This window comes from Streptomyces sp. NPDC054932 (genome assembly GCF_053610205.1).
Window position 1 is genome coordinate 1 of the sequence record NZ_JBSGXU010000060.1, and the last position, 41099, is coordinate 41099.

A 41099-nucleotide genomic window follows, 5' to 3' on the forward strand; every position below is an offset into this window, starting at 1 on the left:
TACACCCCAGTACTAGTCTTTTGCCTTAGTAGTGTACCTGAGTGGTGTATTGCTCACAGCTCCCCGCTCGAGCCCGTCGCTGGGCTCCCGCCTGGGTCGGGGGTCCGGCGCCGGCGGGCCGGGATCGGAGCCGTGCACGCGTCCGCACCGGGAGCCGTGCAGCGGGGTGAATGTGCGTGAGCGCGGCCGACCGGGGAGGAAGCCGGGGCCGCGCTCACGTGTCACACGGGGAGACGGCAAGGCTCCCCGGTGCGCTGCTGGGGCCGGATCAGGCGTTGACGCAGGTGTTGCCGAAGGACGGGTTGAGCAGGGCGATGACGTTGACGGTGTTGCCGCAGACGTTGACGGGAACGTGGACCGGGACCTGGAGAAGGTTGCCGGACAGAACACCCGGCGAGCCGATGGCCGCGCCGTGGGCGCCGGCGTCGGCGGAGGCCATGCCCGCCGCGCCGAGGAGGATGGCGCCGGTCGCGGTGATGACGGCCGTGGTCTTCTTCACTGGGGGTCTCCTTCAGGATGTGCGTCGAAACGGTGAGCTGAGCGGGCACCGGCCGTGGGCCGGGCAGACAGGCCCATGCCGGGCGCTCGTCCCTTCCAACGGCCCAGCCGGGTGCATGGACACGGTGGCCGACCCGTTCGGGTGCCACGCGCACACCGCAGCCGACCCGCACACACCGGGTTGGCCCTGCCGCCATTCCCGACTACCTGAGCTGCCCAGTCGCTCCGTAAGGCGCCCTACGGACCCCCGCACCCGCACCCTCGCCCTCGTGCCCGCGACGCTCCGTCTTCACGAGCCCGGGTGGTCGTGGCCTGGCGGCGGGTACTCGCGGCCCGGGAATCCGGCCGCCCGTCGAGGACGATCTGCTCGGACTCCGACCACTCCCCGGCCAGCCCGGCCAGCCCGGCCAGGGCATCGGCAAGCTCGTTGATCGCATTCAGCAGCCGCGCCAGCCGCTCCCGGTCCGCCTCCCGGCGGGGCCGAGCACCCCGGCCGCCCAGCGGTGTCGGGCGCCGGCAGAGCGGGGGCGCGGAGGGTGCAGAGCACCCGCGCCACGAGCTGGCCAGCGCCACCGTTCCGGCCGGCAGGCAGGCTCAAGGACAGGACGACGGTCTCGTGCCCGGCCCTGTCGGCCCACGAGCCGCACGCGCCGCCGTCCCCGCCAGCACAGCGGCGCCGGTACAGCGCCGCCTGCCCGTCATCACCACCGCTCCCCCGTCCAGCGCCTACCGGCCGTGGCTCGCAACACTCGAACCACCGTGCCCGTCATCACCAGGCTCTTGCGTCACCGCCATGTCCCGGTGCTGTAAGGGAACTGGGCTCGGGGCACCCGCCCGCCCAGTCGGCCACTAGCGTGCGGCCATTGGGCCCAGCAGCCCAGCCGACCGCCACACCCCGGGAGACTCTGCCATGCCCATCCGTGGTCCCCGCGCCCTCCTCGCCACGATCGCCCTCGCAACCACGCTGACGCTGACCGCCTGCGACCCCGCAGCCGAAGCCGAAGCCCCTCCCGCCCCTCCCGCCGCCTCCGCCCCTGTCTCCGCGCCCGCCTCCTCCACCTCGCCCGCCGGTTCGGGCAAGCACACGCTGGCCGAGGCCGCCACCGCCGGCGGGCTCACCAAGGCCACCGGTGCCAGCGCTCTCTCCGACGTCCCGGTTGACCCGGGCGAGATGCGTGACGGCATGCACCTGGTGGTCGCCGACTACAACCGTGCCGGGCAGACCTCCGGCCGCCGCATCCTCTTCGTTGGCGTCGACAGCGTTCCCGAGGACCCGAACAAGCGTCGCGAGCACCTTTGGCGCGGCCTGATCGACTACGCGCTGCAGAACGGCTCCACCGGCACCCCCACCACCGCCAAGCCGTACCAGCCCGGACCGTTCGGCGGATCCCTCGAGTGCCTCAGCCTGCCCGAGTCCGCCAACGCCACCAACGTCATCTGCGGCTGGTCCGACACCACCACCGCCGCCGTCGCGCTCTTCCCCCGCACCACCCCGGCCGACGCCGCCCGCCTCTTCGCCGCCATGCGCGCCGACCTCGAACACTGACCGCCGCGGCCACAGCCCGCGACGAAGCCGAAATCGCTCACCGGGGTGCCGCCCCGGCTGGTCGTCACCAGCCGGCGGGCGAGGGTGCTGACGTTCCGCGCGGACCAGTGGGCGGCGGAGAAGGCCGCCGCACAGGCTGCGCCGGCCGTCGCCGAATGGGACTACCCGCTGCTCGACGAGCACGACTTCCTCAAGACAGTCCACGGCCTCGTCCACACGGTCGTGGCAGCCGGCGGGAAACGCGTCAGCGTCCACCTCGCCGACCAGGACGACAAGATCCTCGTCATGGTCCTCAACCACCAGACCGGCGAACAGGACGACGTGGAACCCGTTCCGGCGGAGGTGGCGGTACTGCGCACCGTCGACGCCTGCGGCGCCCACACCGACCACGACGGCCACGCCTGGTGGGCACTCCTCGACGCCCAACCCCTGCCGGAGAAGCACCTGGCCCAGCACCGGAACAGGGCTCAGGCACCAGTGGCAACGGACCCTGTGAGTCGATCCCTCCCCTCCGCGTGGAGGAGCCCCGACCAGCCGGGGGGGGTGGGCTGGCCGGGGCGGGCCCCGGCCAGCGGGGGGGGGGGTGCCGGCCGGGGGCATACGGGGAGGAGCCGCAAGGGCAGTCACTTCACAGCGGATCCCCCGGCTCCAGCCCCGACGATCCTCCCAGGCGAACACCCACCAGGCCTGCCGGACACGCATCCCGGCGGATACCATGCTTCCCGTCGCGGGGGCCGGCCGCCAAAGCTACTGCGCGCCGACGGCCTGGGGCCCGTCGCTCTCGCCGATGTCCAGAATGCGGGCGGCCAGCGGCGGCCACTGGCACGAGCCGACCAGGAGGCCCGCCTCGCGCTCCGGCAGGGCGTCCTTGACCATTGGCACCATCTGGGAGTGCGCGGCCGGCTGCCCTTGCACTTTCAGCTGTTCCAGGGCGCGGGCCCGGTCACCGAGGTCGAGGTCGCGGGGGACATTCAGGCCTCGGTCAACGGGCCCCAGGAGCGCTTCGCGTCCGTACTCTCGGGCGCAGCCCACGGATCGGCGGCCTCCCGCACCGGCGGCGCAGCGGGCGCGGCGGCGGGCAGATGACCACCATCTCGACGTGTGTGGGTGATCCCCGGTCAGCGGCGGCCGGTGGCCAGGATGACGAGGAACTGGCCGCCGCCCGCCTGGATGTCGGCGGTCACCGGCATTCCCGGCACCAGTCGGGAGAACCGGTCCACCAGCCAGTCCGCCGCCTCCTGGGCGTCCTTCCTGGTCGGACAACGGCCCACCATCTCGCGGCCGCCCTTGCGCTCCAGCCTCTCGGCGACGGCGATCAACGGTGCGGGTTCGACTACGTACAGGCGCTCCGGCCAGGCGATGACCACCTTGACCGCACCCTTGCGGGTGTTGCACCCGCGGTGCGCGAGCCGCTCGGCCACCTTGGCCTTCCGGTCGGCGGTCCGGCTGTCGACACTGGGCCCCCGCGGGTCGTTCACCGACTCGTCGGGGTCGACCGGTTCGTCACACACCCAGCACTGCCAGCCGTCGCGCTCGGCCACATCATCAAGGAGACTCATCCGAGCAAACTAGCCTGCCCGACCGCCACCCGCGCACCAGGGCCCTGGCAAGGTCCCGACACCGGCCGGGGCCCTGGCCGAGCCGCGGGACGTCGTCCACGGTCACGTTCGCAGCCGCTGGAACCTGAGCGGGTGCCGGAAAACGCCTCGGTCAACGGCCCGATCGGCGCTGACCTCCGCCACGGCATTCGGGCGGACGAGCACCACGTCCAGAACGTCACGGCTCCCCCACACCTCCGCGAACCGCACCCCCTCGAAGGGGTGCCGGCGGCGCCAGTTCGCTACCGCGGCCCGGCCCGCCCTGGCGATCCGCGCCACCTCCGCCAGGCACACCCGGTCACTGCCGGCGGCGGTTGGGTGGAGGCCGGTGAGCGGTTGGCGCTGCGATGCTTCGAGCCAAAGGTGATCCGGTGGTCCTGGCGGGCTCGCTGCCCGGCACTGCCCGCGTTGCCCGCGTCGTGTGGTCCGCTCGACCGGGTGAAGCTCCAGCGGCGGCGCCCGGGGTAGGGCCCGCGGGTTCACCCGGTCGGCTCAACGGTCGTGGGAGTCGTCGGTGACCGGCTGGCTACGGTGGCCGGACTGTTCCAGGCCACGGAGGGTGATCGTTGATGAGGCCAGTCGCGCTGGTTACCGGTATGTCCGGAGTGGTCGGCGCCGGGGTGTTCCCGTTACTGACGGGTTCGTTCGAGGTGGTGGCCCTGACGGGCCGCCGTTCCCTGGATGCCGACTGCGAGCAGGTGGCGGTCGATCTGAGGGCTCCGCGGCTGGGCCTGGAGGCTGGCTCCTTCGCGCTTCTGGCCAAGCGCGCGGACGTGATCGTGCACATGGCCGGGAACGTGGACTACACCGCCTCCGCGCAGGACCTGCACGCGGTCAACGAGGGCGGCGCGGCCGAGATGACCGCACTGGCGGAGGCGGCCGGGTGCCCGTTGCTGTATGTGTCGACGGCTTTCGCCGACCGGCACACGCAGGCTTCCCGCGAGGCGAAGATCGGTGCGCTGACCCCGGCCCGGCCTTCGTTCTACCACCGTTCCAAGGCCGCCGCCGACGAGCGGGTCCGCCAGTGCGCCCAGCCCTGGTCGATCATCCGCCCCTCGGTCGTCATGGGGGATTCCCGCGACGGCTCGATGCCCCAGCGGCAGACCATGCACCAGACGCTGTCGATGATGTCCAGCGGACTGCTGCCGGCCGTGTTCGGGCACCCCGACCACCTGGTCGACATGGTCCCGCGCGACTACGTCGCCCAGGCCGTCCACCAGTTGGCTCTGGACGCGGTCGAAGGACGGCCGCTGCCCCGCGAGTTCTGGGCCACCGCGGGCCCCGCCGCGCTGACCTGGGCCCAGTGGTCGCAGGTCCTCCAGCAGACCCTCGCCGCCGCCGGCCGCCCCATCCCGCCACCGCTCCAGCTGGACCCTTTCACCGTCGAGGTGGCCGACTACCCCGGCTGGGGCGACCTGCGCCGGGCCCACCAGCGCGGCATGGCCACCATGTATGTGGCATCCCTGGCCCTTGGACCCGAGCCCTTCCCCACGTCCTTCGGCAGCGGCCGGCCGGGGCGGCCCGCTCTCGACAACGCGCTCGCGCACTCCCTCCTCGCCAGCGACCTCACCTGGCTGCTGCGGCGTTCCCGCCCGCACCCGGAAGTGGCGCGATGACTCCCCCTGGCAACGACCGCACCTGACACAGCAGAGCTGGGCCGGGCCCGCGACCTCTTTCCGGCATCGGCCCGGCGCCGGGTGACGGGCATGAGCCACCGTCCAGGCCGAAGCCGGTGGCGGTCTCGTCCCGTCTGCTGCACGGCCGTTCTGCGTCCACTCGTCCGGGTGACCGCCGTCGCCCCTCCGCTGCCCCTGCGCACGGCGCGGGGAGCGGTCCGTTCGGGGCCCGGGGCCGGGCCTGGGCGTTGAGCGGCGGGTGCGCCATCCATCCACATGTGTACTCTGCGTTCCGCATCATCACGCTACGTAGGCAACGGAGGGCGTTCCCATGGCTACCGATCTCCTGACTCGCAAGATCAACCGGCACTTCGACCTCATCGACACCGACGGAAACGGCAGGATCACCAAGGAGGACTTCGACCTGATCGTCACCCGGATGGCCGACCAGTTCGGCCACGCCCCGGGATCGCCGAAGTTCGTAGAACTCGCCGAGGTCTACGGCAGCCTGTGGAACGGCCTGCGGGAGAACCTGGACACGGACGGCGACGGCGCCGTCAGCCGCGAGGAGTACGCCCACGGCCTGACCAGCGGCGTGCTCACCGGCGAAGGCTACGAGCAGCTGATGCAGCCGGTCGCGAAGGTCATCTTCGGCCTGTGCGACACCAACGGCGACGGCAGGCTCGACCGCGAGGAGATCGCCAAGGCCCACCTCGCGCTGGGCGTACAGGGCGAAGACCACGAGGCAGCGATGGCCCGCCTGGACCGCAACGGTGACGGCTTCGTCGACGAGAAGGAACTGGCCCAGGCCCTCCAGGACTTCTTCCTCAGCAAGGACGACAACGCCCCGGGCAACCTGCTCTTCGGCCGGATCTGACGCCCTGCCCACGGGTGCGCTGTCCGCTGCTCAGCACGGCAGCGCGCCCGGACCCCGGACACGTCAGTTGTACGGACGTCTTCGGCCTGGTCGTCGTCGGCGAGGCGTACCGGAGGTCCGGCCCCAACGCCGTCCAACCGTCAACGTCGTAGGCGGCCGACGATGACGGGGTCGAGCTTGAGGCCGGCCCAGGCGCCACCGTCGATGTCGCCCCAGTCGTTGAACTCGCTGAAGCCGTAGGGCTCCAGGGCGTCGGTGGTCGGGCCGGGGTTTTCGGGTGTCACATAACAGTTCGAGAGGTGCCACTTGCCCTGGTAGGTGGTGTAGTAGCCCGCCGCGCGGAGCATGGTGCCAAGGGTGCCCAGCGCGGGGTCGAGGGGGCGGATGTAGGGCATGTTGTCGTTGTCGTAGATCCCGGTGAGCGGCAGGTGCTGGCCGGTGTAGATCACCGATCGGGCGGAGCTGCACTGCGCCGAGGCGGTGTAGTAGCGCTCGAAGGTGGTGCCGCGGGCCGCGATCCGTTCCCGGGCCGGTAGCGAGTACCCCTCGGGACGGGGCAGGGAAGCGCGCTCCTCGTCGGTGTCGATCAGCAGGATGTTGGGGCGACCGGTCATGCCCTGCCCTTCGCTCGCCACGCGTCGACGGGGGGTCGGGCGGTGGTTGACCGCCTCGCGCGCACTGGTACGGACGTCGTCGAATCTAGGGCGAGAAATCGGTCGGGACCGTTCGGGACGCGGCCGACCACGGCCGGACGGGTGATCCGCATCGCCCGCAGAGGCCCAGACAGGATGCTGCTCATGAAGCCGAGGTGCCGCTCGCGCAGTCGGTGAGTGACCCAGTCCAGCCGCTCGGCCACAGCGTCCTGGCGAGCTGGGAAATCGTCGTAGGCGCCGGCCGCGGATGTCGGGCACACGATGAGCCTTCCGCGGGGCGGGCCGGACCGGTGGGTGGGCGCACCGTCATTCCGGGTAGGTGCCGGTGGGGTCGATGGCCTGGTTGACGCGGTGGCCGATGGCGCGCAGGGTCCGCTGCTGGGCCTGGGTGAGCGGGTCGAAGACGAGGCGGCGGACCTCCTCGACATGGCCCGGGGCGGTGGCGACGACCTTGTCCCAGCCGGTTTCGGTGAGGACGGCCAGGGTGTAGCGGCCGTTGTCCGGGTCGGGGGTGCGGCGCACCCAGCCCTGCTTCTCCAGGCGCTTGACCACGTGGGACAGGCGCGAGAGCGAGCCGTTGGTGATGACCGCCAGCTCACTCATGCGCATGGTGCGCTCTGCGGCCTCCGACAGGGTGGCGAGGACCTGGTACTCGAAGTGACTGATCCGGGCGTCGCGCTGCAACTGGGCGTCCAGAGCGTTCGACAAGTTGATCACCATGGCGGCCAGGGAGAGCCAGGTCTGCCTCTCATCGGCGTCCAGCCAGCGGGGCTCATGCGTATCCATGACCTCATCCTAACTTGACCCTTCAAGCAAAATCCAATCCTCCACACTTGACGCTTCAAGTCGAGCGGCTAGCTTCGAGCCGTTCGTAGCCGCGTGCCTGGCGGCGGACATGCGTCATCCAGGCCCAGGTCCGCTCGTCGACCCAGCGTCGAGGGAGGCAGGGCTACTGGTCCAGCTCCTACCGCCGTCCACTAAGATCATCTTCTCAACTTGTTCGTTTCAGGGGCTGCTCATCGGCAGCCACGGGGGAATCATGTTCAAGTATTTCCTGCCACGTCGATGCGGCGGTCCATGGCCGTTGGCGCGTGCGCCTTGGCTCTGTTCGGGGCCACCGCGGCTACGGCCACCCCCACGTCCGCCGCAGTGAATGGATACGTGTTCCAGAATCAGGGTTCGTTCCGGTGTCTCGACGCTCGAGGTGACGGGATTCCGGGATCCGCCGTATCGCGTGTGACCGTAACGGCGGCGCCAACCAGAAATGGCTGATCGGCCAGGACATCCATGGCCGCCAGACTCTTGTCAACCAGGCGAACGGGTACTGCCTCGACCGCCAGGACAGCGTCGCGAACGGCGCCAAGCCGATCCTCTGGCACTGCAACAAATGAGGTCAAGTACGTGAAGAATTATGGTGAACTCAGATGACCGGCACGGTCTTGCTCTACATCCTCATCGGACTCTTGATCCTGGGCTTGCTCGTATGGCTGTCCCCTTACATGCTGGGGCTCAGCTTCATCGGACTGATCATCTCGATCGCCACATGGACGCCTCAGGGGATGCTGATTTCCTTCATCGCCTGCCTGGTCTCGGGCGGCCTGATGGCACTGCGCGAGCCGGACAAAATCTACGTCGTCATCAAGCGCTGAGCGCGGACGGCGGGACCGACGGCTCGGCCGCGGACGAAATGGGGGCGGGGCGCCGTTGAGGGCTCGGTGTGCTGCTCACGTGTGGGCCGGCGCAGGGAGCCCTCGGGCAGGCTCGTGAGGTGCGGTACAACGCCCGGCCGGGCCGGGGTGGATGTGAACAGGCACGTCCGTGGCAGCCGGCCCTCTTCGGGATCGGCGCCCGACGGGCAGCAGCCTGCTCACCTCGTGACAGCCATGAGCACTACGGCTGGGCAGGGCGAGCAGGGACACCCGCCCCGTCCTGGCTGACGCCCGTCCGGCGCCATCGCCGCACGCATTCACACCGGCGGCCCCGCCCCCTCCAGGCGTTCGGCGAGCTGCTTCCACCCGGCGTCCAGGCCCCTCACCAGCTCCGCCAGGTGCTCCTCGACGGGCATGCCCAGGCTCAGCCCGGCCAGAACGTCCTCCGCGACCGGTCACAGCAGTCGCTCCGCCAGGTAGCGCTGGAACTGCCACAGCGGGCGCTCCAGATGGGAGAACCGGCCGTTGGACGGGGCCGGGTGGGAGGCCATGCCGCGCTGAACGCCGCGGACGGCCACCAGATCCTCTTCCTGGATCCGGGCGATCTGGGCGCGTATGCCGACCAACTGCTCCGCGAAACCGGGTGTGTCCGGCACCTCGGGCGGAACCATGGCCGTGATCCGCGTGTCGTGGGTGGCGGGACCGGTGGGCATCCAGCGGATGCTGACCGCGCTGTCGGGCAGGACCGCCAGGACGAACTGCGGGAAGATTCCGGCGATGAGCATCCCCGGCCGCGGTCCCCGGCCGGATCGTGAATGCCTTCCCAGGCCCCTGCCGCCCGCCTCGGGGTTCGACAGCGGGGTGAACATGGTGAACCAGCGGCCGTCGCACTCGTCGACTTCCGTGTCCCGGCCCGGCAGCACCGGATCCAGGGTCTGCGCATGGGTACCCATGTGGTGGTAGTTCTCGGAACCGTTCTCCACCGCCACCTTCCAGTTGGCGGGTACGCCCTCCCAGGTCTGGGTGTGGACGCTCACCCAGTTCTCGATGCCATGGCTGTTCAGCCGCAGGTCCAGCCCCTGCAATTCGGGAGCCGCCGGCGCCGCGCCGGGGTCGAGGTTGAGCATGACGAAGCCGTTCCAGACCTCGACGCGGTGCGCCGGGAGTCGGCAGCCGGCCCGGTCGAAGTCGACCCGCTGCATCAATGGAGCACCGGCGAGCTGCCCCGCGTACTGGCCGTTCAGCCGGTAGGTCCAGGTGTGATAGGGGCAGGTCAGCCGTTCCAGGCAACCGCGCTCGGGCGCGGTCTCCGGCGGCAGGAGGTCCATGAACCGGTGGCGGCACACCCGGGACAGGGCATGCAGCTCGCCCTCCTCGTCCCGGGTGATCACCAGCGGCGTGCCGAGAATGTCCAAACGCAGGTAACTCCCCGGCTGTGGAATCTCCTCGGCCCGCGCCACGCACAGCCACTCCCGCCGGAAGATCCGTTCGACTTCCCATGCGTACAGCTCGGGGGAGGTGTAGGCCCGGGGTGGCAGCGTTTGGCCGCGTTCGAGCGGAAGTTCGGCCAGACGCCGCAGCTCCGCGAGCGTCGCTCGTAGCGCCTCGGGGGCGGGGGATGACGGGGCCGCAGGCTCTTTGGCCTTGGCCTGGTCGAGAGTCATGGTGATGAGCCCTTTCTTCTGGTGATCAGGGGTGACGAACCGAAGAGGGACAGTGCGTGCCGCCGCCTGTAGCGGCGGCTGTAGGAGACGGTGATGAGGGCGACGGCGCACAGCAGCGCCAGTCCCTTCGCCCGGTTGAGTGCCGGAACCGACTCCACCGGAAGCAGCAGGGCGACGAGCACTCCTGCACCGCAGTCCAGCAGTTGGGTGCAGCCCCACAGGACCGTCAGCCGGTTCAGTCCGCTGCGCAGCGTCGGCGAGACGCTCCAGGCCGCTTCCCGGGTGCGCGCGGCGGCGGGCCCGTGCCAGGACTGGCCGGCCTGGAAGGCGAAGGGCCTCGCCACGAGAAGCGAGCCCAGGATCCAGAGCCCGGCGGCCGCCGCGAGGCCTGCGTCCTTGATGAGGATGACCCGGGGGCTGCCGACGAGCAGCGACGTCACGATGCGCACCGCCAGCATGCCGATCATGAACGCCTCGAAGCTGTCCACGCGACGCCGTGTGGCGACCTCGACGGCCATGCGCACCGCCGGGACCGCCCCGCTGAGCGTCAGTGCCAGCCACTGGCTGATCCCCTGCGACCGCAGAACGTAGAACACGGCCAGTGGAAGAGCCACGGCGAACAGGATCGGAGTGGCCACTGTCCGCCACGCCGGCATGTCTTGTGTTCCGGTCCCACCGTTCAGTGATGCCATACGAAAAACCGTAGGGACCGTCGAAGATCACCGAATCGACACGATGGACGATATGCCGCGTACATACTTTTATGTACTGATTGAGGTGAATTGCCGATGGTGGGCGGCTGGCCTCAAGAGGTGCGGAGCTGCGGGACCGGGCCGGCTGAACGAGGAGCAGCAGCGTCGGCGTACACGCCCGCGAGGCCCCGGCGAGGACGGCCGCGGCGTTCCGGGCCACGCGCGGGCGGCGAGCCGTTCCAGAAGGGCCTGGAGGCCCTCACGCAGTACATCGCGGAAAGACGGCATGCCGGGGCGGGTCGTCGTCGAGCGGCTCCCCGACGGCAGCGAGCACCGCACCGGGATCCGGATCGGCAACGAGAAGCAGCGCCGGCGACAAGCTCGACCAGGCGCAGCTCGCCGCACTCGGCGTGTGCTGGGCCCGAGCATGACGTGGGAGGTCAGCCACTCCCCCGGCGGGCCGTCGTCGGCTGCCTCGTCCCATCACCACCGCTGCCCCGTCCAGCCCCTCCGTCCGTCCTCCAGGGTGAGCGTCGATACGTTCGCCGGTTTGCCCCTCCACCGGCGGCGTCGGTCAGATGTACGGGGCGAGAACTCCCCAAAGCCCCAACGCGAGGATCGTCAGCGAGACGCCCCCACCGGAAAGGTGCTTCAGGACTGTTGTGAAGAGGGGCTCCACAGCGGCGTTGAGCCGGGTGTTCTCCGGGTCGTAGACGACGTGTATCTCCTCCGTGACGCGGCCTGAACCGTAACTGGTGGTGTGTTCGTTGCCGCTGATGTCAGTGAACGTGTACCAGCTCGCCCGCTTGCCGTTCGGATGGTAGTGCCGGGCGGCCGCGACGGTGATGCCGCGTCGGCGGAGGACCGCCCGGTCCCTGGCGCTGATGACGGCGACGGCGGTGAAGAGTCCGCCGAGGATGACCGACGGCGCCCCGAAGAAGGCGGCGATCCCCATCCCGTCGCCGTGGGTGGAACCGGTCCACCAGACGTAGCCCGCGAAGACCGCGAGGAGGGCCGCGCCACCGGTCCACACCTGCCAAACCTTGATCACGGTCCCGCCCTCCTCGGTCGTTATGAGGGCGCTCCCGGCCGGGTCCCGCCGGTCGGGCAGGGCGGCGATCAGGGCGGCGAGGAAGGCCGAGGTGGCGTATTCGTTGCCGCCCGGCAGTCGCCGGGTCACCCCGTCGGTCAAAACGATCTGCAGGGCCTTGTCGCCGTCCGGCAGTACCTCCTGGACGGCGGCCAGAGGGATGTGCGTTTTCACCCGGCCCTCCGTCGTCGTCAGTCGGTCGGGCCGCAGGACCGTGAACTGGTCACCTTTGCTGAGGACTTGTGGAGAGAGCATGTACTGATTGACCTGCAGGCCGGCCGGACGGTTGCAGAGGACGGTGATTACGAACCTGCATCGGACCTGAGGCTCTGCAGCGCCCTGTCCTGCGCAAATATCACTCCGTGTCGTGGAAAAGCTCCTCGACGATCACGGCGTCACCGTCCCGCAGCCACTCCTGGGCACTCCACCGGTACCGTCACCACCCGCTGCCTCCCGGCCGTGGCCCAAGGGTCGTCAGCCGCCACCCCGGCACCGGCCGCGGGTGCGGGGGTCTTGGCGGCGGCCGTGGTGACGGCGGCGAGCCGTCACCACGAACGCGGCGCGCATCAAGGCCGAGGGCGCGACGATCCCGACCAATCGACCGGAGCGCGCCCGATCACCGAGCGAAGAGTACGGCCCCGCTCGCGCCGACCTGCCGCCGCCCCGGACCGATACGGGACAACCCTCAGGCCTCCAAATACCGCAGCACCGCGAGGATCCGGGGACTGTGGCCCTCGGTCCCGCGCAGCTCCAGCTTGTCGAAGACCGAGTTGAGGTGCTTCTCCACCGCGCTCAGCGAAAGGTGCAGCCGCCGCGCGATGGCCGTGTTCGTGCACCCCTCCGCGAGCACCTGGAGCACCTCCCGCTCGCGCGGGGTCAGCCGGGCCAGCGGATCGGCGTGCGCGCTGCGCACCACCAGCTGCCGTACGACCTCCGGGTCGATCGCCGCGCCGCCCGCGTGGATCCGCTCCAGCGCGTCGAGGAACTCCTCGACCTGCGCCACCCGATCCTTCAGCAGATAGCCGACCCGCTCCGCGCCGGCCGCGAGCAGCCGGGCCGCGTAGCTCCGCTCGACGTGCTGGGAGAGGACCAGGACGCCGGTCCCAGGCAGCCGTTCGCGGATCTCGACGGCCGCCCGTAGCCCCTCGTCGGTGTGGGTCGGCGGCATCCGGATGTCCACGACGGCCACGTCGGGGCGGAGTGTCTCCGTCTGGGCGACCAGCGTCACCGCGTCGCCGAACGCCCCGACGACCTCGTGCCCCTCTTCCACGAGGAGTCGGGCCAGGCCCTCCCGCAGCAGGGTCGAGTCCTCGGCCAGGATCACACGCACGGCAGCTCCGCGACGATGGTGGTGGGTCCCCCGAGGGGGCTGTCGATCCGCAGGACGCCGTCGAGCGCGGAGACCCGTCCGCGCAACCCGGTCAGGCCGCTGCCCGCCGGATCCGCGCCGCCCCGACCGTCGTCCTCGATCCGCACGGTGAGCGGGCCGCCGGGCGGCCCCGCGACCCGCACCGAGACGGCCGAGGCGGCGGAGTGCTTGGCCGCGTTGGTGACGGCCTCGGAGACGACGAAGTACGCGGCTGTCACCACCGGGCGGGGAAGCGGCCCCGCCACCTCGTACGCGATCCGCAGCGGCAGCCCGCACCGCTGCGCCACCCCGCCGAGCGCCTCCTCCAGGCCGAGGCTGTCCAGCGCCGACGGGTACACCCGCCAGGCCACCTCGCGCAGTTCGGCCAGTACCTCCTGGGCCTCCCGGTGCGCCTGGCCCAGCAGCTCCGCCGCCCGCTCCGGATCCCGCCCGCCGCCCCGGCGCGCCCGCCCGATGAGCATCGCGAGCGCCACGAGCCGCTGCTGCACCCCGTCGTGGAGGTCCCGCTCGATCCGCCGCCGCTCCACATCCACCGCCCGCACGACGGCGGCTCGGCTGACCGAGAGCTCGTCGATCCGGCGCCGCAGCAGCTCCCGTTCCGACGGCCCGAAGCACTCCCGGGCCAACCGGGCGTCGAGCGCGGTCAGCACAGACAGCCCCTGGAGACCGAGGAACAGCAGGACGCCCCCGAGGACCAGCTGCATCAGCAGCTCCGCGGCCCCGATGGTCCCGCGCACCACCCCGCCGGCCAGCAGCCCCGCAAGCACCAGGCCAAAGCCGAGCAGCCCCAGGACGACCCCACACATGAGCCCCGACCAGGACCGGACCGCCAGATACCGGACCACGCCCTCGCCCCCGTACGTCTCAGGGAACCGGTCGCCGAAGAAGCAGGTCCGCCGCCTGCGCTCCACCTCCACGAGCCGCAGGGCGCCGGAGCCGAAGACCCCGAGGGCGTACGGCCGCGTTCGCGGCCACAGCAGGAAGGCGCCGAGCGGCACCCCGGCGAGCAGCAGGTACAGCAGGCCGGCCGGCGCCGTCAGGCATCCGGCGAGCACCCCCACCGTCCGCCGGACCGCCGACGGCGTTCCTGCGGCGCCCCGTTCGCCCCCGCTCACGCCCCCACCCTATGCGCGCCGGTGGCGGGCGGCCGCCCCGCGGGCCCGGAGCCGTACCGTCAGCCAGGTCGCGCCGGCCGCGATGACGAGGACGACGACGGCCTTGGAGGCCACGCCCACGTACGACTCGACCAGTTCCCAACGGTCTCCGAGGGTGTAGCCGGCGAGGACCAGGACGCTGTTCCAGGCCAGGCTGCCCACGGTGGTGAGCAGGAGGAAGAGAGGGACCGGCATCCGCTCCACCCCGGCCGGTACCGAGATCAGGCTGCGGAAGATCGGCACCATCCGGCCCAGGAGCACCGCCTTCGCGCCGTGCCGCCGGAACCACGCCTCGGTCCGTTCAAGGTCCGAGACCTTCACCAGCGGCAGCCGCGCCCACAGCGCGTGCATCCGCTCCCGGCCGAAGAGCGCCCCGATCCCGTACAGGGCCAGCGCGCCCACCACCGAACCCAGCGTCGTCCAGAACAGGGCGGAGGCGAGGCTCAGCACGCCCTGCCCGGCGGCGAAGCCGGTCAGCGGCAGGATCACCTCGCTCGGCAGTGGCGGGAACAGATTCTCCAGGGCGATGGCGAGGCCCGCGCCCGGCCCGCCGAGCGTGTCGACGAGGCCGGCCGCCCAGCCGGCGATGCCGTTGGCGGGCTCCTGGGCGAGAGTGGTCGAGAACGGCGTCATGAGCCCTCCAGGTCTCAGGGGAAGGTCCCCCGGCGGACCCGCCGGACGACCCTCACCAACCTAGGAACCGCAGCTCGCGGCCGGTATGCGCGTTCCCGCCCGGCGCCCCTGCGGAAAACCGCGGGGCCGCGACGGGGCGCCGCGAGCCGCCGGTCCGCCGTGTCAGCGCTTGCTGTCAGCGGTGTTGGTGTGCCGAATGGCTTCGCCGCTCTTGAACGAGCGTGGCCAGGAGCCGGTCGATGAAGGCCGGCCGGTGCTTTGCGCTGGCCCCGACGGCCCGCTTCCGCGGCCTGGACTCCGGTCCCGCCTGATGCCGTTCGTGCCACAACGGACCGACCTCGGCCACGAGTTCCGCGATCACCTCGGCCGGCAGCCCCGTGATCCTCCGATCGCTGATGATCGCTGCACGAGACCCGTTCCCCACCACACGGACATGATCAGGGATCACGATCCGGCGTCGCACCGCCAGCCATGCACGGACTCGTTGGCCCGTTCGGCGGCAATCACGCGTCGGTCGCCTACCCCCTGCCTCCCAGCCACCAGAATCCCCGTCGGTGAAGGGGGGATCTGACACCCCAGGAGGCGGACGACGTGGTGCTCTCTCGGCGCGAACTCATGAAAGGGGCCACCGCAGGTGGACTCCTGCTCGGGTTTCCCGGACTCACCGTGCAGTACCAGGCCACGGCCGCACCACCGTCAAAACCCCTGGCCGAAGCCGTCGCGGATGCCTGCGCCCGCCTCGCCGACCAGGGCTGGCGCACCCTGCTGCGCACCGTCACTCGCGGAGCGCTGGACATCGGCGCCGCTGACCTGGCCGCCGAGCTGGCCAAGCCCATCTCTTCACTCGACCGCTCCGTACCCGGCTTCGAGACTTCGCCCCGGTCCTCCCGGCACGGGGCATCGAGCCCGGCAACCCGGCGCGGAGCCTGCTCTACCACGCGTTCGCATCGGCGGGTGTGCTCACTGACGGCCGCGACCGCGCGCTCGGCACTTTCCCCACCCTCGCGGAGACCGAGGCCGTCGAGAACTACGTCTACGGCGTTCGCCCGCCCACCCTCGACCGACTCCGGGAGATCGCCGGGGACAACCCCCTCGGGGTCGCAGTCTTCGCTCTCGACTACCGCGACGCCACCGGATCCGTACACGGCCGCCACGCCGACCTGTGCTTTTCCCGGACCGGCATCACCCGCATGGGCCGCGGGCCCACACTACGACGCCCGTGGCCGCCAGTTCGCTTCGCTGGACCCGAAGCGGCCGTTCGTCTTCCACAGTCCTCACTTTGCTGAATGAGAAGTGACGATGGGAGCGGTTGCAGCGCAGTCTGCACGCCCCGGGCATCGTCGAACTCGCTCATCTGCAGCGTGTCCGGGTTGGCGGAGAACTCGATCAGCCACGAGCCTGCCGAGCCGTGGGTGTAGGCGACCACGAAGTACACCGCCTGAGCAGTACCCGCGTCCGAAGCTGCTTCCCGACGAAGGCGCGGCAGTGGACCGGCGCGGCCGCTCTCTGGGAATCCCGTCCCAGCCAGGGCTCCGCACCGGCCCACCCACCGACCCGCCGGTCAGGGGGCGTCGATGAGTACCCGGCCGTCGGTCGGCACGGTTGCCGCGAGCCCGTTCGCGTACGCGTTCTGCACGCGGGACCGCTCCGTCGCGTTGGGCACGGCGTTGGTGCAGGCCGTCCCGGCGCTGGACCCGGACATCAGCTGGGAGCACGGCCCCGGCTTGGTGTCCGGGAGGCCCAGGCTGTGGCCCAGCTCGTGCGCAGCGATGCGCGTCTTGTCGTACCCCTGGCTCACGGCCTGCGCGCCGAGTTCGACTCGGACCTGTCGCCCCGGACGGACCGGGCCGAGGGTGGCCTGCGGCCAGCCGGTGGTGGCCACGATGACGATCTCGGCCCGGGCCCCGGGCGCGGCCTCCACCAGCCGTACGTTACTGACGTTCGCGTTCCAGGAAGCGACCCCGGCCGCGATGGCCGCTTCCCAGCCACCGGCCCTGCTGTCGTCGTAACGGAGTGTCACTACCGCTGCGGCGGCATCCGGTATGGGCGCGGGTGCCGCTGTCGCGGCGGTTGCCGCCGCGAGGACCAGCGCGGCGGCGGAGGTGCCGACTTTCAGCCAGGTGCCCAGAGACATGGTCGTCTTCCTTCATGCGTGGGGGGACCCGGCCCCTCGGCGGAGCCGGGGCACTGGAGACGCCGCCACCGCCCGCCTGTGGCCCGCGAGTTCGGACAGCCGCCCCTCCGGAGCCCTAAGAAGGTAGCCCCGCACCCCACTGGCCCGTCATGCACCTGTCAGCCAATTCCCGCAGGCACTCCAGCCGATGCCCGGTCAGCGGGCGGCACCATCCAGGGGCTCGCGCGGCCGCCCTCGGCGAGCGGGCCACGGACGGCCGCGTCGGCGTAGCCATACGGCTACCGGACGGCCCGGCCGCAAAATCAAGGTCCGAACAGGCACGCCCATGACAGCCAGCCACCTTGGCGATTGACGCTGGCCGGCAGCAGCTCAGTCAACGCGTGACAGCCATGACCACCAGCACCGCTGCAGGCAGGGGCAGCAGGGACATCCGTCCCGTCCCGGCTGACGCCCATCTGGTGCCGCCGCCGCACCCATTCACACGCTGGGGCGGTGGCTGTCCGATCAGCGGCGCAGACGCAGCTGATCGTCCGGCGTGGTCTGTGTGAGACCCCAGTAGGGACCGTCGCCGGGTACGGTCTCGGTCAGGCCGAGCCGCGTGTTGGCCTTCGCGAGCCCCTTCGCGCCGCCGATGGCGTTCCACAGGGCGTCCGCCGCCGTGTTGTCGCTGTTCTCGATCATGACCGTTGCCTGCCGGCGTTCCTGGGCGGTCAGCGCCCGCCCGTCGTCGGCCGCCTGCAGCAGCAGGGCGGCCAGGATGTCGACTTTGACGATGCTGGCGGTGTCGAACTCGTGATCGTCGGCGCCGGCGGTGCCGGCCGACGCCCTTGCGCCGGTGGACAGGTCCAGCACCGCCACGGCCGCGTTCCCTCCGGCCCCCGCCGCGGCCTCCCGTACCGCGGTTCCGACGTCTGCCGCGAGCGCAGCCTGGCGGTCGGCCTGGGCGTCGGTCTGAGGGGACGTCGTCGCCGACGGACTCGGTAGCTCGGTCACGGCGGCGGCGGTCCGCACCGGATTCCCGCCCGCCTGAGGCCCTGACGGCGCGTGGGTGAAGCCGATCGCAGCGGTCAGCGCGGTCACCGTGCCGATCGCGAGGTAGCGGGGTATCCGAGACGGGGAAGAGTGCCTGTGCCGTGCCATGGGGCGACGCCGGGAATCCGGGATGGGAAACACGTTTGCGTCAGCTCTGGATCCGCTGTGAAGGCGCCCGGTTCACCACGTGACGGGCAACCCCGCCGAAGCCCCCGGCCGATCGACCGTGCGCGCTGAACGTCCAGCGGCAGGTCGTCCCGTAACTGTGTGCTGGTTCCGCCCTCTGATCACGGGGGGCGTCCAGGACCTCGACCAAAGGCCGTCAGGAGCGCTTCGCGTCCGCACACTCGCCTGCTGGTGATGTTGCGCTGTGAATGAAAGGCCTTGGCCGTCGATCGGTGCCGAGACTAGCTTTGCCGCCATGCGCGAGTTAATCACCGAAGACCGCAGGACGTTGGCGGTGGAGGAATGGGGGGACCCCACCGGGACACCGGTCGTCTACCTACACGGCAGCCCAATGAGCCGACTGGCCAGATACCCGAACGATTCCCTGTTCCACGAGCTCGGCGTTCGGCTGATCACCTATGACCGGCCCGGGTTCGGGGGCTCCACACCGCACCCGGGGCGTCGGATCATCGATGCCGCCGCCGATGTCGCCGCCATCACCGCCGCACTCGGCCTGCACCGCCTCGCGGTGTTCGGGGTGTCTGGGGGCGGCCCGCATGCCATGGCTTTCGCCGCCCGGTATCCCGAACGAGTGACCCGGCTGGGGACGCTGGCGAGCCCGGCGCCGCGTGACGCGGCTGGGCTGGACTGGACCGCCGGCATGAGCGAGGGCAACCGCCGCAGCGCCGCCGTGGCGCTGACCGGGAGGCAGGCCGTCACGGAACACCTGGCAAACCTCGGAACGGCCAATTTCCCGACGCTGCCGGAGATCGAGCAAGCGGTCCTTTCTCGACCGGAGATCAGCGCGATGATGGGCCCGGCGTTCGCCGAAGCAGTCCGGCCGGGGCTGGACGGCTGGGCGGACGACGTCACCGCCATCTTCGGCACGGAGTGGGGGTTCAACCCGGCAGACATCACAGTTCCGACGCGGCTCTGGCACGGTGGACTCGACACCCTGGTGCCCCCTGCGCACGGCGAGTGGCTCGCCGCACGCATGCCCACCGCGACACTGATCAGACAAGCCGATGCCGGGCACGGCGGCCACTTCGACGCCACCCCCGCGATGCTCGCCTGGCTGATCAGCGACATCAACGACGAAGCCCACTCCCCCGGAAGCTGACCTCAAGATCACAAGTGCGGCGGCGCGCTGACCGGCCCTCGAAGGCCGCCGCGCCGCCGCTTTCCCGCACACCCGTGTCCGGCCGGGCGCAGTTTTTGCTGCCTGCGCATCGGCCCGGATCCGAGTTCCCAGGCAGGCAGGTCGGCAGGCCAAGGGCGAGACCGGAGGCGGTCCTGGCCGACAAGACATCCCACGCGGATAAGCGTCACACTCGTCCCGCGCAATCCGTTCGCACCTGCGTCGGCGCGGGATCCGGGCGGTGATCCCGCAGCCCGCCGACCAGGCCGCCAACCGCAAGCGCCTTGGCCGACTCGGCGGCCGCCCGCCGGCCTTCGACCGCGAGGCCTACAAGGCAACGGAACACCGTCGAACGCTGCATCAACGAGCTCAAGCAATGGCGCGGCCTGGCCACCCGCTACGACAAGACCACCGCCATCCACCTCGCCGTCATCCACATCCGGTCAGCCAGGTGATCCAAAGAAGACGGCCTAGTCCCGTCGGTCCGGCGCATCGTCCAGCAGGGCCGCCAGGGCGACATGCCGTGCGTAGCGCTTGCCCGCGAAGCGGCGCAGTCCGTCGTCCAGGCGCCGCATCGAGGGCAGGGGATCCTCCCGCTTGTCGAATTGCAGCGACATGCCCGCCCGGTTCTTGACCCCGGTAACGAACCCGGGCGGGATCTTCACCTCGTGCCGCAGTGAGGCCGAAACTTCCCATTGGCGCTCATTGCCCGATCCGTTCACCAGGGGCTTGACCGTGATGCGCTCGACGTCCGTCCAGGGGAACGACCACTCCTGATCCTGCACACGACACCTCAGTCGCTCACCCGTGAGCGTGACGACCCGCTGGAGCGGCGGCAGCCTCGCTATGAAGGGCAACGCCACCATGGTCATCACGAAGCCGAGCACCAGGAACGCCGCGAACCAGACCCAGCCGGCCCACTCCACGAACATACTGCTCACCATCAGCAAGGCGCCGATCGCCATGACCCACAGCCAGACGGCCGCCGCCTTGCCCCGCTGCCGGACCAGGCCCGCGCGTACCTCCACCACATGAGGATCGGAGCCCCCCGGGACCGACTCGTCCTGCTTCCGCCGTGCGTCCGCCTCCGTCAACGGCGCCGTTCTCGGCGCCGTCGTCGGTACGGCATCGGGGCTCGGGGCGGGAGCGGGCCTCGGCGCCGCATCCTCCGCGTCGTCCCCGTTCAGTCGGTCCAGGACCTGGGACGCCGACGGACGCCGCTCCGGCGCCTTCTCCAAGCACCCGGCCACCACACCCCGCAGTCCGTCCGGAACCCTGTCGAGGCGAGGCTCGTCGTGCACCACCCGGTACAGCAACGCGGGCACGCTGCCCTCGCCGAACGGCCCGTCCCCGGTCGCCGCGAACGCCAGCACCGCACCCAGCGAGAAGATGTCGCTCGACGGCCCGACCCGTCCGCCCGACGCCTGTTCGGGGCTCATGAAGCCGGGCGTGCCGATGACCAGCCCCGTGTCGGTGAGCGTCGTGGCACCCTCCGCCGCCTTCGAGATGCCGAAGTCTATGACCCTGGGGCCGTCCCCGGTGACCAGGATGTTCGACGGCTTCAGGTCCCGGTGGACGAGTCCGGTCCGGTGGATGGCCTCCAGGGCCTCGGCGAGGCCGGCGGCCAAGGACCGTAACTCCCGCGCCCCCAGTGGACCCCGGTCGTGCACGAGCGAGCTCAGATCGGGCGCCTCGATGTAGTCGCTGGCGACCCACGGCATCGCGCCGTCCGGGTCGGCGTCCACGATCGGCGCGGTCCAGAAGCCGCCCACGCTCCGCGCGGCGGCCACCTCGCGTCGGAACCGCTCGCGAAATCCGGGATCGGCGGCGATCTGAGGGCGTATCACCTTCACCGCCAGTCGACGGCCGCTGCGGGACACCCCGAGGAAGACCTGGCCCATCCCTCCCTCACCGAGCCGCGCGGACAGACGGTACGGCCCGATCGAGGCCGGGTCCTCCGGCATCAACTTCTGCACGACTCCCCCGTTTTCATCCCAAGGGGCCTGGAATCCCCCGACTGCTCGAGAAGCCAAGCCTCCCAGGGATGCTGCCGCGGGGGCTAGGCCGTCTCTTTCGGATCTTGCCGGGTCCGTGCCGCCCGGCAGCACGCCGAGGCACGGCACGGGACGACGCGGACCTGACCGACAAGATCCGAAAGAGACGATCTGGCCGCGTGCGAGGGTGGGGGTGGCCCACGACCTTGCCCATGAAGTCGACCGGGAGAGCAGGTGGCGGTCGCTTTGGAAAGGCTGAAGGAACTGCTGGGCGAGCCGACCTGTTGGGGCTGGGCACCCTCAGGGCGCTGGGGGCGGTCGAAGTACTCGGCGCGACCGGACCGATCCTGCCTCCGCCGGCCTTGGAGCTGTTCGCGACCGCAGTCGTCTGAGGGTCGGGCAGCCGGTGGGGCGAGCCCGACCGCTGGTGGGGCCGGCCTGGAGGCTGTACCGGGACCCGTACATCCTGGCCGTGCCGGGCGCGGGCGTACCGCCTGACGGCCCGCGGGGACGTCGCAGGGGCCGGACCCGGCGGGTCCGGCCCCTGTGGCCGTGTGTGGAGCGTCAGTTCTTGACGGGCTCCATGCAGAGGACGAACTTGTCCGTCTCGAGCTGCTGCGCGAGAGCGACCTCGGCCACGCCCTCGCACTTGTCGATGTCGAAGGTGTTGTCTACGACCTTGACGACCTTGTAGAGGTCGGCCACCTTCTCGGTGCAGCCCTTGCTCTCGACCTTGGGGTCGTTCTCCGGGCCGGTGACGACGACGCAGTCGCCGGCCTCCGCGTGCACCGGGGCCTCGCCCGTCAGGTGGGGAAGGCCCAGGCGCCAGAACAGTGCGACCGCGATCACCACGACGACGCCGAGGATCTTCCTCCCCAGGCCGTTCTTCTTCTTCGCGGGCTCGGACGGCGCGACGGGGGCGTCGAACGGGCCGGGGGCGGCGGGCTGCTCGGGGGTCTGCGGCGCGGGAGGCGTGGCCATGGAGGATTCCTTGGGGACGTGTACACGATCGAACGCGCGTACGTTACCGGCTCCTGGAACCACAAAAGGGACTCCCCCCTTCCGTTTCCCGATCAGATACCGAGTCGTGATCCTGTCGACCCGTCAGGGCCGCGCCGCCGGATCCCGGCCGCCCACCGGCGGGCCCCGGGCCCCGAGGCCGGCGTCGAGGACTCCTACCGGGCGTGGCCGAGGAGCCGGCCCCAGCGCGGTTCAGCGGTGGTTGCGCAGAATCGCGCTCGCGAGGGGGCGGGTTGTTACGGCCAGCCCTGCTTCACCTTGGCGGGTGCGGTGTTCCAGCTCTTGGGTATGAAGGTGATGACGTAGGTTCCGCGGTCGAAGTCCGTGTATCCGGAGGACCAGTTGCGGAACTTGCTCTCATATACCTGCATGGGCCCCATACCGCCTTCCGGCGAGTGGTAGTGGTTGGCATGGGTCCATATGGTGTTTTCAGGGTTTGTTTCTTTCTGGTCCCCGAACCAGCCGTAGTCGAAGTTGACATAGCTTTCGCCGGGCTTGGCGGGGCTGCGTGAGGTGTTCCGGTCCTTCGACATGTCGACGAGGCCTGTGTTCTGGTTGGGGCGGAAGGCGTCGGGGTCCCCGTACTTCCGCTTGTCGGAGGAGCTCCGGGGGTCCTGCCCGCTCCAGAAGTGCTTCGAGTAGATGACCGCCTTCATCTTGGACGGGTCGTGGTTGCCCCCGTTCCTGTCCTTGAAGGACGGGGTGTTCCTCAGGGCCGAGTAGAAGTTCGAACGGCTGTCTTCGGCAGCGAGAGCGTCGTCGTTCTTTGCGAGCTCCGCCTTGAGGCTGCTCAGATAGGTGCTCTCGTCATGGGCGCTTTCCAGGGCCTTGTTCATGACGGATGCCACATCTCGAGCCCGGTTGAACCCCTTTGTCTCGTCAAAGCTTTGCTTGGCTATGCGCCCCTCGAACTCCGCCCGCGTCTCGCCCGGCCGGGGGCTGGTGTTCACCAGAGCGTTCCGGTGCTTCTCCTCGTCGAAGGACGCAAAGGCCAGTTTGTTCGTCGGATAGGGACCTGAATTGACCCAGGTGACGCCGACGCACCCGTAGGACAGCTGCTCCCGCTGCTGTTCGGTCATCTGCTGCACTCGTCCGTCGCGGTGGCTGTATGCCTGCTGCCACTTGCGTATGTAGTTGCTGATCCCCGTGGTGGCCCTGTCTCCATGGGCCCGGTATGCGTCGGGCATGCGGTCCAGCGGCTCGGCAGGCGGCGTCACCCTGTCGCCGGCCGCGGCGGAGGCCCGGAGGGACTCGGTGGCGTTCGGCAGGTCCCCGCCGGGGGTCCTGCCCGGCCGCCCCAGGTCCAGGGCCTCTTCGTTCAGCGCGTTGATGAACCTGACGTCATCCGCTGTCAGGCCGTTGCTGTCGGCATAGGAACCCTTCCCGTCGCCGGTACCGCCGGCTGCCTGACTGACGGAAGGCGCGAGACCAGCGGTGCACAGCACGATGCCCACTGTGGTGAGGGCGAGGAACCCTGAACGTTTGTACATGAAAGCCTGGAATTCCTTTCATTGAAAAGTGACATGAGAGAGCGCGAAGCATCTGCGCAGCAGCAGAAAAGAGCTGCCGAAGCCGGCATGCTCCTGACTCCCGCTTTTGCCTCGACGAGTCCGGGAGCGGCAAGAGACCGGCACCGGCCGGGATTTCGCTGCTCCTGCTCCGGCTCCCGAATGGATAGTCAGGTCGTACGAGAAGTGATCATGTCCCGGCGCCGATTCCTCGACAACACTGCGCCTCCACATTCGGCCAGCAGGCCAATGGGGTGGTATTCGGTCATGCGGACCGGACCTGCCTGTGCCGGTACATGCAGCGGCAGCGTTCTCCTGACCCCTGTCGCACGATCCGTGGCGCGACCGGAGCCGGCCGCCTCGAAAGCCCCGCGGAATGGCCTGTGGCGGCGCTGTCAGCCGCGCCGGGAATGGCGGGCGCAGGGCGGCGATAGGGGCGCGGGAGCTCCGGCCGACGCGTGCGGAACTCCGGAATGACGCGGCCCTGCCCGCCGGGAGGACCGCAAGGTCTTCGCCACTCTCCCTTGCGATCCTCGGCCGGCTCACTGCCGGCCCAGCTCTGTCATGAGCCGTCGTCTTCCGCAGAACGGCCGGTAAAGCCCTCTCCGTGCTCAGTTCCCGGCGAGGCCGCCGGCGGCGGCGTGCGCGGTGTCCCGGGAAGCCGGTGTGGGCTTCTGCGTGAGGGGTCAGCCGATACGGACGGTGATCGCGGGGAGGGGGATGTCGGAAAGGTTCACTTGCAGCCCGGTCAGGGCCAGGTAGGTCTGCGAGTCGGTCAGGGCGGAGTCGGTGGACGGCGCCTGGGACTTGCCGCGCGTACTCACCAGCAGGTACCAGCCCCCGCGCTTGTAGCTGCGGGAGGCATCGGGGTGGTCGCCCTTCGGGTTCCGGTTCAGCGTCCAGCCCTGGCGCTCCAGGTCCGCGCAGACCGCGTCCACCTCCGACTGCGCGGCATTCTTCTCACGGACGGCCGTCCAGCCCGTCCTCTTCGAGTCGGCGCCGGCCGCGACGGTCGGGCGGCCCTGCGCCGGGTCGAGGCCCGCCGCGCCGACCGCGGTCCGGATCACCTCGTCCACGGCGTCCCGGGTGAGGGGCGGTGACGTGGGCTCCGGTGCGGGCTCCGCCGCGGACAAGGACGGCGTCGGCGCGGGCGCGGGAGCGCCCAGGTGGATGCGCCCGTCGTCGTTTATCTGAACGTGGTCCGGCGCGACCACGGCGGCCAGACTCACGATCAAGGTCGCGGCCAGCCCGATCCACACCCTCTTCAACAGCGCGTTCAACGTGAAACTCCCCCCGAGTGATCAATCAGAGGGAGTTTCACACATCCTGCCCGACGCCCGGCAGCCCCGACCTGTTCCTGAGCCGCGCCGCGGGGCACTGCGTCCGCCACGGCGTCCCGGACGACGAGTCGCCATCGAGGACCAGGACGCCGGACAACCGACCGGGCCGCCGCACCCTTTACGTGCCCCCTGCCGTCGCGGTTACCTGGAGCGTCGCACACGTACGAGCCACGGGGGCGGGCATGGCGGGCCGGCACGGGGGATGGGTACGCGGGCTCTGGCGGACCGCAGTGGCGCTGGCCGCACCGCCGCTGGCCGCGGCCCTGGCGTTCGGGGTGGCGTGGGAGTCGGCGTACGGGTCGCTGGGCGACTGGGGATTCTTCCTCGGCGGGCTGCTGCTCCCACTGGTCCTGCTCGGCTGGCACGCCGCCCTCGCAGCGCGGCGAGGGGCCTCGCTCATCGCGCTGTCCGCTCTCCCTGCCGGTCTCGGAGCCGTCCTGGCACTCGCGTCCGTGGGGCACAGCGCGCTGGAGGACCGGGGCGTCGAGATCAGCTGCCTGGTGCTCAAGGTCACCGAGCACACCGAGACGGAATCCTCAATGGACGCCGAGGGACACTGGACCTCCACGACCCGGACCTCGTACGACCACCGCCTGGACTGCCCCGCGGGTGGCCCGGAACACCTGGACACCCCCTCGCGGCTCGCGAAGGAGGGCGAGTCGCTGGCGGTGGTGCACGACCCGCAGGGCAAGGTCTCCCCGCGGGCCGCCGGGGACGTCCACGGCCGGGGTCTGCGCATCGCAGCCGAGGTGGCGGTCGGGGTGGCGGTGCTCCTGGGGCTGGCGGGCGGAATCAAGGAGGCGTACCGGAAGCGGCGCCGGAGGCCGCGGAGGCCGGCCGGGTGGTGAGACGCCCGTCCGGGGGGCGGCACCCTCCAGGCGTTCCGCCACACCCGCCCACGGCGCCTTCGACCTCGCCGTACGTGGTGGGCACGAGCGGGGCGGGGCGGGCACACCGTCGGGGTGGTGACGTAAGCGAACCCTGAGCCCTGGCCGGACGCGTGACGAGACGTGAGCGGGATCGACCTGTGATTCCCGCACCCGGGTGCACCCTGTACGGTCAGGCCTCGGTCCGGCGGCGCGGTCGCTCGGTGGCGGCGTTGCCGATGCTCCGGTCCGGGCGGCGGGCGCGAGCGGGTACGGCACCTCGTACCCCTTCCAGGCGCCGGACGGCGCCGGACGGCGGCGGCGGGTCGGCGCTGGGGCGGTAGCCGGGAAAGGACCCGCGGCCACGGGCGGAAAGCGCGCTGCTGCATCTTCTGCAGGCGGGTCGAGCCCGCCGTCCGCGCGCGGACGTTCCCGCGGCGGTCCGAGCGCAAAGGGTCCGCCTCCCGAAGGACGCCTCCTCACTCGTCATGAGAACACGTCGGAAGGCGGACTCGTGTTCCCGCCCCTCCCGGGATTCCTGCCCCGAACGTGCTCACGGGGAGGGGACGGCGTCCTTCGGGGAGGTGTGCCAGTTGGTGACGATCGGCTTGTCGACGGTGATGGTGCCGACGGGCAGGGAGACCGGATCGGGGTCGCCGTTTCCGATGGCGACGATGATGCTGTCCAGTTCCTTGCCGCCGTTCGCGCCGGTGGTCTTCGGGTTCACCCCTGCGTACGCGGTGGTGTTCCCGGAAAGTGTGATCTGTGTGCCGGTGGACTGCTCGGCGGGGCCGGCCTCCGTGCCGTCGGATCCGAACGCAACGGTCGGATGAACGGCGGGCAGGGTACAAGTGATGCCCGGCTTCGCCTTCGCGGCGACCAGAATGTATCCGCCGGCCTGGGTCTCGGACTTGGTGCTCCAGGAGATGTCGTTGGCGCCGCAGACCTGCCCGACCTGCTTCTGCCCGCCGCCGGCGCCGCCGTTCTTGTTGTCCTTGCCCGTGCCCCCGGAGGCCCCGGCGGTGGCCGCGGGTGAGGCGGACGGCGTGGCAGCGCCCGCAGCCGCAGTGGCGGAGCCAGAGGCAGAGGCGGAGGCAGAGGTCTGGGGGGCGCCGGCATCCGCGCCCGCGTCGCCGTCCTGGCAGGCCGTCAGGAGCATTGCTCCGCCCACGAGAACCGTAGTGACGAGGGAGGCCTTACGGCGGTTGCCAGACATGAGATGAATCCCCTTTTGCGGTCGTTGGTCGCGGCCGGGGTGGTCCGACCCGGCGCTGCATGATGACTATGCGGGGACTGCGGGCCGGCTCAGGGCGATGTACTCGTTCCCGGACAACGCTGTCGCAGACCGGTGACATGATCGCGACGAACGGTGCCAGAGCGCGGCCGACGAGGGTCAGGGCCTCGCGTTCCCGGTCGGTGATGCCGTCGCCCACCGCCCAGCGGGCCCGGGCAGCGGCCGCAGGTGCGGGAGCGGCGGTGGCCGCCGGGGCGGGCGCGGCCGAGGCAGTCACCGCCCGGGCGCCGGCCGGGGCGGGGGCCTTGGCGGCCGCGGTGACGGCGGCGACGGCCTGGTCCACGCCGACCCCGGCGTGGTGGGCGTCGGTGACGATTCGGGCGACGTCGATCCCGGCGGCGTCAAGGCGGCCCATCGCGGCCGCGATGTCCGGCCACGCCGGGGACGCCAGGATCGCGTCGCGCACCAGGCCCTCGGACATCACCGTCTTCCTCCAAAAGGCGGGCGGGGCGGGCCTGGAAAACACCGAGGACCTCGACCTCGCCAACGTCCACGGTGCAGAGCAGACCCTGGTAGAGGTGGCGGTACGGCTCCGAACGGAGCAGAAGACGATCCCGGTCGGGGTGGCGGTCAGGGCACGGGCACAGCGGAGCGGGCCGCTGCCGAGTCGGCTACGGCCCCGCCCGCGGTCGGCAGCGCCACGGGACTGGGAGCAGCCCGTCCGAAGGCGGGCTCCCCGCATCCGAAGGCGGCTCCCCGCAGTGGCCATTGCACCCCTCTTCCGGGTGAGGCCCACCGTTGATGCGCTGAACGGGTGTGAGCCGCACCAGGACAGCGTGCTCGCGTCCGGGTGCGGCGCTGCCAGGGCGTTCCCAGGCGGCGGGGTTCAGAAGGAGCAGACCACTCGTCGCTTTTCGCGTGGAAGGTCCCGCCCCCCGTCGGCCGACGGCCGTACTCCGTCTTCCCCGGCGCGCACGCCGGCCCGTCTGTGACGGTGTCGCTGACGGCGCCGGCCGCCCGGTGTGTCCCTCGACCCCGGCAGGCTCCGGCGCTGTTCAATCGAGGCATGACCAAGCGCGACGACTCCGCTCTGTTCGGCAACCGATTCCTGACGGTGCCCGCCCCCTCGGAGACCTTCCCCGAGGAAGGCATGGCCGCGACGGACGCGATGAGGCTCGTGGATGTGGATCTCGCCATGGAGGGCGACCCGCAGCGCAACCTCGCCACGTTTGTCACCACGTGGATGGAGCCGGAGGCCCAACGGCTGATCGCCGAGAACCTTCACCGCAATTTCATCGACCATGCCGAGTACCCCATTTCCGCCGAGATCGAGCAGCGCTGCGTGCGCATGCTCGCGGACCTCTTCCACGCGCCCGGCAGGACGACCGGATGTCGGACCCAGGGCTCGTCCGAGGCGATCATGCTCGGCGCGCTGTCGTTGAAGTGGAAGTGGCGCGAGCGCCGCCAGGCAGCCGGCCTTTCGACCGACCGGCCCAACCTGGTTTTCGGGGGTGACGTCCACGTCGTGTGGGAGAAGTTCTGCCGCTACTTCGACGTCGAGCCGCGGATCGTGCCGCTCGCCGAGGACAAGTACACGATCGGCCCGGAGGACGTGGAGCCCCACCTCGACGAGAACACGATCGGCGTCGTCGCCGTCCTCGGCACCACGTTCACCGGCCACAAGGACGATGTCGTCGGGATCGACAAGCTCCTGCGGGACGTTCGCAAGAAGCGGGACCTCGATATTCCGATCCATGTCGACGGCGCCAGCGGCGCATTTGTCTGGCCCTTCCTCTACCCGGACTCGAAATGGGACTTCCGGCTTGAGCAGGTCCGTTCGATCAACGTCTCGGGACACAAATACGGACTGGTCTACCCCGGCATCGGATGGCTGGTCTTCCGCGAAGAGGCCGACCTCGCCAAGGACCTCGTCTTCTACGAGAACTACCTGGGCAAGACCGACGCGACGTTCACGCTGAACTTCTCCACCGGTGCGTCGATGGTGCTCGCGCAGTACTACAACTTCGTGCGGCTCGGCCGCCAGGGCTACACCTACGTCATGAAGGCGATGCAGGAGAACGCCCGCGCACTGGCGGACAACCTGCGCAGCAGCGGCCGCTTCGAAGTGATCGGCAGCGACCTTGAGCAGCTGCCGCTGGTCGCTTTCCGTCTCGCCGGCAAGCACGCTTACGACGAGTCCGACATCGCCTGGCAGCTCTCGGCCGAGCGGGGCTGGATGGTGCCGGCATACACCCTCCCGCCCAACGCGGAACGGGTGAAGATCCTGCGCGCCCTGGTCAAGGAGACCCTGAGCCGCGAACAGGTCGACCGCCTGACCCAGGACATCGCCGACGCATGTCGCACGCTGGACGACAAGGGAGCGACCCACAGCATCGAGCGGACCCAGGTCAAGCGCGGTACCGGCTACTGACGCACTGTGACGAAATGGTCTTCCGAGCGACCGGCAATCGACGACCCCTGCCGTTACCTGTCCTGCGCGGTCAGGAGCAGGACCAAGGCCTTGGACGAGTGGTCCCGAGCACCGTGGCCACCGCTTCGGCGGACATGCCGTCGTCACACAGCGCGCCGGCCGCCGCCCGGCCCAACCGGGCGGCGATCCGCTCCAGCACAACGGCGGCGCGCAGCGGGGTCCCCTGCCTCGCTTCCAGGGGGCTTCTGCGGCACGTGGCGGCATGCGCCGCTGGTCACCCCCGGATCAGTCACACCTACTGTGACCGTGCCCTCCAGGTGGCCCGTTCAGCCAGGTATGCACTCAACGGGAAGCGCCCCGGGCCGCCTCCCTCTTAGGGCCCGTCTTGTCGATCAGGTCGGTCGGCCCAGGTTGTCCGGTGCGGTGCATCGCAAGGCGGAGAAACGCAGCTCGTACTTGGCCGTACTCGCGCATTTCGACAACGCGGCGAGGTGCCGTGCCGGGCAAGCCGGGTCCGGCCTGATCGGCAAGACGGGCCTAGCGGCCAACGGTGCTCCAGTCGGCAGGGGCGGGCGGCACCGAGCGCCCGGCGACGTGATCGCGGAGGCGCCGGGTGAGTTCCGGCAGGTCGGAGGCCGGGAAGCTCACCTGGAGCAGATGGATCCCGAACTGCGACGGGAGGTCCTCCTCGAACATCGCCGCGTCCATCGGCTTGATCTTCACGTCCCACGCGCCGGGCGCTGCCCAGTGCGTCATCCGCACGTAGAACGCGTCCCGCGGGCCGGCATTCGCAACGGCCGAGAGGAAGGCCAGTCCGCTCTCGACGGGGAAGTCGATGAGCATCCAGCCCCGTCGGGACTCGACCCATTCCGCCATATGCGGCAGTTTCTCCGGCCAGGCCACGTTGCTTTCCGCGATGTCCTGGCAGGAGGTGAAGGTGTCGAATCCGCACTCCCAGATCGCCTGGATCGCGGGTGCGAGCTCTTCGTCGATCTGGGCGCTGCAGCTGCCCCACCGGACGAGAACGGTGGGGTGCGTACCTTCGTAAGACGTCATCGCAGGAGCATAGGAGCCCACTACGACATCGAAGCGTCGGGGCCCCCGAACCGTACGGCACGCTCACCCCGGGCCAAGCAGAAGGTTCGGACCACGCCGAATGCCGCGCTAATCACAGGTGTGGAACGTGCACAAGCGCAGCTCGACGACCTCTGGTAGCTGCAGGATCTGCTCCTTGAGCCTGTCCTGGCTCTGCCCTTCCGCGAAGGTGTCGGGCATCTTCACGTCGAGTACGAACTGACCAGGCCTGCGCTCATAGACCGAGACCCGCGTGGCGCCGAAGTCTCGCAGCCGTTCCCTGCGCTGATGGAAGTCCCTGTTGAAGTTCCGATCGTGAACCCGGGTGCTGATGTCGAGTGTCGCGCTGAACCACGGTGGCGGTTCGTTCTCCGGGTCCGGCGGCTGGAGGTAGAACGCTGCCACGACCGTCGCAGCCACGAGGGGAGCGGCCACCGCCAGCCATGCGTCCGGGCGGTTGCCGGGCGCCGCGAAGGCTGCGACGAGCAGCAACAGGGCCGCCGGGATGAACAGGATCATGCCGATGACGGCGCCGATCATCGCCCAGGCCAGCAGGCCCATCCCGACGACGAGACAGGCTCGGGCGAACAGCTTCGGCCGGTCCCGCATCAGGAGCGGGACTGCGACCGCAGCAGCGCTGATGATGAACAACGCGGCCAGGTAGGGGCCGATCACGAGCCCGAAGGCCGCCACCATGCCTGCCACCACGACCGCCGCCAACGCCCACCCCCATTGCCGGGCGGACACCCTCTGAGCTTCCCCCACCACAAACCCTCCACCTGAACGCGTTCAATTGAACGTGTTCAAGGTATGCGTGGCCAGGGTGGCCTGGCAAGGGGTGACCGAGCGCCGCAGTCAGGGGCCCTGGGTCTCGTGCTCCGGTCCGGGGCGGCCCTACAGCGAGGCCACAGGCCAGTGACCTGGAACTGTTTCCTGAGGAGTGCGGTGTGGAGGACATCTCGGTGGCCGGCGCGGCGGTGGAGGGACTTGACGAGTTCCGGGAGGAGCCGACCGGTCACTGCTCCCGGATGTTGGGCACCTATGCCGAGGCCGAGGACGCTGTGCAGGAGACGCCGGTCCGGGCATGGCGGAGCGTCGACCGCTTCGAGGGGCGGGCCGCACTGATTCCGCGGGGCGCCCTGGGCTTTTCGGCTCGCGAGGTCGCCGACCTGCAGGGCTCCACCGTCGCGTCGGCCAACATGGCCTTGCAAAGGGGCAAGCGCCACACGGGCCGACCGTTGCCCGGCAGCGGACGTCCCGGCCGCCCGGCCCTGCGACCACAGGGTCCGTCAACTGCTGGCCCAGCGATACGCCACGGCTTTCTCCGATCGACGCCTGGTCGTCTCCACTCCCCCGGCGGCCCGGGCGCCGTCATCGGTCACCCCGCAGCCGCAGCCCGTCCCCGCCGAACCGGGGCACTTCATCGACGGTCGCGTCCAGGCGCACGTACCGGATCGGGCGCCGGCCCCAAGATCTGTGCCAGAAGCGAGCTTTGGCAGCCCTGAGGTACTTACCAGGGCAGCATCGGGGTGCTCCTGGTGAAAGTCGTGGTCATGCCGCAGATATCCAAGGTCGATTGGTGCGCGGCGATCCGGCGTGATCACCGCGCGGGCATGAGCTGAGAGCGCCGCCAAGGCCCGCCGAGCGCCCGAGGCGCGACTCGACTGCCCGCCTCAGGGCTGGCGCCGAGAGGCAAACAGCCGGCCGGGGGCAGCCCTGAGGGGCCGGCTCATTTTCGCCAGAAGAGGTGGTGCATCACCCCGCTCTGGCTCGGAACGACCTCCAGGTGGAACCGGTCGAGCAGCTCATCCGGTGACTCCCAGAGTCGTACCCCGGACCCGAGCTTCACCGGTGAGACCGCCACGTGCAGGGTGTCGACGAGGTCGGCGTCGAGGAACTGCCGGATGGTGGTGGCCCCGCCGCCGAGTCGGACGTCCTTGCCCTGCGCCGCTTCCCGCGCCAGTTCGAGGACTGTGGCAGGGTCGCCGTCGACGAAATGGAACGTGGTGTCGGAGAGCGTGAACGAAGGGCGCTTGTGGTGAGTCAGGACGAATACCGGGGTGTGGAACGGGGGCTCGTCACCCCACCAGCCCTGCCACTCATGGTTGCGCCAGGGCCCTCGCTGGGGCCCGAACTTGTTGCGGCCCATGATCTCGGCGCCGATGTTGCGGGCGTAGTCCCGCGTGAGGTAATCGTCGAGGCCCCGGCTCCCCCCGGGGTCGGTGCGCATGGGCCAGCTCGCGGTCGCGCCGGCCCAGGAGAACAGCCTCTCTGGATCGACATGTCCGAATGGCCTCTCGAGGGTCTGGTCCTCGCCGGCGCCGATCCCGTCACTCGAGACGTTGAAGTTCTGGACTCTCAGCAGCTGAGCCACGTGCTCCTCCTGTGTGGTCGGTCAACGATGATGAGACTTGCCGGACCAGGAAAACTCATCGCTGCCTCCGCGACCGGCCTTGAACTGGACTGCCCAATGTCCCTACCTACGAGGTTTGCGGGTTCCTGTCGCGAGAAGGGCGTCCGACACTGCGGAGCCTTTCACTTTCTGCTCGGTCATCGAGTGAGGACGGCAGGGCGTACGCGGTCTCACTAGAACCTGACTCCTCGTATTCGAACATCGAGGCAAACTCTGCTCCGGCCGGATCCGAGGAAGCAGCTGCCGCCGAGGCGGTGACGTGACCGTCCGGCTCGCGGGCGCCTGGCGTCGAGGGCGCCCACGAGAAGGGCGGGGTGGAGGGTCGGATCGGCTGCTTCCGCCGCAACCACGTGACCGCGGTGCCCGAGGTCGACTCGCTGGCCGAGCTGAACGAACTGGTCGACCAGTGGGACCTTCATGACCGGCGGCGCCGGATCGGTTCGCGGCCGCGGCCGCGGACCATCGACGAGTACTTCGAGGTCTAGCGGCCGCTGCTGATGCCACTGCCGGAGGACCCTTCGAACGGGCCGGCTCTCCGCGGCAGTCAAGGCGCAGAACGGATCCGGGATCGCCGGGGGCCTGCGGCTCGTGATTGATATTGCTCGCGCAAAAGACCGTTCATGCAGGATCAGAGCGTCCAGGAACGGCCTGGAACGTTCCCGCCACGGTGAACGCGTTGGCGATCGGCTCGATGAGCGAGGTGAAGCGGCGGGCACCCGCGGTGCCGATCGGCGCCCACAGCGCGGCGCAGTGCTCGTCCGTTTCCACTTCGATGCGCTCGCGTGCCGCACTGCCGGCGTCGGTCACCACGCCGTGGGAGTCGAGCCAGCCGCGCGCGACGAGGCGTGAAGTCGCTGCGCTCCACTCCTCGTCGTCCCACTGACGGGTCGCTCGCGCGAGAGCCGTCGGGAGGCGGCCGGTTGCGGTGTGCAGAACGAGGCAGTCGCAGGGCCCGAGGCCGTTGTCGGCGAGTACGACGAGATGGGCGTCGCCGCGCCACTCGCGCGCCACCGTGATCTGCTGCCACAGTGCGACAAGAGGATCGGATGGAAGCGCGACCGAGGCGTTCGCGGCGGCCAGCACCTTGCCGGCGTAGTCGGCACCGGCGACGACCGGGTCGATCAGCAAGCGCGCCTCGGCAAGATGGTCGTCCGTGAGATGTACGTTGACGCGCCGCATCGCCCGACCGGCGGCCAGGAAACGGGCGGCCTGCCACCGCTCAGGCGGCGCGGCGTCCCACACGCCCGCCATGGCCCGCACTGCCCGCGGGCTGAAGTTGTAGAAGGCCGCGAGCGTGACTTGCCACGGAACCGCGCCCATCGCGGCCGACCGGAAGGCCAGATATGCCGGCCCGCGGTCGGTCACGCCGAGTGCGGCGGCCTCCTCGGCGCTCTCGGGGGCAAGGTAGATGAACAGGTGGGCGGCGCTGACGGCGCGGCTGACGTCACGGACGGCGTTCAGGTCCATCGGGCCGTCGTCGAGGAGGGCGGAGTCGGGAAGGTCGTCGAGGTGCATGGCGGTGGTGTCTCCGGGGAGTCGGGCGTCGCTGTCAGGCGGATGTTTCGGCAGTGGCGATCAACACGGCGCGACCGAGGGTGTGACCGGCCACGTTGTGGCGTTGGCCGGGACGCCCGTGGCAAGGATGCCGACGGCGTGCACCACGACGAAGTGACGGTGCGGGTCGTGTCCGGCCTGCGGGGCGGCGCCGGTGCAGTGGGCCACGCGGGCGTCATTGGGCAACTGGTAGGCGCCCGCGGGCAGTTGTGAGCCGGTGCCGTCGCCGGCGCTCTCGGGGAGCTCGGTGACGGTGGCGGGGATACCGGCGACCGCCCAGTGCCAGAACCCAAACCCGGACCCGGTGACGGCGTAGCCCTGGGTGCTGTCCGGGCGCCGCCGAAAGGGTCGTTGGCAGCCACGGCGGTCGTTCCTTTCTGGACGAGGTCGTTCTCACCAGCTACTGAATCGACAGTAACACGGATAATCGATTATCTAGTGGATCGTCTAGGATGGGCTCATGACTCAGACGGCGCACTCCTCCACCCCGCCGGGGAAGCAGATGCTTTCCGAGCAGGTCTACGCACACCTGCGAGACGCGATCATGCGCGGGGACCACTTGCCCGGCGCCCCCCTCAAGCCGCAGGATCTTGCCAAGGAGCAGGGCGTGAGCCTGGCCGTGGTGCGCGAGGCGCTCGTGCGGGTGGTCGGCGAGGGGCTCGCCGACCGGCTGCCCAACCGCGGTTTCGCGGTCCCGTCCTTCTCCGACCGCCGCTGGCAGGAGATCGCGGAAGCCCGCCGGACCGTCGAACCGGCCGTACTGCGCATGTCCATCGAACGCGGCGACATCGACTGGGAGGCCCGTGTGCGGGCCGCCCACCATCGTCTGGTGCGCACTCCGGCGTACGTGCCGCAGGAGAGCGAGTACTACACAACCGCTTGGGCCGAGGCTCACAGGGCCTTCCACCGCACCTTGCTGGAGGGGTGTGACAACAGCGCGCTGCTGGAGACCTTCGACCGGTTGTGGACCGCGAGTGAGCTGGCCCGCCGTTGGTCGGCGCACCGCAACCCCGACCGGGACGGCGCCATGGAACATCGCAGGCTGGAGGAGGCGGCGCTGGCCCGCGACGCCGACACCGCAGCCGCGCTCCTGGTCCAGCACCTCACCTTGACCGCGGCTGCTCTGACCGACGATTCAGGCCTCTGAGGAGGATCGGGTCCTCTGGGCGCCGCAGCCCGGGAGGCCGCCGGAGCGGACGGGGACGGGGACTGTGTCTCGTCCGCTGAAGGTGCCGACCGCGGCCGCCGCCGTGAGCGCCGCAGCACCACTGGCTCGCGCATGGTGCCGGCCGGACGGCCTCCATGCCGGCTTCGCCGCCGGGCCCCGGAGCTGTCGGGCCCCGGGAGAGGCCCGGCTCCAGGCGGGTCGGGGCCGGTCGGTCAGGCGGTGCCGGACGCCAGTCCGGCGCGGTGGGCCAGGACGACCGCCTGGACCCGGTCGCGCAGGCCGAGTTTGGCCAGGATCCGTGAGACGTAGGTCTTGACGGTCTCCGGGGCGATGAAGAGGGCTTCGGCGATCTCCGCGTTCGACAGGCCCTCGGCCACCTGCCGGAACACCTCCAACTCGCGCGGTGTCAGTGCCTTGACGGCCTTCTCGCGTTCGGGGTCGGTGGGGCGGATGTGCTCGGCGAAATGGCCGATGAGGTGGCGGGTGACCGCGGGCGCGAGCAGGGCCTCGCCCCGGGCCACCGTCCGGATCCCGTTGACCAGCTCGGCCGTGGGTGCGTCCTTGAGGAGGAAGCCGCTCGCTCCGGCCCTGAGGGCGTCGTACACGTACGCGTCGACGTTGAAGGTGGTGACGACCAGGACCTTCGGCGGGTCCTCGGCATCGGGTCCGGCCAGTTGCGAGGTGGCCCGGATGCCGTCGAGCAGGGGCATCCGGATGTCCATCACGACCACGTCGGGACGCAGCCGCCGCGCGGCCTGGACCGCCTCGTGCCCGTTCTCGGCCTCGCCGACGACCTCCATGTCGGGCTGCGCGGAGAAGATGGTCACATAGCCTGTGCGCACCAGTGCCTGGTCGTCGCAGACGAGTACGCGGATCGGCGGCGGCGCGTCGCTCTGGCTCACGGGGCTACTCCTGCAAGGGTTTGGTGGGAATCGTGGCGCGGACCTCGAATCCGCCCTCGGGCCGGGGTCCGGCCTCCAGTTGACCATCGAGCATCCGCACCCGGGCGCGCAGCCCGGCAAGACCTCGCCCGCCGTGCGGTCCCGGCCCGTCCGGTCCCGGCCCGTGCGGTACTGCTGCGGCCTGCGGGGAGCCGGCAGATCCGTCGGTGATCGCCGTGATCTCGATGCGTTCCCCGCCGTGGTGGACCAAGACCCGTGTCGGCTGCCCGGCCGCGTACTTCATCGCGTTGGTGAGCGCCTCCTGCACCACACGGTAGGCGGCCAGTTCCACGTCCACCGGCTGCGGCCGCCGCTCGCCCTGCTCGCTGAACTCGACCGGCTGGCCGGATCTGCGGGCCCCTTCGACGAGGTCCGTCACCCGCCCCAGCGTCGGGGCCCGCTCCGCACGCGCCGCCTCTCCGGCCGCGCTCTCGCCGGTCGCCTCCAGCACGCCGAGCAGATACCTCAGCTCCCTCAGCGCCCGCCGCCCGGTGTCGCTGACGGCAACCAGCCCCTCTCCGGCCCGCTCCGGCGCGGAAGTGATCAGGAACTGTGCCGCGTCGGCCTGGACCACCATGGCCGTCACGTGGTGGGTGACCACGTCGTGCAACTCGCGGGCGATCCGGGCCCGCTCGGCCGCCGTGGCCACCTCGGCGGCCAGCCGCCGCCGCTCCGCCTCCTGCGCCCTGCGCACGCGCACGCTGCTCCCCACCAGCCAGATCGCGGCCAGAGTCAGATAGAAGGCGGAGTAGTCCGCGACGCCCAGCGGTGAGCCGAGACGGTTCAGGACGTAGGCCAGGGCGATGTAGCCCGCACTCGCTGCGGCCGCCGTGCTCCGGCGGAGGCGGACCTGATGGGACCCGGCCGAGTACAGCGCGATGTACAGACCCACGCTGCCGAACGTCGTCGCGAAGCCCAGCGCCTGGTGCGCGGCGAACGCAGCGGCGACGACGGCCAGACAGGCGGCGGGCCACCGGCGCCGGGCCGCCAGCGGCAGGGTCTGGGCCAGGGTCAGCACGACGCTCAGTACGCTCGCCGGCCGCTCGGGCAGATCGCCGATCTGCGCGCCGATGTTCGACAGGGTCGGCGCGAAGGCGAGCAGCGCGAGCACCAGGGCCAGCACACGGTCCTGGAAGGAGGCGCCCTCTTCCCTCCACCGGTTGAGCGGCGCCCGGAGCCATGAGAGGCCCGAAGCCTCCTGACGGTACGTCACTTCCGTATCCTCCGGTCGGTCTGTGTCAGTGCCGGGCCCGCCGCCGGGGCAGCAGGTTGCCGCCCCGGCGGGCGAGGACGAACATCGGGACGGTGATCAGCACGCTGAGGAGGATGGGCACGACCGATGCCTCCAGGCCGAAGATACCGCCGGTCAGCAGCGACGAGCCGTGGGCCTCCACCGTGAACAGGCCGTCGGGGGTGTGCCCGGAGACCGGAACACCGGCCAGCTGCTGAACGGTGTTCCAGGCGAAGTGCAGGCCCGCCACGAACCAGATGCTGCGCCGCCACATGTACGCGGCGCCGAGCATCACACCCGCCTGCAGAGCGATCGCCAGCGCGCTCCACAGGCCGGCTCCCGCCCCGCCCAGATGGGCGGCACCGAAGAACACCGCGGTCACCGCGATGGCGATCCGGCTGCCCCACCGCTGCTCCAGGCCCTGCAGGAACAGACCGCGGAACATCAGCTCCTCGGTGACTGCAGTACCGATCTGCACCATGACCGCGGACCCGACGACCGGAAGCAGGCTCTTCCCGGCCCAGGAGAAGGAATAGCCCCCGAACAACGAGATCAGCAGCAGGGACACGAGGATGAAGCCCAGACCGATCGCACCGCCGAGCAGCGCCTCGCGCAGCGCGCCGGGCCGGGCGATCTCCGGCGTGGCACGCCCCGCGAGCCGGCGCATCACCAGCGCGTACACGGCCACCGCGGCGGCCGCACCCAGCACCGGCACCGGACCGGGCCCCGTCGCGGTCACACTCGCGACCAGCCCGACCCCGACCAGCCCGGTCACCGTCCAGCCGAGCGGGGAGCGCAGGATCCTGCCGAAACGGCCGCCCCGACCAACCGGCTCGGTGTCCGGACCGGGGTCCGCTTCGTGCTTCGCAGTGGATGTCGTACTCATGATGGCCTCCCCTGTGGCGGTGGTCGCACCGGCGGCGACCTGACAACCACGCTAGGAATCCGGAGGCGTCCGCGAATCACCCGCCGATGGACAGCCCTGGTAGCTCTCACGGGGGATGCGCCGCACCTGCCAACCCGTTCCAGCCCTCTCAACCGTCGTTCGGCGGGTGTGACCAGGGTGCAGCGCTCTATGGCGAGCTTGCGTTCGGTGCGGTCCGGCAGTCGCACCCAGAGGTAGGCGTTGGCCGCGTCCACGCCGATCCAGCCGCTGCTGACTTGGACGACTTCGCCTTCGTACGTCGCGGGGGTATGGAGTGGGCGACGACCAGTGCGCTTCGGCAGGCGTTCTTGTTCCAGCAGTGCGTCTGCCACACCGTTTCGTCTGTGGTTCCAAGACCAACGATGCCGCGCTCAGCGCTGATAGGTCCCGACCAGGGTGCCGGAGGCCAGCTCCCTGCCCTTCAGTGCACGGTGCACGTCCTCGACGCCCGGGCGGTCGTGCAGCCGAAGCGTCTCGGACAAGGCGTACAGGCGGAAGACGTACCGGTGCGGCCCGTGCCCCTCGGGCGGCATCGGCCCTCCCCAACCGACACGCCCGAACCCGTTCGGCCACGGCAGGCCGCCATGGGGCTTCTGGTCCTCCGCCACCCCGGTCGTCCCCGGATCGATGCCGGTCACCAGCCAGTGCAGGAAGGTCTTCCCCGGCGCGTCCGGGTCCTCGCACAGGAGCACCAGCTCCGTGGCCTCCTGGGGTACCCCCGACCAGGTCAGGGGCGGTGAGATGTTCTCCCCCTCCCCGCTGTACCGGCGGGGAATCACCTGATGGTCGTCGAACGCGGTGCTGCTGAGTTCAATTCCGCTCATGCGCGCGGCCATACCCGCAGGCGACGGCGCCGGTACCGCTTCGCCTCCCAAAACCCCCGTTCGGCCGAGCCACCCGGCCCAGCGGAACGGGCATCGAGACAATCAGCTCTCCGTCATCGCGGCAGCCCGGCAGGTCCGGTGCGCTGGGGCCGGCGTCCGACGACGTTGTTCCGCAAGCAGATCAGCCCTTCGCTTCGCGGACGTCCTTTCCCTGCTCGGCGAACGCCTTGAAGTCCTGCATGTGCTGTTGCGACTGCTTGCGGAAGGCGCCGGGCATCAGGAGCCCCACCAGTCGCATCAGCAAGCCGCTGAACCGGTACTCGTTCTCGCTCTCCCAGAGCGTCGTTTCCGGGCCGGCCTCGGTCAGCCGGTCGCGCACGGCGCTCCACATGCCCTCGCCGACGATCTCGCGGTCGAAGCGAACGACGCTCCATTTCGGGATCCCTTCCAGGTCTGGCGGTTCCCGGCGCGTGATCGTCTCGGTGCACTCGATCGTCCGCTGCCCCATCTGCATCACGACCCGCGACTTGGTACCGACCTGCCCGTGCACGCCACTCAGTGGTTCGTGCAGCACCAGGCCGCGCAGCCACTTCGGCAGGTGTGCCGGGTCGGCGAGCAGCTGGACCACTCTCTCCCGCGGCAGGGCGATCTCGATCGAGACGGTGTACTTCATGCCGGAGCCCTCCAGGTCATCGCCAGATCAGATACATGATCGTTCTCACCGACCGCTGCACCGATGCTCCCGAGGTCGTGCAGATCCTCGTGGGCTTGGGGCCTGCGGGCAGTGAAGCAGGGGCTCCTATAGCCCGCGGGCTGTCCTGCCGGGGTCCTGCCCGCGTTCGGCAGCGCCACGGGGGCCGGGAGCAGCCCGTCCGAAGACCGCCCTCCTCGGTGGCCATTGCACCCCTGTTCCAGGTGGTGAATGGCATTGACGCGCTCGAACGCGGCGGCGCCCCCCCCCCCCCCCCCGCGGCCCGGGGGGGGGGCCCGCCGGGGGGGGGGGGGCGCCCCCCCACGCCGCTGTCGGGGCCGAGGCCACCGAGCGTGCCAGAGTCCACTCCGAGGCGG

39 protein-coding genes and 3 pseudogenes are annotated in these 41099 nt (G+C 70.5%); 13 read left to right on the forward strand and 29 right to left on the reverse strand.

The window, feature by feature from the left end:
* Positions 1-268: 268 nt before the first annotated feature.
* A complete protein-coding gene (locus ACWGE1_RS18275) occupies positions 269-439 on the reverse strand; it encodes a chaplin (protein ID WP_314254469.1) in 171 nt (56 codons plus the stop codon).
* Positions 440-1408: 969 nt separating this feature from the next.
* Here ACWGE1_RS18275 and ACWGE1_RS18280 point away from each other — a divergent pair.
* On the forward strand, positions 1409-2044 hold the full coding sequence (locus tag ACWGE1_RS18280) for a hypothetical protein (RefSeq protein WP_453421518.1): 636 nt from the start codon (positions 1409-1411) through the stop codon (positions 2042-2044).
* Positions 2045-2791: 747 nt separating this feature from the next.
* Here the strand turns inward: ACWGE1_RS18280 and ACWGE1_RS18285 are convergent.
* Complete coding sequence (locus tag ACWGE1_RS18285) at positions 2792-2920, reverse strand: hypothetical protein (RefSeq protein WP_453421519.1); 129 nt, start codon at positions 2918-2920, stop codon at positions 2792-2794.
* Positions 2921-2935: 15 nt separating this feature from the next.
* Here ACWGE1_RS18285 and ACWGE1_RS18290 point away from each other — a divergent pair, with 15 nt between their 5' ends.
* Entirely contained in the window at positions 2936-3130 is a 195-nt protein-coding gene (locus tag ACWGE1_RS18290; RefSeq protein WP_453421520.1) for a hypothetical protein, read from the forward strand.
* Positions 3131-3162: 32 nt separating this feature from the next.
* Here ACWGE1_RS18290 and ACWGE1_RS18295 read toward each other — a convergent pair whose 3' ends face one another.
* The gene (locus ACWGE1_RS18295; protein ID WP_401284979.1) at positions 3163-3603 is read right to left on the reverse strand and encodes a hypothetical protein; all 441 of its coding nucleotides are present in this window, start codon (positions 3601-3603) and stop codon (positions 3163-3165) included.
* Positions 3604-4211: 608 nt separating this feature from the next.
* Between ACWGE1_RS18295 and ACWGE1_RS18300 the strand changes: the two genes are divergently transcribed.
* Positions 4212-5258 (forward strand): SDR family oxidoreductase, encoded by a 1047-nt coding sequence (locus ACWGE1_RS18300; RefSeq protein WP_453421521.1) that lies wholly within the window; start codon positions 4212-4214, stop codon positions 5256-5258.
* Positions 5259-5589: 331 nt separating this feature from the next.
* On the forward strand, positions 5590-6135 hold the full coding sequence (locus ACWGE1_RS18305; RefSeq protein WP_453421522.1) for an EF-hand domain-containing protein: 546 nt from the start codon (positions 5590-5592) through the stop codon (positions 6133-6135).
* Between the two features lie 140 nt (positions 6136-6275).
* Here ACWGE1_RS18305 and ACWGE1_RS18310 read toward each other — a convergent pair whose 3' ends face one another.
* Together ACWGE1_RS18310 and ACWGE1_RS18315 are read right to left on the reverse strand one after the other, a co-directional pair.
* Entirely contained in the window at positions 6276-6749 is a 474-nt protein-coding gene (locus tag ACWGE1_RS18310) for a sulfatase-like hydrolase/transferase (RefSeq protein WP_453421523.1), read from the reverse strand.
* Positions 6750-7094: 345 nt separating this feature from the next.
* Entirely contained in the window at positions 7095-7574 is a 480-nt protein-coding gene (locus ACWGE1_RS18315; RefSeq protein ID WP_453421524.1) for a MarR family winged helix-turn-helix transcriptional regulator, read from the reverse strand.
* A 443-nt stretch (positions 7575-8017) separates the two neighbouring features.
* Between ACWGE1_RS18315 and ACWGE1_RS18320 the strand changes: the two genes are divergently transcribed.
* Both ACWGE1_RS18320 and ACWGE1_RS18325 read left to right on the forward strand, forming a co-directional pair.
* Positions 8018-8179, forward strand: coding sequence for an RICIN domain-containing protein (locus tag ACWGE1_RS18320; RefSeq protein ID WP_453421554.1), 162 nt, complete (start codon positions 8018-8020; stop codon positions 8177-8179).
* Between the two features lie 33 nt (positions 8180-8212).
* Entirely contained in the window at positions 8213-8437 is a 225-nt protein-coding gene (locus ACWGE1_RS18325) for a hypothetical protein (protein ID WP_453421525.1), read from the forward strand.
* 455 nt (positions 8438-8892) lie between these two features.
* Here ACWGE1_RS18325 and ACWGE1_RS18330 read toward each other — a convergent pair whose 3' ends face one another.
* The 8 genes from ACWGE1_RS18330 to ACWGE1_RS18365 all read right to left on the reverse strand — a co-directional run bounded on the left by ACWGE1_RS18330 (position 8893) and on the right by ACWGE1_RS18365 (position 18313).
* Positions 8893-10101, reverse strand: a complete 1209-nt coding sequence (locus ACWGE1_RS18330) for an aromatic ring-hydroxylating oxygenase subunit alpha (RefSeq protein ID WP_453421526.1) — start codon at positions 10099-10101, stop codon at positions 8893-8895.
* A complete protein-coding gene (locus ACWGE1_RS18335; RefSeq protein ID WP_453421527.1) occupies positions 10098-10793 on the reverse strand; it encodes a VC0807 family protein in 696 nt (231 codons plus the stop codon). Before ACWGE1_RS18335 ends, ACWGE1_RS18330 begins: the two co-directional genes overlap by 4 nt.
* Before the next feature lie 574 nt (positions 10794-11367).
* Entirely contained in the window at positions 11368-12138 is a 771-nt protein-coding gene (locus ACWGE1_RS18340; RefSeq protein WP_453421528.1) for a hypothetical protein, read from the reverse strand.
* A 430-nt stretch (positions 12139-12568) separates the two neighbouring features.
* Complete coding sequence (locus ACWGE1_RS18345; protein ID WP_453421529.1) at positions 12569-13213, reverse strand: response regulator transcription factor; 645 nt, start codon at positions 13211-13213, stop codon at positions 12569-12571.
* Positions 13204-14367, reverse strand: a complete 1164-nt coding sequence (locus ACWGE1_RS18350) for a sensor histidine kinase (RefSeq protein WP_453421530.1) — start codon at positions 14365-14367, stop codon at positions 13204-13206. Before ACWGE1_RS18350 ends, ACWGE1_RS18345 begins: the two co-directional genes overlap by 10 nt.
* Before the next feature lie 9 nt (positions 14368-14376).
* Positions 14377-15039, reverse strand: a complete 663-nt coding sequence (locus ACWGE1_RS18355) for a DedA family protein (protein ID WP_453421531.1) — start codon at positions 15037-15039, stop codon at positions 14377-14379.
* 1561 nt (positions 15040-16600) lie between these two features.
* Positions 16601-17173 carry a snapalysin family zinc-dependent metalloprotease gene (locus tag ACWGE1_RS18360; protein ID WP_453421532.1) on the reverse strand — a complete coding sequence of 191 codons (573 nt, stop codon included), beginning with the start codon at positions 17171-17173 and terminating at the stop codon, positions 16601-16603.
* A gap of 504 nt (positions 17174-17677) precedes the next feature.
* On the reverse strand, positions 17678-18313 hold the full coding sequence (locus ACWGE1_RS18365; protein ID WP_453421533.1) for a hypothetical protein: 636 nt from the start codon (positions 18311-18313) through the stop codon (positions 17678-17680).
* Positions 18314-18626: 313 nt separating this feature from the next.
* Here ACWGE1_RS18365 and ACWGE1_RS18370 point away from each other — a divergent pair, with 313 nt between their 5' ends.
* Both ACWGE1_RS18370 and ACWGE1_RS18375 read left to right on the forward strand, forming a co-directional pair.
* Positions 18627-19490 carry an alpha/beta fold hydrolase gene (locus ACWGE1_RS18370; RefSeq protein ID WP_453421534.1) on the forward strand — a complete coding sequence of 288 codons (864 nt, stop codon included), beginning with the start codon at positions 18627-18629 and terminating at the stop codon, positions 19488-19490.
* 128 nt (positions 19491-19618) lie between these two features.
* Positions 19619-19963: pseudogene (locus ACWGE1_RS18375) on the forward strand (transposase); the annotation flags it as partial.
* A 15-nt stretch (positions 19964-19978) separates the two neighbouring features.
* Here ACWGE1_RS18375 and ACWGE1_RS18380 read toward each other — a convergent pair.
* From ACWGE1_RS18380 to ACWGE1_RS18395, 4 genes are all read right to left on the reverse strand, one after another.
* Entirely contained in the window at positions 19979-21484 is a 1506-nt protein-coding gene (locus ACWGE1_RS18380; protein ID WP_453421535.1) for a bifunctional serine/threonine protein kinase/MFS transporter, read from the reverse strand.
* Between the two features lie 582 nt (positions 21485-22066).
* On the reverse strand, positions 22067-22483 hold the full coding sequence (locus ACWGE1_RS18385; protein ID WP_453421536.1) for an LppU/SCO3897 family protein: 417 nt from the start codon (positions 22481-22483) through the stop codon (positions 22067-22069).
* A gap of 275 nt (positions 22484-22758) precedes the next feature.
* Positions 22759-24012 carry a protein-glutamine gamma-glutamyltransferase gene (locus tag ACWGE1_RS18390; protein ID WP_453421537.1) on the reverse strand — a complete coding sequence of 418 codons (1254 nt, stop codon included), beginning with the start codon at positions 24010-24012 and terminating at the stop codon, positions 22759-22761.
* 704 nt (positions 24013-24716) lie between these two features.
* Positions 24717-25310, reverse strand: a complete 594-nt coding sequence (locus tag ACWGE1_RS18395; protein WP_453421538.1) for a hypothetical protein — start codon at positions 25308-25310, stop codon at positions 24717-24719.
* Between the two features lie 242 nt (positions 25311-25552).
* Here ACWGE1_RS18395 and ACWGE1_RS18400 point away from each other — a divergent pair, with 242 nt between their 5' ends.
* The gene (locus ACWGE1_RS18400; protein ID WP_453421539.1) at positions 25553-26218 is read left to right on the forward strand and encodes a hypothetical protein; all 666 of its coding nucleotides are present in this window, start codon (positions 25553-25555) and stop codon (positions 26216-26218) included.
* Positions 26219-26789: 571 nt separating this feature from the next.
* Here the strand turns inward: ACWGE1_RS18400 and ACWGE1_RS18405 are convergent.
* Positions 26790-27452 carry a hypothetical protein gene (locus ACWGE1_RS18405; RefSeq protein ID WP_453421540.1) on the reverse strand — a complete coding sequence of 221 codons (663 nt, stop codon included), beginning with the start codon at positions 27450-27452 and terminating at the stop codon, positions 26790-26792.
* Positions 27433-27951, reverse strand: coding sequence for a hypothetical protein (locus ACWGE1_RS18410; protein WP_453421541.1), 519 nt, complete (start codon positions 27949-27951; stop codon positions 27433-27435). The genes ACWGE1_RS18405 and ACWGE1_RS18410 overlap by 20 nt, the downstream gene beginning before the upstream one ends.
* A 585-nt stretch (positions 27952-28536) precedes the next feature.
* Here ACWGE1_RS18410 and ACWGE1_RS18415 point away from each other — a divergent pair.
* Positions 28537-29901, forward strand: coding sequence for a glutamate decarboxylase (locus tag ACWGE1_RS18415; RefSeq protein ID WP_453421542.1), 1365 nt, complete (start codon positions 28537-28539; stop codon positions 29899-29901).
* A gap of 537 nt (positions 29902-30438) precedes the next feature.
* Here the strand turns inward: ACWGE1_RS18415 and ACWGE1_RS18420 are convergent.
* Both ACWGE1_RS18420 and ACWGE1_RS18425 read right to left on the reverse strand, forming a co-directional pair.
* Positions 30439-30957, reverse strand: a complete 519-nt coding sequence (locus tag ACWGE1_RS18420) for a hypothetical protein (RefSeq protein WP_453421543.1) — start codon at positions 30955-30957, stop codon at positions 30439-30441.
* 108 nt (positions 30958-31065) lie between these two features.
* On the reverse strand, positions 31066-31671 hold the full coding sequence (locus ACWGE1_RS18425) for a hypothetical protein (RefSeq protein ID WP_453421544.1): 606 nt from the start codon (positions 31669-31671) through the stop codon (positions 31066-31068).
* Positions 31672-31922: 251 nt separating this feature from the next.
* Between ACWGE1_RS18425 and ACWGE1_RS18430 the strand changes: the two are divergent.
* Positions 31923-32099 (forward strand): annotated as a pseudogene (locus ACWGE1_RS18430) (sigma factor); the annotation flags it as partial.
* Positions 32100-32704: 605 nt separating this feature from the next.
* On the opposite strand, the gene ACWGE1_RS18435 reads toward ACWGE1_RS18430, so the two are convergent.
* Positions 32705-33349 (reverse strand): dihydrofolate reductase family protein, encoded by a 645-nt coding sequence (locus ACWGE1_RS18435; protein WP_453421545.1) that lies wholly within the window; start codon positions 33347-33349, stop codon positions 32705-32707.
* Positions 33350-33702: 353 nt separating this feature from the next.
* Here ACWGE1_RS18435 and ACWGE1_RS18440 point away from each other — a divergent pair, with 353 nt between their 5' ends.
* Positions 33703-33873, forward strand: a complete 171-nt coding sequence (locus ACWGE1_RS18440) for a hypothetical protein (RefSeq protein ID WP_453421546.1) — start codon at positions 33703-33705, stop codon at positions 33871-33873.
* A 133-nt stretch (positions 33874-34006) separates the two neighbouring features.
* On the opposite strand, the gene ACWGE1_RS18445 is transcribed toward ACWGE1_RS18440, so the two are convergent.
* Complete coding sequence (locus tag ACWGE1_RS18445) at positions 34007-34903, reverse strand: SCO6745 family protein (RefSeq protein ID WP_453421547.1); 897 nt, start codon at positions 34901-34903, stop codon at positions 34007-34009.
* Positions 34904-34937: 34 nt separating this feature from the next.
* A pseudogene (locus ACWGE1_RS18450) lies at positions 34938-35275 on the reverse strand (YbhB/YbcL family Raf kinase inhibitor-like protein); the annotation flags it as partial.
* Between the two features lie 127 nt (positions 35276-35402).
* Between ACWGE1_RS18450 and ACWGE1_RS18455 the strand changes: the two are divergent.
* Positions 35403-36089: a GntR family transcriptional regulator gene (locus tag ACWGE1_RS18455; protein WP_453421548.1), complete on the forward strand. Its 687-nt coding sequence runs from the start codon at positions 35403-35405 to the stop codon at positions 36087-36089.
* Positions 36090-36322: 233 nt separating this feature from the next.
* Here the strand turns inward: ACWGE1_RS18455 and ACWGE1_RS18460 are convergent, their stop codons facing one another.
* The 5 genes from ACWGE1_RS18460 to ACWGE1_RS18480 all read right to left on the reverse strand — a co-directional run bounded on the left by ACWGE1_RS18460 (position 36323) and on the right by ACWGE1_RS18480 (position 40704).
* Complete coding sequence (locus tag ACWGE1_RS18460) at positions 36323-37012, reverse strand: response regulator (RefSeq protein WP_453421549.1); 690 nt, start codon at positions 37010-37012, stop codon at positions 36323-36325.
* Between the two features lie 4 nt (positions 37013-37016).
* On the reverse strand, positions 37017-38264 hold the full coding sequence (locus ACWGE1_RS18465) for a sensor histidine kinase (protein ID WP_453421550.1): 1248 nt from the start codon (positions 38262-38264) through the stop codon (positions 37017-37019).
* Between the two features lie 25 nt (positions 38265-38289).
* Positions 38290-39168, reverse strand: a complete 879-nt coding sequence (locus ACWGE1_RS18470) for a CPBP family intramembrane glutamic endopeptidase (RefSeq protein ID WP_453421551.1) — start codon at positions 39166-39168, stop codon at positions 38290-38292.
* Positions 39169-39578: 410 nt separating this feature from the next.
* Positions 39579-40031, reverse strand: a complete 453-nt coding sequence (locus tag ACWGE1_RS18475) for a YbhB/YbcL family Raf kinase inhibitor-like protein (RefSeq protein WP_453421552.1) — start codon at positions 40029-40031, stop codon at positions 39579-39581.
* A 181-nt stretch (positions 40032-40212) separates the two neighbouring features.
* A complete protein-coding gene (locus tag ACWGE1_RS18480) occupies positions 40213-40704 on the reverse strand; it encodes an SRPBCC family protein (RefSeq protein WP_453421553.1) in 492 nt (163 codons plus the stop codon).
* Between the last annotated feature and the right edge of the window lie 395 nt (positions 40705-41099).

Bases quoted from the DNA above. Each gene is read 5' to 3' on its own strand.
- ACWGE1_RS18475 (WP_453421552.1), bottom strand. From the start codon at position 40,031: ATGAGCGGAATTGAACTCAGCAGCACCGCGTTCGACGACCATCAGGTG.
- ACWGE1_RS18360 (WP_453421532.1), bottom strand. From the start codon at position 17,173: ATGTCTCTGGGCACCTGGCTGAAAGTCGGCACCTCCGCCGCCGCGCTG.
- ACWGE1_RS18445 (WP_453421547.1), bottom strand. From the start codon at position 34,903: ATGCACCTCGACGACCTTCCCGACTCCGCCCTCCTCGACGACGGCCCG.
- ACWGE1_RS18410 (WP_453421541.1), bottom strand. From the start codon at position 27,951: ATGTCCGAGGGCCTGGTGCGCGACGCGATCCTGGCGTCCCCGGCGTGG.
- ACWGE1_RS18385 (WP_453421536.1), bottom strand. From the start codon at position 22,483: ATGGCCACGCCTCCCGCGCCGCAGACCCCCGAGCAGCCCGCCGCCCCC.
- ACWGE1_RS18480 (WP_453421553.1), bottom strand. From the start codon at position 40,704: ATGAAGTACACCGTCTCGATCGAGATCGCCCTGCCGCGGGAGAGAGTG.
- ACWGE1_RS18470 (WP_453421551.1), bottom strand. From the start codon at position 39,168: ATGAGTACGACATCCACTGCGAAGCACGAAGCGGACCCCGGTCCGGAC.
- ACWGE1_RS18390 (WP_453421537.1), bottom strand. From the start codon at position 24,012: ATGTACAAACGTTCAGGGTTCCTCGCCCTCACCACAGTGGGCATCGTG.
- ACWGE1_RS18330 (WP_453421526.1), bottom strand. From the start codon at position 10,101: ATGACTCTCGACCAGGCCAAGGCCAAAGAGCCTGCGGCCCCGTCATCC.
- ACWGE1_RS18280 (WP_453421518.1), top strand. From the start codon at position 1,409: ATGCCCATCCGTGGTCCCCGCGCCCTCCTCGCCACGATCGCCCTCGCA.
- ACWGE1_RS18340 (WP_453421528.1), bottom strand. From the start codon at position 12,138: ATGCTCTCTCCACAAGTCCTCAGCAAAGGTGACCAGTTCACGGTCCTG.
- ACWGE1_RS18285 (WP_453421519.1), bottom strand. From the start codon at position 2,920: ATGGTCAAGGACGCCCTGCCGGAGCGCGAGGCGGGCCTCCTGGTCGGC.
- ACWGE1_RS18400 (WP_453421539.1), top strand. From the start codon at position 25,553: ATGGCGGGCCGGCACGGGGGATGGGTACGCGGGCTCTGGCGGACCGCA.
- ACWGE1_RS18425 (WP_453421544.1), bottom strand. From the start codon at position 31,671: ATGGTGGCGGCCTTCGGGCTCGTGATCGGCCCCTACCTGGCCGCGTTG.
- ACWGE1_RS18315 (WP_453421524.1), bottom strand. From the start codon at position 7,574: ATGGATACGCATGAGCCCCGCTGGCTGGACGCCGATGAGAGGCAGACC.
- ACWGE1_RS18415 (WP_453421542.1), top strand. From the start codon at position 28,537: ATGACCAAGCGCGACGACTCCGCTCTGTTCGGCAACCGATTCCTGACG.
- ACWGE1_RS18405 (WP_453421540.1), bottom strand. From the start codon at position 27,452: ATGTCTGGCAACCGCCGTAAGGCCTCCCTCGTCACTACGGTTCTCGTG.
- ACWGE1_RS18295 (WP_401284979.1), bottom strand. From the start codon at position 3,603: ATGAGTCTCCTTGATGATGTGGCCGAGCGCGACGGCTGGCAGTGCTGG.
- ACWGE1_RS18300 (WP_453421521.1), top strand. From the start codon at position 4,212: ATGAGGCCAGTCGCGCTGGTTACCGGTATGTCCGGAGTGGTCGGCGCC.
- ACWGE1_RS18310 (WP_453421523.1), bottom strand. From the start codon at position 6,749: ATGACCGGTCGCCCCAACATCCTGCTGATCGACACCGACGAGGAGCGC.
- ACWGE1_RS18275 (WP_314254469.1), bottom strand. From the start codon at position 439: ATGGCCTCCGCCGACGCCGGCGCCCACGGCGCGGCCATCGGCTCGCCG.
- ACWGE1_RS18355 (WP_453421531.1), bottom strand. From the start codon at position 15,039: ATGACGCCGTTCTCGACCACTCTCGCCCAGGAGCCCGCCAACGGCATC.
- ACWGE1_RS18305 (WP_453421522.1), top strand. From the start codon at position 5,590: ATGGCTACCGATCTCCTGACTCGCAAGATCAACCGGCACTTCGACCTC.
- ACWGE1_RS18370 (WP_453421534.1), top strand. From the start codon at position 18,627: ATGCGCGAGTTAATCACCGAAGACCGCAGGACGTTGGCGGTGGAGGAA.
- ACWGE1_RS18365 (WP_453421533.1), bottom strand. From the start codon at position 18,313: ATGGCACGGCACAGGCACTCTTCCCCGTCTCGGATACCCCGCTACCTC.
- ACWGE1_RS18420 (WP_453421543.1), bottom strand. From the start codon at position 30,957: ATGACGTCTTACGAAGGTACGCACCCCACCGTTCTCGTCCGGTGGGGC.
- ACWGE1_RS18325 (WP_453421525.1), top strand. From the start codon at position 8,213: ATGACCGGCACGGTCTTGCTCTACATCCTCATCGGACTCTTGATCCTG.
- ACWGE1_RS18335 (WP_453421527.1), bottom strand. From the start codon at position 10,793: ATGGCATCACTGAACGGTGGGACCGGAACACAAGACATGCCGGCGTGG.
- ACWGE1_RS18455 (WP_453421548.1), top strand. From the start codon at position 35,403: ATGACTCAGACGGCGCACTCCTCCACCCCGCCGGGGAAGCAGATGCTT.